This is a genomic window from Sphingomonas sp. UYP23, assembly GCF_054059235.1.
Map to the genome: position 1 here is coordinate 899,003 of NZ_JBSSBX010000001.1, position 57,288 is coordinate 956,290.

Genomic DNA, 57,288 nt, shown 5'->3' on the forward strand with positions numbered 1-57,288 from the left:
GAGCGTTCGGCCGGTGCCGGTCGTCCGGCTGGCGCGCGTCCCGAGGGTGCTGGTCGCCCGATGGGTGCCGGTCGTCCGGCCGGCGGCGGCCGTCCCGGTGGCCAGGGTCGCCCCGGCGGCCAGGGCCGTCCCGGTGGCGGTCGTCCCGGCGGTGCCGGTGGTCGTCCGGGTGCAGGCGGCGGCGGTGGCCGTCGTTCGCCAGCGGCGGGCTGATTTTTAAATCCCTCTCTCCTTGGGAGAGGGTGGCCGAGCGTAGCGAGGTCGGGTGAGGGTCGAAGGTTGAGAACACCGTCGACCCTCACCCTTCCCACTCGGCTTTGCCGAGCGGGCCCCTTCCCTCTCCCAAAGGGAGAGGGAGTTCAGGGGTGAAACGTCAGCCACTCCTCTTCCGGAGCCCGTGCACTGCGCAAGCGGTTCGCGGGCTCTTCTGTATCCTTAACCCCGATCGCCATCCCGCAGAACAGCATCCGCTCCGCCGGCAGCGCGATCGCCGCGCCGACCGTGTCGGGGTACATCGCCCAGCATTCCTGCGCGCAAGTTCCCAGCCCCGCCTCGACCGCGAGCAGCATCACATTCTGCAGGTACATGCCAAGTCGGCCCATTGCGGCGGCCCCATCCGCCGATCGACGCTGCAGAACAGCGCCGCGGGCGCGCCGAAGAACTGGAAGTTGCGCGCGAACCACAGCCGCCGCGCCGCCTTGTCCTCGCGCGGGATGCCGATCTCGCCATACATCGCCTCGCCCACCGCGAAGCGCCGGTCGCGGTACGGCGCGACCAACTCGCTCGGATAGATGTCATACGCCGGCGTCTCGCTCTCGCCGCGCCACAGCTTTGCCGCGATGTCGGCCTTGAGCCGATCGAGCGGCGCGCCCGTCAGCACATCGGCATGCCACGGCTGGAGGTTGCCGCCGGTCGCCGCGCGCGCCGCCTTGGTGACGATGCCGTGCAGCACCGCCGGGTCGACCGGGTCGCCGAGAAATCCGCGTACCGATCGGCGCGCTGCAATCGCTTCGCTCACGTCCATGTGTCTCGCCTTTCGATCATCGGGTACGCCGTTCCACCTTGCCCAAGCGGCTGGATTACGGCAATAGAGGTTGCAAACAGAAACCGATTATGGAGAGTCGAGCATGGCCGAAGCCTATATCGTTGATGCAGTGCGCACCGCTGGCGGCAAGCGCGGCGGAAAACTCGCTGGGTGGCACCCCGTCGATATGGCGGCATCGGTCCTCGACGCGATCGTAGCACGCACCGGGATCGACGGCGCCGCGGTCGACGACGTGATCATGGGCTGCGTCATGCAGGGCGGGCAGCAGGCCGGGCAGGTCGGCCGCAATGCCGTGCTCGCCGCCAAGAACCTCCCCGACAGCGTCCCCGCCGTGTCGATCGACCGGCAGTGCGGATCGTCGCAGCAGGCGCTGCAATTCGCGGCGCAGGCGGTGATGTCGGGAACGCAGGACATCGTCATCGCCGCGGGCGTCGAAAGCATGACGCGCGTGCCGATGGGCACCACCGCGACGCTGTTCATGAAAGAGGGGCTGGGCAACTACAAATCGCCGCGGCTCGAGGAGAAATATCCCGGCATCATGTTCAGCCAGTTCATGGGCGCCGAGATGATCGTCAAGAAGCACGGCTTCGACCGCGCGATGCTCGACGCCTTCGCGCTCGAGAGCCATCGCCGTGCGGCGGCAGCGACCGAGCGTGGCGATTTCGCCAACGAGATCATCGCGCTCGACGTCGAGACGCCCGAAGGCGTGATCGCGCACACGATCGACGAGGGCATCCGCGCCGATGCGACGCTCGAGAGCATCGGCTCGGTCAAATTGCTCCAGGAAGGCGGCAGCATCAGCGCGGCCAATGCCAGCCAGATCTGCGACGGTGCGAGCGCCGTGATGATCGTCAGCGAGGCGGCCCTGAAAGCGCACAACCTCACGCCGATCGCGCGGATCGTCAATCTGACCGTCACCGGCGGCGATCCCGTCATCATGCTCGAGGAGCCGCTGTTCGCGACCGACCGCGCACTGCAACGCTCGGGGATGAAGATCGACGAGATCGACCTGTACGAGGTCAATGAGGCGTTCGCGCCGGTGCCGCTTGCGTGGCTGAAGCATACCGGCGGCGATCCGGCGAAGCTCAACGTCAATGGCGGCGCGATCGCGCTCGGGCATCCGCTCGGCGCCTCGGGCACGAAGCTGATGGCGACCTTGGTGCACGCGCTGCAGAAATCGGGCGGGCGCTACGGCCTGCAGACGATGTGCGAAGGCGGTGGTGTCGCCAACGTGACGATCATCGAACGCGTCTGATCTGACTTAGCCCCTCCCCTTCAGGGGAGGGGTTGGGGTGGGGACGTATCAAGAGGCTCGAGTCTCTGCGAGGCACGCCCCACCCCCATCCCCTCCCCTGCAGGGGAGGGGCGTTCTTGTTCTAAGGGAGGGACTCCATGCAACTCGACTCCACCACCGCCGCCGTCGTCACCGGTGGCGCATCCGGCCTCGGCGCCGCCACCGCGCGCGCGCTCGCCGCCAAGGGCGTCAAGGTCGCGATCTTCGATCTGCAGGCCGAGAAGGGCGAGGCGCTCGCCGCAGAGATCGGCGGCGTGTTCTGCGAGGTGAACGTCACCTCGGACGAGTCGGTTGACGCCGGCTTCGCCAAGGCGCGCGCGGCGCACGGCCAGGAGGCGGTGCTCGTGTGCTGCGCCGGCACCGGCAATGCGGTCAAGACCGCGAGCCGCTCGAAGGAAGACGGCAGCATCAAGCATTTCCCGCTCCAGGCGTTCGACTGGCTCATCCAGATCAACCTGATCGGCACTTTCCGTTGCGTCGCGAAATCGGCGGCGGGCATGCTGACGGTGACGCCCGGCGAGGGCGGCGAGCGCGGCGCGATGGTGATGACCGCGAGCGTCGCCGCCGAGGACGGGCAGATCGGCCAGGCGGCATACTCCGCCTCGAAGGGCGGCGTCGTCGGCATGACGCTGCCGATCGCGCGCGACCTGATGGGCGAAGGCATCCGCATCAACACGATCCTGCCCGGCATCTTCGAGACCCCGCTGATGCAGGGCGCACCGCAGGCGGTGAAGGACAATTTGGCAGCGAGCGTGCCCTTCCCCAAGCGACTCGGCATCCCGGCGGAATATGCGCATCTCGCGCTGACGATGCTCGAGAACAGCTATTTCAACGGCGAGGACGTCCGCCTCGACGGCGCGATCCGCATGGCACCGCGCTGACCGTTTCTCCCCTCCCGCTTGCGGGAGGGGTTGGGGGTGGGCACGCGCTCTCCTCCCAAGTGCCGCCTGATGGAACCGCGCGCCCACCCCCAGCCCCTCCCGCAAGCGGGAGGGGGATAAGGAAAGTTGATGCCCCGTCGCGACCCCACCCGTCTAGATCCCGCCAGCTACCCCTTCACCGTCACCATCCAGACGCGTTTTCAGGATCTCGACGTGCTGGGCCACATCAACAATGTCGCGATGGCGGCTTTGTTCGAAAGCGGACGCGTGCGCTTCAACCAGGCGATCAAGCCGCACGGCTGGGCCGGCCATCGCTGGCTCGTCGCGCGGGTCGAGATCAACTATCTCGGCGAGGGTTTCTTCCCAGACGATGTCGAGATCGCGAGCGGGATCGGCGAGATCGGCAACCGCAGCTGGAACATTCTTTCGGCTGCTTTTCAGAACGGTGCGTGCATCGCGACATGCGACGTCGTGCTCGTGATGAGCGCAAGCGGCGGGCTCAGCGCCTTGCCGGATGAATTCCGCGCCGGGCTCGAGGCCAACCGCCTGCGGCTATGAAGCGGCGGCAGGCATCCGCCGCTGCGCGAAATGCCAGACGAGCAGCACCGGCTCGATCAACGCCATGCCGATAAAGATGCTCGTCAGCCGCTCGAGCGCGGGACGGATCGCCACGTCGGCATAGCTGTCGGGCACCAGCGTCACCAAAATCGCCAGCGTGAATTGCAGCCCGAGATAGGGCACGCGCCCGCCGGCATTCTCGATATGCCGCCCGATCGCGACGCCGAGGCACGTTCCCATGATCAGCACCGGCGCCGATCCGTGCGCGACGAACAACACGGCGGCCGCCAGCGCTCCCCCACCGATGCAGCCGAGCGTGCGATGCCACAGCCGCTGGCTGACGGGCACCAGCCCGCTGCGGCCGAGCCCCGCCACCGGCACGATCATCACCGCCATCACCGTGACGCCCGCCTGCGCCAGTTGCGGGATCCCGACCAGCGCGTGGAACGGCGGCAGCAGCGCGAGCGTGACGCCGGCTTGCGCGGCATGGCGTGCGGCAGCGGGGTGCCAGCCGATCCGCTGCGCGGGCACCGCGGGCGGCGCGGGCCAGCGCCGCCGCACCGTCAGCGTCGACAGCAGGCTGACCGCGACGCACGCCGCCGTCCCCGCAAGCACTTCGAGCAGCCGCGTCTGCGCAAAAGCCATCGTGTCGAGCGCGGGGCTTTCGAGCTTGTCGAGCAGGATCATCTCGAAGGTCAGCCCGAGCAGCAGCCAGGCATAGGCACGCTTGGCGGTGAGCATGCCGTACAGCCCGATCGCCCCCATCACCGCCGCCGCGAGCGACGCCGCCGGCAGCGAGCGCACCGCATACGGCACGATCAACACCGCCGCCCCCGCCCCGACCGCAGTGCCGACGATGCGCAGCAACCCGCGCAACAGCGTCTGCGCAACATGGCCGCGCATCAGCACGAAGCCGGTGAAGGCCGCCCAGGCGACGCTCTTCGCGCCGATCGTATGCGCAAGCAGGATCGCCAGCGCGACCGAGGTGACGCATTCGAGCTCGTCGATCATCCGCGGGCCGGGGGTGAAGAAGGTCGAGAGCATCCGGCCGACGGGGGATTGGCGGAACTGGGTAAGCCGGCGCTGCATCGGGGTGGCTATGGCGCAAAGGGGGCGGTGCTTAAAGACCCCCAACCGTCACCCCGGCCTTGTGCCGGGGCCCACCGTGCCGCGTATCCTACAGCTTGCATTTCGTGGTCACGGTGGCCCCCGGCACGAGGCCGGGGTGACGAAATGAGGTCGGGTCCCGGCGAACGCTATACGAGCTTAATCCGCATCCCCAAACCGCGCAGGGCGCTTCTGGATGTTCGCCGCGACCTGCTCCATCATCGGCGGCTGGCCGATCACCTTGACCTGCTCGTCGGTCTCGGCCTCGAGCATCGCGCGCGGATCGGCGTCGAACGCCATGCTGCACAGTCGCTTGGCGCCGCGGATCGCGTTGGGGCTCTTGGCGGCGATATCGTGCGCCAGCGCCAGCGCCGCCGCATGCGGATCCTCGGCGATCCGCGTGATGAAGCCGTGATGCAGCGCTTCGACGGCATCGAACTCGCGCGAGGTATAGACGAGTTCGCGCAGCACATCGTCGCGCACCAGCCCGCGCCAGATCGGGAAGCCCGCCATGTCGGGCACCAGCCCCCAATAGCTCTCGCGAATGGCAAAGCGCGTGTCGGGCGCAGCGATGCGGATGTCGGCGCCCGACATGATCTGAAAGCCGCCGCCGAACGCCACGCCGTGCACTGCGGCGATCACCGGCATCGGCAGATTGCGCCAGCCCCAGGTGACATGCTGCGGCAGGATCGCGCCCTGGTCGTTGCGCGCGTCGCGCGACAGCCCCGAGCCACCGCCCGCCATACTCGTCATGTCGAGCCCGGCGCAGAAGGCGCGGCCCTCGCCCGACAGCACGACGCAGCGCACGTCCTTGCGCGGATGCAGCGCGTCGATCGCGGCGCCGATGCCTTCGAACATCGCCGGGTCGATCGCGTTCATCTTGTCGGCGCGCGTCAGCCGGACGTCGGCGATATGGTCGGTGATGGTGGTGGATACGCGGTCGTTCATCAGTCTCTCCATCGGCGTCACACGCTCTGCGCGCCGGTCTCTGCCCAATAGTGGTCGCGCAGCAGGCGCTTGTACAATTTTCCCGTCGCGTGGCGCGGCAGTTCCGCCGCAAAATCGATCTGGCGCGGGGTCTTTACTCCCGACAGTTCGGCGCGGCACCACGCGGTCAGTTCGGAGGCGAAGGCCGGGCCCGCCTCGGCCATGTCGACCGGCTGGACCACCGCGACGACGCGCTCGCCCATTTCGGGGCACGGCGCGCCGATCACCGCGACATCGGCGATGCGCGGATGCGTGATCAGGCGGTTCTCGATCTCCTGCGGATAGATGTTCACCCCGCCCGAGATGATCATGAAGCTCTTGCGGTCGGTGAGATAGAGATAGCCGTCGGCATCGATCCGCCCGATATCGCCGAGCGTCGTCCAGCCATGTGCGTTGCGCGCCTCCGCGGTCTTGGCGGGATCGTTATGATATTCGAACGGCGTTCCGCCCTCGAAATAGACCAGCCCCTGCTCGCCCGGCGGCAGCTCGTCGCCATCCTCGCTGCAGATATGGAGCACGCCGTACGCGGCCTTGCCGACCGAGCCCTTGTGCGCCAGCCATTCGGGCGAGGCGATCGTCGTCAGGCCATTGCCCTCCGACCCGGCATAATATTCGTAGAGCACCGGGCCCCACCATTCGATCATCGCTTCCTTGACCGGGATCGGGCACGGCGCGGCGGCGTGGATCGCGACCTTGAGGCTCGACAGATCGTGGCGCGCGCGCGTCGCCGGATCGAGCTTGAGCATCCGCACGAAATGCGTCGGCACCCATTGGCTGGCGTTGATGTGATAACGCTCGATCGCGGCGAGCGCCGCTTCGGGGTCGAAATGCTCCATCATCACGACGGTGCCGCCGAGCCGCTGGACCGTCATCGACCAGCGCAGCGGCGCCGCGTGATAGAGCGGCGCCGGGCTGAGATAGAGGCTGTCGGAACCAAGCCCGTACAGCCCGCGCGCGAGCATCTCGAGCACGGTGCCGGCCGCGATATCGGGATCGTCGGGCAGCGCAACGCGCACGCCCTTGGGCCGGCCGGTGGTGCCCGAGGAGTACAGCATGTCGATCCCGGCACGTTCATCGGCGATCGGCGTATCCGGCATTGCGGAGACCGCTTCCTCCCATGCGGCCCAACCCGCAACCGGTCCGCCAACCGAGAAGCGCGCGAGTTCGAGACCGAGCCCGGCGGTCACTCCGGCAAGGCTGGCCGAAACGACGACCAGCCGTGCGCCCGAATCCGTGAGGATGTAGTCGACTTCGGGTGCCGTCAGCTTGGTTGAGATGCACACGAAGAAAAGACCGGCCCGCTGCGCCCCCCAGGCGATGTCGTAGAACGCCGGGCTGTTCTCGAGGCAAAGCGCGATCGTATCGCCCGCCTGCAGCCCCTTCGCGCGGAACAGATGCGCCGCGCGGTTCGACCGCGCATCGAGTTCCGCGAAGCTGACCCGCTCGCCGGTTTCGGCGACAATCAGCGCGGGTTTGCCGGGATCGGTCCGCGCATGCACGCTCGGATGCGACATTTCAGGCCCTCCAGAACAGCCGCTTGCGGGCCGTTTCGTTTTCTTTTGCAACGCGATGCTATACCGGCGTGCCGAACGCCGCAAGCGGCTAGCCGAGGCCACGGCGCTCGATGCTTGCACCGAGGCGGCTTTGCGATACAGCGCCCGCATCATGGCCGCCGACACCCCCTCCGCCTTCGACCCGCAGCGTTTCAGCCGACTTGGCGTCGGCGGGCATGGCGGGTTGCTGAACCTCAGCTATCACGCGCATGGGCCCGACTGGGTCGAGCTGCAGCTGCCTTATCAGACCGACCTTGTCGGCGATCCGGCGAGCGGCGTGCTCGCCTCGGGGCCGATCCTGACGATGATGGACATGGCGACGAGCCTTGCCGTGTGGACCAAGCTCGGCACCTTCCGCCCGCACGCGACGCTCGACCTGCGGATCGACTACCTCCGCCCAGCGACGCCGGGCAAGACGGTGTACGGGCGTGGCGAATGCTATCGCATCACGCGCTCGATCTCGTTCGTGCGGGGCCAAGCCCATGACGGTGATCCGGCCGATCCGCTCGCGCATGTCGCGGGCACCTTCATGTTCACGGATGCCGCCTGATGTTGCCGCCTTATGCCGAACTGCTGGGGATCACCGTTGTCGAGGGCGATGACCCGACGCTGCTGACGATGCCGAGCGCCACCAGCCTGCTCGGGCGCCCGGGCTATCTGCACGGCGGCGCGATCGGCGGCATGCTCGAAATGGCCGCGATCGTCGCCCTGCAATATGCGCTCGCCGAGGATGGTGGCGGCAAGATCAAGCCCATCAACGTAACGGTCGATTACATGCGCGGCGGGCGTGAAAAACCCACGTTCGCGCGCGGCGTGGTCACGCGGCTCGGCGGGCGCGTCGCCAATGTCGAGGCGACGGCGTGGCAGGACGACCCCGCCAAGCCGATCGCGGCGGCGCGGATGAACTATCTGATCGTGCGCGGGTAACCGACCATCGTCACCCCAGCCTCGTGCCGGGGTGACGGGTGGGCTCATCTCTTCGGCGTCAGCCGCACCAGTTTGCCGTCATCCTCGAGCAGCCAGATCGCCCCATCGGGGGCCTGCGCCACGTCGCGGATTCGCGCACCCATGTCCCATTGGTCGGCGACCGTCGCGCTGTCGCCCGACAGCGCGATGCGGATCAGCGATTCGCCCGACAGCGCGCCGATCAACAGCGATCCGCGATACGCCGGAAACATCGCTCCCGAATAATAGATCATCCCGCCCGGCGAGATCGACGGGTTCCACCACAGTTTGGGGGCTTCGAGATCGGGCCGGCTAGGGTGATCGGGGATCGGCTTGCCAGAATAATTGTCGCCGTTCGAAACGATCGGCCAGCCGTAATTCTTGCCCGGCAGGATCAGGTTGAGCTCGTCGCCGCCCTTGGGGCCCATTTCCTCTTCCCACAGACGGCCATCGGGCGTGAACACCAGGCCGTAGGGATTGCGATGCCCGCTGCTCCACGTCTGGGCGCGCACCCCGCCCGCCGCCGCCATCGGATTGGCCGGTGCGGCCTTGCCGTCGAGCGTCAGGTACAGGATCTTGCCGAGGGCCTGCTCCGGATCCTGCGCCGGTGTGAAACGCTGCCGTTCGCCCGAGGAGAGAAAGAGCGACTTGCCGTTGGGCGCGAAGGCGATGTTCGCGCCGAACTGCCCCCCGACCCCGTCCGACCCGGCGCGCCACAGCACCTGCAGATTGACCAACGCGGTCCCGGTGAACAGGGCACGGGCGAGCGCCAGGCTGCTGCCGCCGGGGCGCGGTTCGGAATAGCTGATATAGACCAGCTTGCTCGCCGCGAAATCGGGGGCGGGCGCGATGTCGAGCAGGCCGCCCTGATTGTCGTTGAGCACCTTGGGCGCGCCGCTGATCTCGGCAATGGTGCCGTCGGGGCGGCGCAGCTTGATCTTGCCGGCCTTCTCGGTGACCAGCGCCGCGCCATCGGGAAGGAAGGCGATCGCGAACGGCTCGTCGAAGGTCGCGAGCACCTGCTGAGCGAAGGGCGGCTTGGTCGCGGCGCGGTTGGCGCGGCCGGTGGTCGCGGGGACGTTGGCGACGGTCGCCGCGGGCGCGTCGTCGGGCAGGCTTGTGACGGGCGCGCGGCTCGGCGCTGATGTCGGAGTCGGGGTGTTCGTCCCGGTGGCGGCACCCGCCGGCTGCTGCGGCTGTGCCGAACAGGCGGTGGCGGCCAGCAGGAGAAGAAGCGAAGCGCGCGACGACAGCATGGAATTCTCCGAAAGGCCCGAAAGACATACCGTCGTACCCCCGGACTTGTTCCGGAGCCACACCCCGCCTGCGACACAGTAAAGACAGCCGCTTGCCACTCGCCCCGCTTCGGCCTATATCGCGATCACTCTCTACATCGCCAGGTGAAGAGGCTGGAGCCCCCGGTTCCGGCGCCGAATACCTTTGCCTAACCGTCCCGAGGATTTCCATTGGCCGAAACGCCCGACCTGACCCCGCTGATCGCCCCCGAAGCTGCCGCGCTCGGCTTCGATCTGGTGCGCGTGAAGCTGTTCGGCGGCAAGGGCGACCTCACGCTCCAGGTGATGGCCGAGCGACCTGACACGCGGCAGCTGACGATCGAGGATTGCGCCGAACTGTCGCGCCGCATCTCGGACGTGCTCGACACGCTCGAGGCCGAGGGCCGCGACCCGATCACCGACGAATATCGCCTCGAAGTGTCGTCGCCCGGGATCGACCGGCCGCTGACGCGCCTCAAGGATTTCGCCGACTGGACCGGCCACGAAGCCCGCATCGTGCTCGCCGCGCCGATCGAGGGGCGCAAGGTGCTCACCGGGCTGCTGAAAGGCGTCGAGGGCGATCGCATCACCATCTACCTGCCCAAGCATGGCGAGATGGAGATCGGGTTCGACCAGGTCGGCACCGCCAAGCTGGTGCTGACCGACGCGCTGATCGCGGCGACTCGCCCGCTGTCGCTCGCCGGTGTCGAAGAAGAAGAAATCGAAGACGAAGCGCTGCCCGAGGGCATTGAAGACGAAGGACATAATTGATGGCCACCGCCGTTACCGCCAACCGCGCCGAGCTCATCGCCATTGCGAACGCAGTGGCCACCGAGAAAATGATCGACAAGGGCATCGTCATCGAGGCGATGGAAGACGCGATCCAGCGCGCCGCCAAGGCCCGCTACGGCGCCGAGAACGACATTCGCGCGAAGCTCGACCCCAACACCGGTGACCTGCGCTTGTGGCGCGTCGTCGAAGTGGTCGAGGCGGTCGACGATTACTTCAAGCAAGTGAACCTCAAGGAAGCGCAGAAGCTCCAGAAGGACTCGGTCGTCGGCGATTACATCGTCGACCCGCTGCCCCCGATCGAATTCGGCCGCATCGCCGCACAGGCCGCCAAGCAAGTCATCTTCCAGAAGGTCCGCGACGCCGAGCGCGAACGCCAGCATGAAGAGTTCAAGGACCGCATGGGCGAGATCATCACCGGCGTGGTGAAACGCGTCGAGTTCGGCCATGTCGTCGTCGATCTCGGCCGCGCCGAGGGCGTGATCCGTCGCGACCAGCAGATCCCGCGCGAAGTGGTGCGCGTCAACGACCGCATCCGCTCGCTGATCATGAACGTGCGGCGCGAAAATCGCGGCCCGCAGATCTTCCTCAGCCGCGCGCACCCCGATTTCATGAAGAAGCTGTTCGCGCAGGAAGTGCCCGAGATCTACGACGGCATCATCGAGATCAAGGCCGCTGCCCGCGACCCGGGTTCGCGCGCCAAGATCGGCGTGATCAGCCATGATTCCTCGATCGATCCGGTCGGCGCGTGCGTCGGCATGAAGGGCAGCCGCGTTCAGGCGGTCGTCCAGGAAATGCAGGGAGAGAAGATCGACATCATCCCCTGGTCGCCCGACACCGCGACTTTCGTCGTCAACGCGCTGCAGCCGGCCTCGGTCAGCCGCGTCGTGATCGACGAGGAAGAGGATCGCATCGAGGTCGTCGTTCCCGATGACCAGCTCTCGCTCGCAATCGGTCGTCGTGGCCAGAACGTGCGTTTGGCGTCGCAGCTGACCGGCAAGGCGATCGATATCCTCACCGAGCAGGATGCGTCCGAGAAGCGCCAGAAGGAATTCGCCGAGCGCACCGAGATGTTCCAGACCGAGCTCGACGTCGACGAGACGCTCGCGCAGCTGCTGGTTGCCGAGGGCTTCGGCGCACTCGAGGAAGTCGCCTATGTCGAGGTCGAGGAAATCGCCTCGATCGAAGGCTTCGACGATGATCTCGCCGCCGAGCTGCAGAGCCGCGCCGCCGAGGCGCTCGAGCGTCGCGAAGGCACGAATCGCGAGGAACGCCGCGCGATGGGCGTCGAGGACGCGCTCGCCGAACTGCCGCATCTCAACGAGGCGATGCTCGTCACGCTCGGCAAGGCCGGGATCAAGACACTCGACGATCTCGCCGATCTGGCGACCGACGAGCTGATTCAGAAGAAGCGCCAGGAACAGCGCCGCCGCGCCGAGGGCGCCGACGCCAACAAGCGCCCCGAGGACAAGGGTGGCGTGCTGGGTGAGTACGGCCTCTCGGAAGCGCAGGGCAACGAGATCATCATGGCCGCGCGCGCGCACTGGTTCGACGACGAGCCGGCGGCAGCGCCTGCTTCGGAGGAGAGCGAAGCCTGATGCCGTTCGTCAGCATCCGCATTTCGGGCAGCGCGACCAAGGACCAGAAGTCCGCGATCGTCGCCGATGTCACCCAGTCGCTCGTCGAGCGGCTGGGCAAGAACCCGGCTGCGGTGCAGATCGTGATCGAAGAAGTGAGCCTCGAGAATTATGGCGCGGGCGGGATTTTGCTCGCCGACCGTGACGCCCCCAAGTCCCAGCCCGCCCCCAAGTCGCAGGAGGACGCTCATGCGGAATCCTCGCAATGACACGCTAGGCGCCACCCAAACTCCCCTCCCGCTTGCGGGAGGGGCTGGGGGAGGGCCTGACGAGGGCGCGTCCCCCGCTGACAGCCCCTCCCCTAACCCCTCCCGCAAGCGGGAGGGGGAGGAAGCGGTGCGCCGGTGCATCCTGCTCGGCGAACGCGCGCCGCGCGAAGCGCTCGTGCGACTCGCGCTGTCGCCCGATGGCCACGTCCTCCCGGACGTTCGCGCCAAGGCCCCAGGCCGTGGTGCGTGGATTGGCGTGACTCGCAAGGAGCTCGAGACCGCGATCGCCAAGGGCAAGCTCAAGGGCGCGTTCGCGCGCGCCTTCAAGACCGGCCCGGTGCTGATTCCCGACGACCTGCCGGAGATGATCGCCACCGCACTCGAACGCGCAGTCCTCGACCGACTCGGCCTCGAGGCGCGCACCGGCCACCTCCTCACCGGCTCGGACAAGATCGAGACCGCGGCGCGCTCGGGCAAGCTGACCATGCTGCTCCACGCCTCCGACGCGGGCACCGACGGCAACCGCAAACTCGACCAGGCGTGGCGAATCGGCAACGATGAAGAAGGCAGCGCTTTGCGGGGGTTGGCACTGCCGGTCAGCCGCACCATATTGGCCGTGGCGCTAGGTCGGCAGAATGTGGTACATATCGGCCTGACAGAACGCGATGCTGCAAAGCGGGTGGGCGAAACGCTCAACCGCTGGCTGCATTTCATCGGCCCCGAATCCGCCCTCGTGGCTTGCGAAACACCGTCGCAAGGCGCATCGGCGCACATATCCAACCCGGCGGGAAGTGGCATCCCTGCTGCGGCTGACGACGACACATGCGAGGAATTTGAGTGAGCGATACCGACAACGAAAAGCCGAAACTCGGAATGCGTCAGCCGCTCGGGCTGAAGCGCACGATCGAGACCGGCCAGGTCAAGCAGAGCTTCAGCCATGGACGGCAGAACACCGTCCAGGTCGAAGTGAAGCGCCGTCGCGTGCTCGGGCCCGGCGGCGCGCCGGCCACGGCACCCGTCGAGCAGGCCGCCCCGGCACCGGCGCCCGTCGCCGCGCCGCGTCCGGTCGCGCCGACCCCGCCACCGCCCCCGCCCGTCTCGCCCGGCAACTCGCTGCTGTCGCGTCAGGAGCTCCAGGCCAAGCTGCTGCGCGAAGCCGACGAAGCGCGGATGAACGCGCTCGAGGAAACCCGTCGCCGCGAAGAGCGGCTGCGGATCGAGGCGCAAGCCGAGGAGCGCCGCCGCGCCGAGGAAAATCGCCGCGCCGGCGATGCCCCCGACAGCGCCGCTGCGCCCGACCCCGTGCCACAGCCTGCGCCCGAGCCTGTCGCGGCCCCGGTCGCCGAGGCTGCTGAGCCCGTCGCCGCACCGGCCCCGGCCGTCGAAGCCGCACCCGCGCCCGCCCCTGCGGCAGCTGCGCCGGTCGCCGGTCCGGCTGCGCCTGCGCCCGTCGCTGCTGCGCCAGCTCCTGCCCCGGCGCCAGCCGCAGCGCCCGCCCCGGTGCTGCGTCCGCTGAGCCTCGAGCGCGATCCGTCGATGCCCGCGCCACGCCTGTTCACGCCCGTACCGCGTCCCGAGCGTCCGCGTCCGGCACCGCCCGCCCCGGCGCCCGAGCCGACGCCTGCTGCGGCCACGCCCGCCGCAGGTGCTGCCGGTGCTGCCAAGCGTCCCGCCATCGGCGTCGCCGCGCCGGTTGCTCCGAACGAACCCGCGCGTCCCGGCCAGCGTGACCGCAAGGGCGACGAACGTCGCGGCGGCAAGCTGACCGTCAACCGTGCGCTCGACGGCGGCGACGGCGCTCGCGCCCGTTCGCTCGCCGCGCTCAAGCGCGCGCGCGAAAAGGAACATCGCCGCATGGGTGGCCCGCGCGAAGTGCAGGCCAAGCAAGTCCGCGACGTCGTCGTGCCGGAAGCGATCACCGTCCAAGAACTCGCCAACCGCATGGCCGAGAAGGGCGCCGACCTCGTCAAGATGCTGTTCAAGATGGGCTCGCCCGTCACGATGACGCAGACGATCGACCAGGATACGGCCGAGCTGCTGGTGACCGAATTCGGCCACAACATCGTTCGCGTCAGCGATTCGGACATCGACATCGCGATCGAGACCGATGCCGATCCCGAGGATACGCTGCTGCCGCGTCCGCCGGTCGTCACGATCATGGGCCATGTCGATCACGGCAAGACCTCGTTGCTCGATGCTTTGCGCGGCACCGACGTCGTGCGCGGTGAGGCCGGTGGCATCACCCAGCATATCGGTGCCTATCAGGTCACGCTGAAGGACAAGTCGAAGGTCACCTTCCTCGACACGCCAGGCCACGAAGCCTTCACCGAAATGCGCCAGCGCGGCGCCAACGTGACCGACATCGTCGTGCTCGTGGTCGCAGCGGACGACGCGATCAAGCCGCAGACGGTCGAAGCGATCAACCACACCAAGGCCGCCGGCGTCCCGATGATCGTCGCGATCAACAAGGTCGACAAGCACGACGCCAATCCGCAGAAGGTCCGCGAGGCCCTGCTGCAGTATGAGGTCGTGGTCGAGGAGATGTCGGGCGACGTCCAGGACGTCGAAGTCTCGGCGCTCAAGAAGACCGGGCTCGACGAACTGATCGAGAAGATCCAGCTTCAGGCTGAACTGCTCGAGTTGAAGGCCAACCCGAACCGCGCGGCAGAAGGCACCGTGATCGAAGCCAAGCTCGACAAGGGCCGCGGTCCGGTCGCGACCGTGCTCGTCAACCGCGGCACGCTCAAGGTCGGCGACATCTTCGTCGTCGGTGCCGAGAGCGGCAAGGTCCGCGCGATGACCAACGACAAGGGCATGCAGATCAAGGAGGCCGGCCCGTCGATGCCGGTCGAAGTCCTCGGTCTCTCGGGTGTCCCGCGGGCGGGCGATCCGCTGTCGGTGGTCGAGAACGAAGCGCGTGCGCGTGAAGTTGCGGAGTACCGCCAGAGCGTCATCACCTCGAAGCGCACCGGCGGTGGTCCGGCGAGCCTCGAGTCGATGTTCTCGGCTCTCAAGGAAAAGCAGGCGATCGAATATCCGCTGGTGGTCAAGGCCGACACGCAAGGGTCGGTCGAGGCGATCGTCGGCGCGATCAACAAGATCTCGACCGATCTCATCAAGGCGCGCGTGCTGCATTCGGGCGTCGGTGGCATCACCGAGAGCGATGTCACGCTGGCGGGTGCCAGTGGCGCGCCGATCATCGGCTTCAACGTTCGTCCGAACGCCAAGGCCCGCGAGATCGCCGAGCGTCACAAGGTCGCGTTCAAGTACTATGACGTGATCTACGACCTCACCGACGAGATCCGCGCCGGCATGGCGGGCGAGCTCGGACCGGAAGCGTTCGAAACGGTCGTCGGCCGCGCCGAAATCCGCGAGGTCTTCTCGGCGGGCAAGCACGGCAAGGCAGCGGGTCTGCTTGTTACCGAGGGCAACATCCGCAAGGCGCTCAAGGCGCGTATCACCCGGGCGGATGTCATCATCTACCAGGGCGAGATCGCCTCGCTGCGCCGCTTCAAGGACGATGTGGCCGAAGTGCGTGCGGGTCTGGAGTGCGGCGTGACCTTCACGTCTAACTTCGTCGACATCAAGCCGGGCGACTTCCTCGAAACCTTCGAAGTCGAACTGCGCGAACGCACGCTGTGATACCTTCCCCTCTCCCAGCGGGAGAGGGGAAGCCGCGGAGCGGCGCGGGGTGAAGGTGCGCGATAGCGCGCCGTCACCCTCACCCTCCCAAGCCAAATGGCTTGGGCCCCTCCCTCTCCGGCTGGGAGAGGTGTAAGAAGGCATTATGCGCCCAACCGATACTCCCGAATCCCGCAACGTCCGCCTGCTCCGCGTCGGCGAGCAGATGCGGCACACGCTGAGCGAGATCCTCGCGCGCGGCGATGTGCATGACGAGACGCTCGCCAAGCATTCCGTGACGATCACTGAAGTGCGCATGTCCCCCGATTTGCGCCACGCGACGGTGTTCATGAAGCCGCTGCTCGGTCGCGACGAGGAAGCCGTGCTGAAGGCGTTGCGCACCAACACCGCCTACCTCCAGCGCGAGGTCGCCGCGCGCGTCCACATGAAATACGCCGCCAAGCTCAAGTTCCTGGCGGACGACAGCTTTGACGAAGGCAGCCACATCGACACATTGCTCCGCGACCCCAAGGTGGCGCGCGATCTTGAGCCCGATACCGACGATTGACAACCGTTTGGGTAAGACGCATCTTACCACAATGAATGCGCAGACCAAGATTTCGTCGAAAGGCCAGGTCGTTATCCCGAAGGATATTCGCGACTCGCTCCAGCTCAAAGCGGGCGAGACGCTGAATGTGTCGCGGCAGGGACGTCGAATCGTGCTCGAGGTTGCGGAGCCCGAGCGCGAACGGATCAGTTACGAGGAATTTCGGCGACGCGTTCCCTCCTATGTCGGGCCAGCGGTATCGATCGAGGACATGAACCGGGCAGTCGACCGGATGTTCGCGGAACGCGGCAGACCTTGAAGGCGATCGATAGCAATATCGCTTTGCGCGTCATCACCAACGACGATCCGGTTCAAACGCCGATCGCCGTGGCGTTGATCGCAAGCGAGCCAGTATTCGTGTCGCTCACGGTCGCGATGGAAATCGAATGGGTGCTGCGGAGTGCGTATCGCTGGACGACCGACGCGATTGCCAACGCGCTCACAGCTTTTGCCTCGCTCGACAATGTGCATGTCGAGGAAGCAGGGTGGCTCGGCTGGGCGATTCATCGTTTGCGCGACGGCGCCGATTTCGACGACATGATACACCTCATCGCCGCTCGCGATTTTGACGGGTTCATATCGTTCGAACGTAAACTCAAAACTCAGGCCGGGCCCGCCAGCCCGGTCCCCATCGATCGTCTCCCCTGATGGCCAAGCTCTATTTCTACTACGCCTCGATGAACGCGGGCAAATCGACCAACCTTTTGCAGGCCGATTTCAACTATCGCGAGCGCGGGATGCGCACGGTGCTGCTCACCGCCGCGATCGACGATCGCTTTGCTGCAGGGACAATCACCACGCGGATCGGGCTGGCCGCGGATGCGATCGCATTCGAGCGCGATACCGATCTCGTCGCGATTGTGACGCGCGAGGGCGAGGCGGCGCCTGCCTGCGTGCTCGTCGACGAGGCGCAATTCCTCACCGCCACCCAGGTCGATCAGCTTGCCCTGCTGGCCGATGTCCACGGCATCCCGGTGCTCGCTTATGGGCTGCGCACCGATTTCCTTGGTGCGTTGTTCGAAGGATCGGCGCGATTGCTGGCGATCGCGGATTCGCTGATCGAGATCAAATCGGTCTGCTGGTGCGGGCGCAAGGCGACGATGAACCTGCGCGTCGATGCAGCCGGCCGCGCGGTCGCCGCGGGCGCGCAGACCGAGATCGGCGGCAACGACCTGTACATTGCGCTGTGCCGTCGCCATTTCAGCGAAGCGCTCTGCGCTGCCTGACAGAACGGACCCCGATGACCAATCCCGACCTGCCCTACACCATCGCGGTGTGGCTCATCCCGCTCGTGATAGCGATCGTGTTTCACGAAGTCGCACACGGCTATGTCGCGCGGATCTTCGGGGATCATACGGCCGAGCGGCTCGGGCGCCTCACGCTCAATCCGATCCGCCATGTCGATCCGATCGGGACGATCGTCCTGCCGATGATCCTCGCGATCGCGCATGCGCCGATCTTCGGCTGGGCCAAGCCGGTGCCGGTCGACAATCGCAAACTGCGCAATCCGCGCCGCGACATGATGCTGGTGGCACTGGCCGGACCTGCGACCAATTTCGTGCTGGCCACGCTCACCGCGCTTTCGCTAGCGGCGTTTGTCGGCTTGGCCGGGGGTATTCCGCCCGAGGGCGCGCCACACACTGTGACCGGCTTCGTGTTCGATTCGCTCTACAGCTTTCTGCTGATCAACGTCTTCCTCGGCGTCTTCAACCTGATCCCGCTGCCGCCGTTCGATGGCGGGCATGTCGTGCAAGGGCTGCTGCCCCGCGCTGCCGCGATCCAATATGCCAAGCTCGCGCGCTTCGGGCTGCCGCTGCTGCTGATCCTGCTGTTCGTGCTGCCGATGATCAGCCCGCAGGCCGACATCATCCGCCGCGTGATCGGGCCGGTCGCGAATGCCGTCGCCGATGTCTTCCTGCGGATCGCGCAGCTCGGCGGGGCGTGAGCGGCGTGCATGGCTGGCTGATCCTCGACAAGCCATTGGGGCTGGGCTCGACGCAGGGTGTCTCCGCGGTCAAGCGCGCGCTGCGCGCCGCGGGCCACGATGTCAGCAAGCGCGGCATCAAGGTCGGGCACGGCGGGACGCTCGATCCGCTTGCCACCGGCGTGCTGCCGATCGCGCTCGGCGAGGCGACCAAGCTCGCCGGGCGGATGCTCGACAGCGACAAGGTGTACGATTTTACCGTGACCTTCGGGGCGGAGACCGACACGCTTGATCTTGAGGGTAAGGTCATTGCCGAAAGCGCGGTGCGGCCGACGCTGGCGCAGGTCGAGGCGGTGTTGCCGCGCTTCACCGGACCGATCGAACAGGTGCCGCCGATCTATTCGGCGCTGAAGGTCGATGGGGAGCGGGCCTATGATCTGGCGCGCGCTGGCGAGGCGGTGGTACTCGCGAGCCGGGCGGTGACGATTCACGCTCTTAAAATCCTCCCCCGGGAACCGGGGGAGGGGGACCGTGAGCATTCAGCGAACGGTGGTGGGGGAGCGACGGCTGTTGTCGCACCCAGCCCCGGCCCACTCCACCGCTCGGCTGAAGAAGCCGAGCGGTCACCCTCCCCCGCTGAAGCGGGGGAGGAATTGGAGAGCGTCATGCTCACCGCGCACGTCTCCAAGGGCACCTACATCCGCTCCCTCGCCCGCGACATCGCGCTTGCCCTAAATACCGTCGGCCACGTCACCATGCTCCGCCGCACCAAGGCCGGGCCGTTCACCCTCGAAAACGCGATATCGCTGGACAAACTGGCCGAACTCGGGCAGGCGCGCGCCCTTGAAGACAAACTCCTGCCATTGAGGGCGGGGCTGGACGACATCCCGGCTCTATCCCTCTCCCCCGATCAGGCAGGGCTGCTCCGTCAGGGGCGGGTGTTGATCGGGATCGCCGCAGACGATGGCTCCTACTTCGCGACATCGGAAGAAATTCCCGTCGCTCTGGTGGAAGTCCAGGACCGCGAGGTCCGCGTCGTCCGCGGTTTCAATCTCTGAATGATGTCGAAGGAAGAAACATGACGATCACTGCAGAGCGCAAGGACGCGCTCGTCAAGGAACATGGCCGCGTCGAAGGCGACACCGGCAGCCCCGAAGTCCAGGTCGCGATCCTCACCGAGCGCATCCGCAACCTGACCGAGCACTTCAAGGGCCACAAGAAGGACAACCATTCGCGCCGCGGGCTGCTGATGATGGTCAACAAGCGGCGCACGCTGCTCGACTATCTCCGCCACAAGGACGGGGCGCGGTATACCGCCCTCATCGCGAAGCTCGGGTTGCGCAAGTAACTCGAACGCTCACGGAACGGCGCCCTCGGGCGCCGTTTCTACATCTAACCCCTTTCGCCATTCCGCAATTCGGCGGTTTGGCCGGGAGCCACGAAAGGCTCCGAACCGCGCGGACCGGCTAGTCCGCACATAGGCCCCACTGGCATCCGGCCAGTGGTGTTGAAGGAAACGATATGTTCGATACCAAGACCGTAACCACCCAATGGGGTGGCAAGACGCTGACGCTGGAAACCGGCCGCGTCGCGCGCCAGGCTGACGGCGCCGTGATGGCGACGCTCGGCGAGACCGTGGTGCTCTGCGCCGTGACCGCCGCCAAGTCGGTGAAGGAAGGCCAGGACTTCTTCCCGCTGACCGTCCACTATCAGGAAAAGTACAGCGCAGCCGGCCGCATCCCCGGTGGTTTTTTCAAGCGTGAGCGTGGCGCGACCGAAAAGGAAACGCTGACCAGCCGCCTGATCGACCGCCCGATCCGCCCGTTGTTCCCCGAAGGGTTCTACAACGAGATCAACGTGATCTGCCAGGTCCTGTCGTATGACGGCGAGAACGAGCCCGACATGCTGGCGATGGTCGCTGCATCGGCTGCGCTCACCATCTCGGGCGTGCCGTTCATGGGCCCGATCGGCGCAGCCCGCGTCGGCTACATCGACGGCGAGTATATCCTCAACCCGACCGTCGAGCAGATCAAGGCGGGCGAGCTCGACCTCGTCGTCGCCGCGACCGGCGATGCCGTGATGATGGTCGAATCCGAAGCCAAGGAGCTTTCGGAAGAAGTCATGCTCGGCGCGGTGCAGTTCGCGCACAAGGCGTGCCGCGAAGCCGCCAATTTGATCATCGATCTGGCCGAGCAGGCTGCCAAGGATCCGTGGGAAATGGCCGCACAGGCTGATCTCTCGGCTGCCAAGGACAAGCTCAAGAAGCTGATCGGCAAGGACATTGCGGCTGCCTATAAGGTGACCGACAAGTCCAAGCGGTCGAACCTGCTCAACGAAGCCCGCGCGAAGGGCAAGGCAGCGTTCGCCGATGCCGCCCCGCAGGACCAGATGGCTGCCGGCAAGCTGATGAAGAAGCTGGAAGCCGAAATCGTTCGCGGCGCGATCCTCAAGGACGGCCAGCGCATCGACGGCCGCACCACCACGCAGATCCGTCCGATCGAGGCGATAGTGCACTTCCTGCCGCGCGCGCACGGTTCGGCGCTGTTCACCCGCGGTGAAACGCAGGCGATCTGCACGACCACGCTCGGCACCAAGGACGCCGAGCAGATGATCGACGGCCTGACCGGCCTGTCGTACGAAAACTTCATGCTGCACTACAACTTCCCGCCTTACTCGGTCGGTGAAGTCGGCCGCTTCGGTGCGCCGGGCCGTCGTGAAGTCGGCCACGGCAAGCTCGCCTGGCGCGCGCTGCACCCGGTGCTTCCGTCGAAGGACGAGTTCCCGTACACGATCCGCGTTCTCTCGGACATCACCGAGAGCAACGGCTCGTCGTCGATGGCGACGGTCTGCGGCGGTTCGCTGTCGATGATGGACGCAGGCGTTCCGTTGAAGCGCCCGGTCTCGGGTATCGCGATGGGCCTGATCCTCGAGGGCAAGGACTTTGCGGTTCTCTCGGACATCCTCGGCGACGAGGATCACCTCGGCGACATGGACTTCAAGGTCGCAGGCACCGAGGCCGGCATCACCACGATGCAGATGGACATCAAGATCGCAGGCATCACCGACGAGATCATGCGCGTTGCCCTGGCGCAGGCCAAGGAAGGCCGTGCGCACATCCTCGGCGAGATGGCCAAGGCGCTCGACCACACGCGTGAGGAACTCTCGGCGCACGCACCGCGCATCGAGACCTTCACGATCGACAAGACCAAGATCCGTGACGTCATCGGCACAGGCGGCAAGGTCATTCGCGAGATCGTCGCGACGACCGGCGCCAAGGTCGACATCGACGACGAGGGCGTGATCAAGGTGTCGTCGTCCGACACGTCGCAGATCGAAGCCGCGATCAAGTGGATCAAGGGCATCGTCGAGGAAGCCGAAGTCGGTAAGGTCTATGACGGCAAGGTCGTCAACCTGGTGGACTTCGGGGCGTTCGTGAACTTCATGGGTGGCAAGGACGGTCTCGTCCACGTGTCCGAAATCAAGAACGAGCGCGTCGAGAAGGTCTCGGATGTTCTTTCCGAGGGTCAAGAAGTGAAGGTCAAGGTCCTCGAGATCGACCCGCGCGGCAAGGTTCGCCTGTCGATGCGCGTCGTCGACCAGGAGACCGGTGCCGAGCTCGAAGACACGCGCCCTGCCCGTGAGCCGCGCGAAGGCGGCGACCGTGGTCCGCGTCCGCCGCGTCGTGATGGCGACGGTGGCCGTGGTCCCGGCGGCGGTGATCGTGGTCCGCGCGGCGGTGGTGGCGGCGGCGAAGGCCGTGGCCCGCGTCGTGACGGCGACGGTGGCCGTGGTCCCCGCCGTGATGGCGGCGGTGCACGCCCAGAGCGCGCCGCTGGCGGCAACGAGGACGGCCCTGCGCCCGAGTTCGCCCCTGCGTTCCTGACGGGCGACCGCGACTAAGACCGACGCGGAAACGCTTTGGTGAGAGAGGGGCTCGGAGCGATCCGGGCCCCTTTTTCGTGGGCGTGTCGGCCGCGTAAAAGCCGCCTCTTATCCGGCGCGGAAACTTCGCCTAGGCTTTCTGCAAAGATAGGGGAATTCCATGCGTCGTCTCGTTCTCGCAGCCTTGCTTGCCACCGTTGCCGCGCCCGCGGTCGCCGCCCCTGCCGACGACCTCCACCGCGTCATCGCCGATCATTGGGCGTGGTTCCTCAAATCGAACCCGGTCTACGCGACGTCGCTCAGCGTGCACGCCTATGACGACCGGCTTGGCGATTTCAGCCTGGCCGAGCAGGACCGCCAGGCGGCGCAGGCGGCGCTGTTCATCAAGCGGCTCGATGCGCTCCCGGCGGCCAGGCTGACCGACGAAGACCGCACCAACAAGGCGATCCTGCGCCGCATCCTGTCCGAACAGATCGAAGCCAACGGTTTTGGCGAGCGGATGATCACCTTCACCACGCTCGGCAGCTGGTACCAGAGCTTTGCCGGCCTCGCCGACACGGTGCCGGTGCGCACGCGTGCCGACTTCAAGAGCTACCTCATCCGCCTCGCGCAGTTTCCGGGCGCCAATGCGCAGCAATTGGAGATCACCCGGCAAGCGGTCGCGGGCGGCTATGTCCAGCCGTGCGTCGCGCTCGTCGGGTTCGAGACGACGATCACCGGCGTCATCACCGCCAAGCCCGAGGATTCGCGCTTCTACGCGCCGTTTAAAGGCAACCGCCCGGCGGGGATGAGCGACACCGAATGGGCCGACTGGCAGAGCCGCGCGCGCGTGCTGATCACCGACACGATCAACCCCGAATATCGCAAGATCGCCGACTATTACCGCACCGCCTATCTCCCCAAATGCCGCGTCAGCGTCGGCGCCGCAGCGCTGCCCGAGGGCGCGAAATACTACGCCTTCCAGGTTCGCCAGCAGACCACGACCGATCTGACACCGGCGCAGATCCACGATATCGGCCTGTCGGAGGTCAAGCGGATCAAGACCGCGATGGAAGCGCTCGCCAGGAAAGCCGGCTTTGCCAGCCGCGAGGCGTTCATCCAGGAACTCCGCACCAACCCGAAATATTACGCCACGAGCGAGACCGAACTGATGAGCGCCGCCGCGCTGCAGGCCAAGGCGAATGACGGCAATATGCCCAAGCTGTTCGGAACGCTGCCGCGCCTCCCCTATGGCGTGCGCCCGATCCCGGCCGAAACCGCGCCGAGCAGCCCGGCCGCCTATTACATGCCGGGGTCGCCCAAGGTCGGCATTTCGGGGACGTTCTACGTCGACACCGCGAAGCTCGACCAGCGCCCGCTCTACGAGCTTCCGGCGCTGGTGAGCCATGAGGCGGTGCCGGGCCATCACAACCAGATCGCGCTGCAGCAGGAAATGTCGCTGCCCGATTTCCGCAAGTACGACACCAATTTCACCGCCTTCGTCGAAGGCTGGGGGCTCTATTCGGAGCATCTCGGGATCGAGCTCGGCATTTACGACACGCCCGAAAAGGACATGGGGCGGCTGTCGTACGAAATGTGGCGCGCGTGCCGGCTGGTGGTCGATACCGGGCTGCACGCGCAGGGGTGGACCAAGGACCAGTCGATCGCCTTCATGAAGGCCAATACCGCGCTGACCGACGCCAATATCGAGGCCGAGGTCAATCGCTACATCACCAATCCGGGCCAGGCGCTCGCCTACAAGCTCGGCGAATTGAAGATCCTCGCGCTGCGCCAGCGCGCCGAGACCAAGCTCGGCGCGAAGTTCGACGTGCGGCGCTTCCATGACGCGGTGCTCGAACATGGCGCGGTGCCGCTCGACCTGCTCGACACGCAGATCGACGCCTGGATCGCGCGCGAGCAACGCGCCGCCTGACGCCGCACGGCTGTCACACTAAGCGGGCAAGGCGGGGCCAAGGAGACCGACCCATGAAGACCCCGCTGCGCCTTGCCGCGCTCGCGCTTGCCATGACGGCGCTCGGTGGCGCTGCGCCCGCGCCGAACGCCCCGACCGGCCTCAAGGTCGATCGCGTCGTGCTGCTGATGCGCCACGGCATCCGCCCGCCGACCAAGGCGCAGCCGATGCCGCAAGGCGTCGCCGCCGACGCGTGGCCAAGCTGGCCGGTCGCGCCCGGCTGGCTGACGCCGCATGGCGCCGCCGCGGTGGTGGCGGTCGCGGATGCCGACAGGGCAAGCTTCGTCGCGGACGGGCTAATGACGGCGACGACGTGCCCGAAGCGCGTTGCCCTGCTCGCCGACAGCGACCAGCGCACGATCGCAACCGCGCGGAGCTACGCCAGCGGGCTCGCGCCCGGCTGCGCGATCGCGATCGAGCATCGCCCGCAGGACGAGGCGGATCCCTTGTTCAACCAGATCGCCGACGGCCACGCGCCGCTCGACCCCGCGCGCGCGGCGGCCGCGGTCGATGCCGCGGTCGGGCCGGGCGGGATCGCTGCAGTCGAGCGCAGCGTGACGCCGCTGCTCGCGCGGCTCGATCGCATCCTGTGCGGGCCGGCAACGACGCAGTGCGGCGTCGCGCGCGAGCCCTCGACGCTCACCCCCGCCACCGCCACGACGCGCCCCAAGCTCGGCGGCGCGCTCGATCGCGCCTCGACTGCGGCGCAGATCCTGCTGCTCGAATATGCCGAGGGCAAGTCCGCGCCGGACGTCGGCTGGGGCCGCGCCACCGCCGAGGACGTGACCGCGTTCGGGGCGTTCCATGCGCTCGAATTCCGCCTGCTTGCCCGCCCGCCCTATATCGCGGCGCGCAATATGGCAGGCCTGAGCCCCCGGATCCTCGCCTGGCTGTCGGACGACGGGACCGCAGCGCCGACGATCGCAATGATCGCGGGGCACGACACGCAGGTCGCCAACCTCGCCGGGCTGCTCGACCTGCACTGGCGCGTACCCGGCATCGCCGCCGACGATCCCGTGCCGGGCGGGGCGATCGTGCTCGAGCGGCTGAGCGACGCGAGCGGGCAGCATTACGTCCGCGCGGTCTACCGCGCGCAGTCGCTCGCCGAACTGCGCGCCGGCACTGCGCGTGCGCAGTATCGCGCGGTGCTGCCGATTGCGGGCTGCACCGCGCGTGGCGTGGTGGGATTGTGTACGCTGGCGGCGTTCAGCACCAAGCTCGCGGGGCGCTGAGCGGTTCGCTCATCGCGCTGCCCCCCACTCGTCACCCCGGGCTTGTCCCGGGGTCCACCGGGACGCGGATCCTGCACGTGCAGGACGCGCGGCACGGTGGACCCCGGCACGAGGCCGGGGTGACGGCTAGGGGCGGTGATAAGTCAGAGCGCGGCTTGCGCCTTGCGTGCCACCATCGCCTCCTGAATGAACCCGAACACGACCGCATCGAAACCCGGATCGGCCTCGTGCTGCCATTCGTCCATCCGCTGGTACATCGCGTTCACCCCCGCCTTCATCGCTGGCGTCGCGACCGCTTCGAACGGCGCGAGCAACGCCTGCCACTCGTCGAGGAAGCCCTGCGCCGCATCGCTCGCGGGTGCGAGCGGCAGCGCCGCCTTGATCCGACCACCGAGATCGGCCCATTGCGCGGCATAGGCCGTCGGATCGTATTCCGGCGGCATCGCGCGCGCCGTCTCGGCAAACGCGGCTTTCTCCTCGGGCGTGAAGAAGCGGTCGGTCACCAAATCCCATTTGTCGTGTGTCATCACGCGGTCTCCGTGCTGGATCAGCGAGCAGAAGGTCGCGACATCGATGGGCTCGCTACGCTCGATGCGGGACTGGACGGTGAGCAGCAGCGCACGCGCCGCGGCAATGTCGTCGGCTTGCGCCGAGAGCGCAGCGAGTTGCGCCGCGACGATCCGCGCGAGCGACACCGGCCCGTCGCGGGTGAAACGCTCGATCTGCGCGAGCGTCAGCCCGGCGCGCTTGAGCGTCACGATCTGGTGAACGCGCTCAAGCTCCACAGGACCATAGAACCGCCGCCCCGACGCCGAGCGCAGCGGCCGCACCAACCCGCGCGCCTCGTAGAAACGCAGCGCGCGTGTCGTCAGGCCGGTGCGGCGGGCGACGTCGCTGATGTCGAGCGTAGGCGGGAAATCGGGCATGGCAGGACTATGCCGCTTGACGCTGCGTCAACCGCAAGCGGTTTCTTCGCAGCACCGTCCTCGGCGAAGATCAGCTCGGAAAATCGGTCCCGATGCTGGTCGCCTCTCCCGCCTCGATCTCGGCGAGCGCATCGCGCAGCGTCTTGGTCACCGCGTCATAGCCCCATTGGCCGAGCACGAGATGGCGCGGCGGATCGGCCTGTTCGGTCAGCGCGATCATCGCCGCCGCCGCGCGTGCGGGGTCGCCCGCCTGGCTGCCGCTGATCTCCGACGTGCTCGCCAGCCGCTTGCCCGCGGTTTCGGCATAGGCCGCGATCGCGACCGGAGTCTGTTTGAGCGAACGACCGGCCCAGTCGGTGCGGAACGGCCCCGGCTCGACGCACGTCACCTTGATGCCGACCGGCGCGCCCTCGGCGCGGAGCGCGTCGGAGAACCCCTCGACCGCATGCTTGCTCGCGGCATAATAGCCCGAGCCCGGAAAGCCGACAAACCCGGCGACCGAGCTCAGATTGATAACATGGCCCGATTTGCGCGCGCGCATCCCCGGCAGCACGGCGCGCGTCAGCGCAAACAGGCCGAACACATTGGCCTCGAACTGCGCGCGGATCTCGGCATCCTCGCCTTCCTCGATCGACGCCTGATAGCCATAGCCGGCATTGTTGACGAGCACGTCGATCGCACCGAAGCGCTCGGTCGCCGCCGTGACCGCCGCCGCGATCTGCCCGGCATCGGCCATGTCGAGCGCCAGCGCGAGCACACGGTCCTCGGCGCCCTCCGCCAGATCGCGCACCCGCTCGGCATCGCGCGCTGTCGCGACGAGGCGCCAGCCGCGCGCAAGCACTTGCTGGGCGAGTTCGCGACCGAAGCCGGTCGAGCAGCCGGTGATGAACCAGACGGGGGCTTCGGAGGCCATGCGCAATTCCTCTATGGGGGTCGGCGAGATCAATCGGCAGGACCGCACGCCGGGGTCGGTAAGGTCTGCTCAAGACGCCCGACACCGCAAAGCGATCCATCGCGTTGCTGCGGCGGGGTGGGTTGGCGGGGTGGGTTGGCGGGGCCTGATCCCGTCCGTCCAGGCGACTGTCATGCAGGTTTCACAATTGCGGCGGAAGGCGTTCCTTTCCCTCAGTCCAAGGTGACATTGGTGGCGACGGTCCTGGTTGTCGAGGACGATCCCAAATCGGCGGACGCGATCTGCGCGATCCTGGCCGAGGAAGGGCTGCGCGTGACGACCGTGCAGGATGGCGCCGAGGCGTTCCTCCAGGCGAAGGACAAGGATTTCGACGCGATCGTGCTCGACCGGATGCTGCCCGGCGGGATCGACGGTGTCGGCGTGCTCGACATGCTGCGCAAGGCCGGCATTCGCACCCCGGTACTCATCCTCAGCGCGCTCTCGGCGCTCGAGGAGCGCGTCCGCGGCCTGCGTGCGGGCGGCGACGATTATCTCGCCAAGCCGTTCGAGCCGCTCGAACTCGCCGCGCGCGTGATGGCGCTGATCCGCCGGCGTGTCGCCGAGACCTCGTCGATCAGCCTCGAGCATGGCCGGGTGCGGATCGACCTGATCGGGCGCGAGGCGTGGATCGACGGCGCGCGCATCGATCTGCAGGCGCGCGAGCTGCAACTGCTCGAATATCTCGTGCGGCATCACGACCGGCCGGTCACGCGTGCGATGATCTTCGAGGATGTGTGGGGCTATCGCTACGACCAGCGCACCAATGTCATCGACGTCCATGTCACGCGGCTGCGGCGCAAGATCGAACGCGCCGACATGCCACCGCTGATCGAGACCGTCAGGGGGACCGGCTATGTCTTTCGCAGCCATTAAGCGCTGGCGGCGCAGTTCGAGCGCCCGTGTCGCGATCCTCTTCCTGCTGCTGTTCGGCGCGGCGGCGACGGGCTTGCTCGGCTTCGTCCATGATCGCGCCGTCGCGCATTTCAACGCGCAGACCGACGAATGGCTCGCGCGCGAGATCGTGCGGATGACACGGGAGACCGATCGCGCCGCGGCGGTCGAGCGCGTCGCGCGGCACAACCGCTCGGACGTCCATCATCTGCGCCCCTTCGGGCTGTTCGATCCGAGCGGACGCTTGCTTGCTGGCGCACCGCGCGCCCTGCCCGGCGGGCATCCCGATGGGCTGCAGTTCGACCTGACCAGCGTGACCCCGCGTGGCGCCGTCGATTTGCGCGCGATGACGGTCCGGCTCGGCAGTGGCGATCGCTTCCTCGTCGCGCAGGACCTGCAGGAATCGCAGGCCTTTGCGGGCGACATGGTCTCGGCGATCGTGTGGGGCGGGCTCGCGCTGCTCGTGCTCGGCCTGTCGGGTTCGGTGCTGCTCGCCGTGTCGCAGGAAACGCGGATCCGCACGCTGACGCACAGTCTGCACGAGATCATGGCGGGGCGGCTCGACGCGCGGCTGCCGCCGTCGCAGCGCCGTGACGAGCTCGACGATCTCGCGTGCGAGGTCAACCGCATGCTCGATGAGGTGCAGCGGCTGATGCTCGAGGTGAAGGCGGCGGGCGACAATATCGCGCACGACATGCGCACCCCGCTCACGCGCCTGCTCGCGCGGTTGCGCCAGGCCGATAGCAGCACCTGCAGCCCCGCGGTTATGGCGGCAGCGATCGGTGACGCCGTAGAAGAAGTCACCGGGATGATCGCAATGTTCAACGCGCTGCTGCGCATCTCGGAAATGAACGAGGGCGCGCGGCGCGAAGGCTTCCGCATGCTCGATCTCGCCCAGGTGGTGACCGACGCGACCGATTTCCACGAGGTCGCCGCGATCGAGCGCGGCGTCAGCATCCGGCGCGAGATGCCAGCCGCGGTGGCGTTCGAAGGCGATGCCGATCTGCTGTTCGAGGCGGTCGGCAATCTCGTCGACAATGCGATCAAATATACGCCCACGGGCGGGGAGATCGTCATCGGGCTCGCAGCGGGACCGGTGCTGACGGTAAGCGACAACGGCCCCGGCATCCCGGCAGGTGAGCGCGAAAAAGTCTGCGCGCGCTTCCACCGCGTCGAGGCGAGCCGCAGCCAGCCGGGCAATGGGCTCGGCCTCGCGCTCGTCTCGGCGATCGCGCAGGTCCATCGGCTCGAGCTGCGGATCGGCGACGGCGCCCCCGGCTGCGTCGCGACGCTCTCCGCCGCTTGAGCCGCCCGCATTAACTCGAATTTAGAATAGCGACTTGGCCGGGCCATCGAACCGCCACACAGCCGTAACGACATCGCCCTAGAGGCGGGCTTAGCCAGCGGGGAGGCAGCCGGGCGGTCCGCTCCGCGGCGCCCCGGCAGAAGCGTCATAAGCGCCTGTAGCGTCTGGCCGATCTTATTGGGGACTTTTCCGATGCGCGCGACTTTCCGACAGACCCTGCTCGCCGGGGTTGCCCTGTCCGTCACCCTGCCCGCCACCGCGGTGGCGAACGACGTCGCGGCACCCGTAGCGGCACCCGCCCCCGCACCTGCGACGCCCGGCACCCCCGAGCAGACGACGACCAGCGCGAACAGCGCGGGGCAGGCGAACGACAAGCAGTCGCTGACCTCCGCCGACATCATCGTCACCGGATCGAAGACCGCGCAGAGCGCCCCGATCACCGTCTCGCTGACCACGACGCAGCCGCAGGCCGCGGTCAGCCGCGACTATATCGCCAACACCACCGCCGCAGCCGATTTCAACGAACTGATCGCGCTCACGCCGAGCGTGTCGATCTCGGGCGCGGGCAACGGCTATGGCCTCGGCGAGACCAAGGCGACGATCCGTGGTTTCCAGGACGGCGAATACAACGTCACCTACGATTCGATTCCGTTTGCCGACACCAACAACCCGACGCACCATTCGACGTCGTTCTTCCCGTCGAACACGATCGAGACGATCGTCGTCGATCGCGGCCCCGGCAATGCCAGCCAGCTCGGCCAGGCGACCTATGGTGGCAACATCAACATGTACTCGCGCGCCGCGAGCGAGCAGCAGAGCGCGCAGGTCGAGGGCATCGTCGGCAATTGGAACACCTTTATCGGTCGCGCCGAATATCAGTCGGGCAGCATCGAAAAGCTCGGCGGCGCGCGGATCGTGCTGACGGGGCAATATCTCCAGTCCGACGGCGCGCTGACCTATTCGCCGGTGGGTTCCAAAAACCTCTACGGCAAGATCGTCGCGCCGATCGGCAGCCACAACACGCTGACGATCATGAGCACGTGGAACCGCAACCATTATTATCAGTCGGATGTGCTCAAGGGCGCGACCTGCGGCAGCGCGCGCGTCGGGGCCAACGGCACGACCGCGCTCGGCACCGATGGCCAGCCGCTGACGCAGCTGACCGGCAACGATTGCGCGGTGACCTCGAACGTCGGGGTCTACGGCCGCAACTACGCGCTCGGCAACAACCCCGCGCAGCAAGATTACTGGAAGTACAACCGCACCGACAAGACCACCGATTTCTCGTACGTCCGCCTGCAGAGCGACCTCGGTTCGGGCTTCTCGCTCGACAATCGCGGCTACATGTACGGCTACACCAACAATACGCTGTCGGGGAACACCGGCACGGTCGTCAGCGGCTTCAGCGGCGCAGGAACTGCGGCGTCGCCCTACAAGGCGGTGGCAGGTACGGCGACCGACATCCTCGGCTATGACAAGCTCAACAAATATCGCGTCTTCGGCTATATCGGCCAGGTCAATTACGACTTCGCGCTCGGCAAGATCCGCGTCGGCGGCTGGTACGAACATGCCGTCACCGACCGCCACCTGATCGACCTCGACCGCACCACCGGCGGCTTCAGCTACAACGAGAAGTTCAACAACGGCAACGGCACCGCCGCGCAGAACGCGCTGCCGTCGATCGCCCAGGCCAATCTGTCCTACGTCCAGCATTCGAACTGGAACCAGTATCAGCTGTTCGGCGAGTTCGAGTTCCACCCGGTCGAAGGCCTGTCGATCACGCCGGGCGTGAAATACGTCCATTTCGAGCGCGGCATCGCCGCACCGGTCAACCAGAAGACGCGCCTGCCGCTCGACACGAGCCAGACCTGGACCAAGACGCTGCCGTTCGCGACGGTCAACTATATGCCGACGAGCAACTGGTCGTTCTACGGCCAGTATGCGCAGGGCATGTACGTCCCCGATCTGTCGAGCTTCTACTCGGCCTCGGGCACGCTCTCGACCGCGCTCGATGCGCTGAAGCCGCAGACCTCGACCAACTATCAGGTCGGGACGGTGTGGCACGGCAACAAGGTCTCGGTCGACGTCGACGGATACGTCATCAACATCGACAACAAGATCGGCTCGTGCACCACGACAGGCTGCGACCAGACGCTGCTGATCAACATCGGCAAGGTCCGCTACAAGGGCGTCGAGGGCTCGCTCAGCTATATGCCGGTGCGCGGCCTCACCCTGTTCGGCAACGGATCGTACAATTACGCGCACAGCGTGACGAGCGGCGAACAGATCGCCAAGGCGCCCTTCTCGACCGCGGCGGGCGGCTTCATCTATCGCCGTGAAGGCTTGCGCCTGTCGTTCGACCAGAAGTTCACCGGCCCCCAATATGCCAGCGAATACAATGGCAGCCCCGGCTACCGCCTGTATCGCATCCGCCCCTACAGCATTGGCGAATTCGCGATCAGCCAGGAATTCAAGGGCGGCCTGCGGCTCGGCGTGACGGTCAACAACGTGTTCAACAGCCGCGCGGTGACCGCGATTTCGACTAGCACGACGGGAGCGCCGGTCACGGCGGGCTATCAGAGCGGGTACGGCCAACTCGACCAGTTCAGCTATCTGCCGCCGCGCTCGTTCCTGGCCTCGGCCCGGATCAAGTTCTGATCGCTGCGAGCGGGGACCGAACGATGCGGAAATATCTGGGTTCGGCGCTGACGACGCTGGCGCTGGGAATGATCGGGTCGGCCGGCGTCGCCGCCCCGCATGCCTTCCACTATCTCGCGGCGCCTGATTTCGCGCCGGGCGCGGTGCTCCCCGCCCCGCCCGCGCGCGGATCGGTCCAGGAGCAGAGCGAACTCGCACAATTGCGCACGCTGATCGCGGCGGCGCCCGCCGAACGGCTCGCACGCGCGCGCTCCGACGATGGCCAGGAGACGCCGGCGCTGTTCGACCGCACGCTCGGCGTTACGCTCGCGACATACCCGCTGACCTGGGCGTTGCTGCGCGACGTCCAGGAAGAGGCCGCGGCCGCGGCCAGCCTGGGCAAGGCGTATTTCCATCGCACACGCCCTTACGGCGTCGACCCGACGCTCCCCAATTGCGCCAAGACGCCAACCGGCAAGGCCGCGACATCGTATCCGAGCGGCCATGCGATCCTCGGCTATTCGACCGGCTTCGTGCTCGCCCGCTTGCTCAAGGGCCGGTCATCCGAGATCTTCGATCGCGCCGCGGATTATGCGATGAGCCGCGAACTGTGCGGCGTGCACTTCGCAAGCGACCTGGATGCCAGCCACGCGCTCGGCACGCTCGTCGCGAGCGCGTTGCTCGCCAATCCCGCCTTCCGCGCGAAGTTCGAGGCGGCGCACGCCGAACTGCTAGCCGCACACGTCGCCGGAGCCTGAGCGAAGCGGGCAGACCAGCTGCCCGAATCCCGCGCCCTCAGCCGACCGTCGTGTGGAACACGTGCCCGACGCCGGCGGTCACCGCCATCGCGATCGATCCCCACACCATCACCCGGACGACGCCCGGCAAAATCGGCGCACCGCCGGTCCGCGCACCCGCCGCGCCTAGCACCCCGAGCGTCAGCACCGCGACGATCGCGATCGCCCACAGGATCGCGCTGGCCGGCACCAGCAGCGCGGTCAGCACCGGCGGCAAGCCACCGGCGAAGAAGCACGCGGCCGATGCGATGGCTGCCTGGAGCGGGTTGGCGGTCGACGTATCGGTAATCCCGAGCTCGTCGCGCGTATGCGCCTCGAGCGCGTCATGCTCGCTCAGCGCCGCAACGACCTCGACCGCGAGCGCCTTGGGCAGGCCGCGCTTCATGTAGATCGCCGCGAGTTCGCGCTTTTCGTGCTCGGGATTGGCTTCGAGTTCGAGCCGTTCGCGCTCGATATCGGCCTTCTCGGAATCGGCCTGGGAGCTGACCGAGACATATTCGCCCGCCGCCATCGACATTGCCCCCGCGACGATCCCCGCGACGCCGGTCAGGATGATCTGCGACGATCCCGCAGCGGCGGCGGCAACGCCGACCATCAGGCTCGACGTCGAGAGCAGCCCGTCATTGGCGCCGAGCACCGCGGCGCGCAGCCAGCCGATCCGCGTGACATAATGCGACTCGCCATGCGCCTTGTCGGCGCGTTCCTGCGCGGTTGCTTCGAGCAAGCTCATCGAACGCCTTTCCAATAGCCGATCCCGTACGGATCGCCCGTTTCGGCCGTACCGCGCCAAGCGCGTGCCCGTAAGACCCTTTGCGCGTCGGTACGTTCCACAAACCGCAGCGGACGCCGCGCCGCCAGCGATCCTGGCGCCAAACAGCCGAGTCTGAACCGCAATTCAGTTGACGCCCCCCGCCCGCCACGCCGAACAGGAGCGCGTGACGCGCATCCTCCTCCTCGAAGACGATATCGGCACCGCGACCGAGATTACGCTTGAGCTGGTGGCGAACGGCTATTCGGTAACGCACCGGCTGCTCGTGTCCGAGGGCCTCGCGACCGCACAGGAGGATCCGATCGACCTGCTGATCGTCGATCGCCAGCTGCCTGACGGCGACGGACTCGACCTCATTGCCGAACTGCGCCGGAGCGGCCGCCGTACGCCCGCGCTCGTGCTGAGCGCGCTCGGCAGCCTCGACGATCGCGTGCGCGGGCTGCGCGCCGGCGGCGACGACTATCTGCCCAAGCCCTTCGCGCTGGTCGAACTGATCGCCCGCGTCGAAGCGCTGCTGCGCCGCCCCAACGAGACGCGCGACACGCGGCTCATCGCCGGGCCGCTCGATTTCGACCTGCTCGCAGGCGTCGCCACGCGCGCCGGTCGCGCGCTCGAGCTGCTGCCGCGCGAGCTAAAACTGCTCGACTATCTGGTGCGCCGCCCGGGTCGGATCGTGACGCGCTCGATGTTACTGCAGGATGTGTGGGGCTATACGTTCGAGCCCAACAGCAATGTGGTCGATGTCCATATCGGCCGGCTGCGGCGAAAGGTCGATGCCGAAGGAGAGCCGCAACTCATCCGCAACGTTCGCGGACAAGGGTATATCTTCGATGTTCCTGGCTGACCCGCGCGTCCGCGCGACGTGGCGCTGGGGCGGGGCGCTCGCCGCGTTATTGGTCGTGCAATCGGTGGTGCTGGCGGGGCTATTCTGGCTGCTCGCGTCGAACAGCCACCGCCATGCGGCCGAAGCGACCTTCGCTGCGGATTGCCGGACGGTCGGCGCGCTGCACGATGCCGAACGCCATGTGGCGGTCCGCCGGATGATCGCCGAGGACATCCACCGCGACCGCTTCCTCGCTCTGTTCGATCAGAACGGGCGGCTGCTCGACGGCAATGTCGCCGCGATCCCGCCGGGCGTCGTGGTCGGCCGTGCCTCGGCGATCGCGACGGTGCTGCCGACCCAGCTGCCCGGCAAAACCAGCGATGTCGCCCGGCTCGCCGTGTGCCGCATGCCCGATGGCGACCGGCTGCTCACCGGAATCGACCTCGACGAAGCCGAGGAAGCGCTCCGCGTCGTCGAGCGATCGTTGATGATCGGCCTAGGGCTCGGGCTGGTGCTCGCGGTTGGCGTCGGGTTGATCGCCGGGCGTCGCGCGGCGCGCCAGGTCGACAGCGTGCGGCAGCTGACCGAGGCGATCGTCGCGGGTGATCTCGACGTACGGCTTGCGGTCGGCGCGCGGCCCGACAGTTTCGAACTGCTCTGCGCGCATATCAATACGATGCTCGATCGGCTGCAGGTGCTGGTCGTCGATGTGCGCGTGATCGGCGACGATATCGCGCATCAGTTGCGCACCCCCCTCACCCGGTTGCGCGCGCGGATCGAGCGCGGGCTGCGCGACGCCGGGGATCGCACTGCGTTCGAACAGGTCGCCGAGGCGGCGCTTGCCGAGATCGACACGTTGCTTGGTATCGTCGCCGCGTTGCTGCGCGTTCGCGAGCTCGAGGACCAGGCGCGCCGGAGCCGCTTCGCAACGATCGATCTCGCGCATCTGGTCGGCGACGCGTGCGAACTGCACACGCCGACCGCCGAGGATCGCGGCATCGCCTTGCAGTGCGAGATCGAACCCGCGCCCGCGGTCGAGGGCGATGCGAGCTTGCTGATCGAAGCGGTGTCCAACCTGATCGACAATGCGATGAAGTTCGGCCCCCCCGGCGGTGCGGTGCGCGTTACACTCCGCACCGAGGGCGATGCCGCGGTCATTACCGTCGCCGACGACGGCGCGGGCATCGCGCCGGCCGAGCGGTCGCTCGTCACGCAGCGTTTCTATCGCGGGCGGCATGAGTGCGAGGGGGCCGGGCTGGGCCTCAGCCTGGTGAAGGCGATCGTCGATCTGCATGGCTTCACGCTGCAGTTCGCCGACCACGGCAGCGCGGTGTCGCTCGTGTGCCGCCCGGCTGCGCGACTGAACTAGAATTTAGAGAGCCAATTCGCGCTTCGTCCGTTGTCGCGGGCGAAGCGACGCGGATCTCCTGTCCCGCGCGGTGCTGAAGGGCGATGCGCATGACCAGTTTCGATCGAATCCGGAGGCGTGGCATCGCGCCGCTTTGTGCGCTCATCACCAGCCTCGGCCTCGCCGGATGCGTGTCGACGGCGCATCTTGCACGCGCACCGGCGCCGCGCTTCGATGCGGTGGCGTTCTTTGCAGGGCGTAGCGAAGGCAGGGGCGTGCTCAAGATCGCACTGCACCGGCCCGCCACCACGCTGGTCGAGGGCAATGGCCGCGTGACCGAAGATGGCAGCATCGTGCTCGATCAAACCGTACGGCGGCAAGGCAAGCCCGCGACGCAGCGCCAGTGGGTGCTGCATCCAGTCGGCACCGATCGCTACGCGGGGACGCTCAGCGATGCCGTCGGCCCGGTCGACGGTCGCGTCGACGGCACTGTGCTGCACCTGCGGTTCGCGATGAAGGGCGGGCTGCAGGCCGAGCAGTTTCTCGAGCTGCAGCCGGGCGGAACGGTCGCGCAAAACGTGATGCTCGTCCGCAAGATGGGCGTTGCGGTAGCGCGGCTCGACGAAACGATCACACGGCTCGGGCGCTAAGCGCGCCCGAGCAATTTGCATCCTCTGCCAGTGGCGCTCGTCTGCGCGAGGCCTTGGTGGCATGTGCACGACGGGCCTGCGCAGCCGCAGGACCGCCTACCTCAGTTGGCGGCGGCGAGCACCGTCTTTGCCGCAGGCGCGGTCTTGGCAGCCGCGACCGCGCTGCGATTGTCACAGCGCACCAGCGCCGGCGACTGGACGGTCTTGCCGGAGGGCGTGTGGACGTGCTGGACGGTGCAGCCTTCCTTGAGTGCGTCGCTGACCTGCTGCGGGCTGTGCGCCAGGCGGTTGGCAAGCGCGGGCGTCGCGGTCGCGATCAGGGCGGGGGCGATCAGGGCGGTGGCGAAAATGGCACGAAACATGGGTTAGCTCCTCGAAGGGATGATGCCCCCCAGATACGCGCGCCACCTTGCTCGCGGCGTTCGCTGCGATGACAAAGTGTTTCTGGCACAATCGCGGGCCACGCCGCGTTTGACCGCTCTCCTGCGCTCCCCTACCCCATCGGACCAATGCCTGTGACCGAACCCGCCCCGCTCATGCCGACCATCGTCCTGGTCGAGGACGATCCGCATCTGCGCACGCTGACGACGCGTGCGCTCCAGGAAAACGGCTATACCGTCCGGCCCGCCTCGACCGCGCCCGAAATGTGGCTGGCGATCGACCAGGGGCCGGTCGATCTGGTGCTGCTCGACATCATGTTGCCGGGCACCAGCGGTATCGATCTGTGCCGCGCGATCCGCCAGAAGAGCGACGTGCCGATCATCTTCGTCTCGGCCAAGGGCTCTGAGACCGACCGCGTCGTCGGGCTGGAACTCGGCGCCGACGATTATATCGCCAAGCCGTTCGGCACGCGCGAACTGCTTGCCCGCGTCCGTGCGGTGCTGCGGCGCGGCGGGGTCGAGCGTCAGGCGACGCCGCGCGACAATGGCATGCTCCGCTTCGACGGCTGGACGGTCAATCTGCCGCGCCGCGAACTGCTGTCGCCGACCGGCGCGTTGGTCGATCTGACAGGCGCCGAGTTCGACCTGCTCGTCACGCTGTGCGACCATAGCGGCCGCGTGATCGCGCGCGAGCGGCTGATAGAGCTGTCGCGTACGCGGCTCGGCGACAGTTCGGACCGCAGTATCGACGTGCTCGTCAGCCGGTTGCGGCGCAAACTGTCGAGCACCGGCGTCGATGCGCCGATCGCGACGGTGCGCGGCATCGGCTATATGTTCAGCGCCCCCGTGACGCGCGATTGAGCGCGACGCTGCGCCGGCACCTCCACGGCCCGGCTGGCCTGATCGGCCAGATCTTCGCGATCCTGTTGCTCGCGATGATCCTCGAATTCGGCGTGTCGACGGTGCTTTACGAGCGCGCGAGCCAATTCTCGGTGCGCGACGACGAGGCGCGGCGGCTTGCCGAGCATCTCGTCATCGCGCGCAAATTGCTCGAGGAGCAGGCGCCGCCTGCACGCCCGCAACTCGCGCGCGAGCTGACCACCAGCCGCTATGAGATCCACTGGGCACCCGCGCTTGCGCCGCCGCCGCCGCTCGCCCCCTCGCTCGACCGGATGTACCGCCAGGTGATCGGCTGGGAACCCGATCTCGCGCATGCCGATCTGCGGCTCAACCTCGCCTCGCCCGGGCGCAACGCGGTGACGGCGGGCGGGGTGACGCTCGCCGATGGCAGCTGGATGCACTTCCACACCCGCCAGCCAATCCACCAGGCCAATCTGTCGAGCGAGCGGATCCTCCTTGCGATGATCCCTGCGGGCGCATTGCTGTTGATGGGCGGGCTGTTCATCCGCCGCACGCTGCTCCCCCTCCGACGGCTAGCGCTCGCTGCGGACGCGGTCGGCAGCGGCAGCGACAGCGACGAGGCGGTGCCCGAAGCGGGACCGAGCGAAGTGCGCCGCGTGATCGGCGCGTTCAACCGGATGCATGCGCGAATCTATCAACTGATCGCCGACCGGACGCAGGCGCTCGCCGCGGTCGGGCATGACCTGCGCACCCCGCTCGCGCGGCTGCGGATGCGCGCCGATGCGATCTCGGACGAAGCATTGCGCGATGCGGTCGAGGCAGACGTCCTCGAGATGGACGCGATGGTCGCCTCGCTGCTCGCCCATCTCGGCGGCGAGGGCGAAAGCGAGCCACGCGTCGCGATCGATCTCGCGGTGCTGTGCGAAACGGTGTGCGACGATGTCAGCGACCGCGGACGCGACGCGCGCTATACCGGGCCCGACCATCTCGAACTGGCGGTCCGCCCGGTCACGCTCAAGCGCGCGATCGTCAATCTCGTCGAGAATGCGCTGCATTATGGCGAGCGCGTCTATCTGACGCTGGTGCGGGCAGGCGATCAGATCGTCGTCCGCATCGAGGATGACGGCCCGGGCATCCCGGCGGCCTCGCTCGCACGGGTGATCGAGCCATTCGTCCGGCTCGACACGGCGCGCGCGCGCGACACGATCGGGCTCGGGCTCGGCCTGTCGATCGTCGCGCGTGCGGTCGCCGAGCATGATGGAACTTTGACGCTCTCGAACCGGCCCGAAGGCGGACTCCGCGCCGAGATCGCCCTGCCGACGGCATAAGGCCCCGGCGCCCGAGCAATCATTCGTAACGTTGGCGCCGCGGCGCAGCAAAACGCGTGCGCTATCTGCTTCCGTGACCCCGTTCCCGTACGGGCCATTTTAGGAGCAGAGTCATGAACGATCTCATCGGACGCGTTCTCAGTTTCGAGAAGGGCGTTTTCCCTGACCAGAGCGCCCTTTACGCAAAGCTCGCGCAGCACGGCCAGAGCCCCAAGGCGCTGATGATCTCGTGCGCCGATTCGCGCGTCGTCCCCGAACATATCATGCAGGCGGCGCCGGGCGACCTGTTCGTCTGCCGCAACGCTGGCAACATCGTGCCGCCGTCGTCGTCGCAGATGGGCGGCGTGTCGTCGACCGTCGAATATGCCGTCTCGGCGCTCGGCGTGCGCGACATCATCATCTGCGGCCATTCGGACTGCGGCGCGATGAAGGCGCTGATGAACCCCGAGATGCTGAACGGCATGCCCAACGTCGCCGCCTGGCTGCGCCATAGCCACGCCGCCGAATGCGTCGTGCGCCAGGGCTACCCCGAACTGACCAACGAGGAAGGCGTCCGCGCCGCAGCCCTTGAGAACGTCGTCGTCCAGCTGCAGCATTTGCGCACGCATCCTTCGGTCGCAGCCGGCATCGCGCGCGGCGAGATCTCGCTGCACGGCTGGTTCTTCGATATCGGCGCAGGTGCGATGTACGCGCTCGATGGCACGACCGGCCGCTTCGCGCAGATCCAGGCGGATGAACCGCTGCCTGTCGCGCATGCCGCCCAGCGTCATCGCGCTTCGGACGTCGAGTATCTGGAAGCTGCAGAGTGAAACTCCCGTCGCTGAGCATGATGGGGCGGGATTTCACCGCCTCGATCGTCGTGTTCCTGGTCGCGATGCCCTTGTGTATGGGCATCGCGATCGCGTCGGGCGTGCCGCCTGAAAAGGGCCTGATCACCGGGATCATCGGTGGTCTCGTCGTCGGCATGTTCGCCGGCTCGCCGCTGCAGGTCAGCGGCCCCGCGGCTGGTCTCGCGGTCATCGTGTTCGAACTGGTCCGCGACCAGGGCCTGTCCGCACTTGGACCAATCCTCATCCTGGCCGGGGCGATCCAGGTCGTCGCCGGTATCTTCCGCCTCGGCGGCTGGTTCCGCGCGATTTCGCCCGCGGTGGTGCACGGGATGCTCGCGGGCATCGGCGTGCTCATCGTCGTCGGTCAGTTCCACGTGATGTTCGATGAAAAGCCGCTGCCGAGCGGCCTCAAGAACCTCGCGGCCGTTCCTGGTCGCCTGCTCGGCCTGTCGAGCGATATCGGCACGACCGAAATCGCGATCGGCCTTGCGGTGTTCACGTTGCTGGTAATGCTCGGCTGGGAGAAGTTCCGGCCGAAGGCGCTGCGGCTCGTGCCAGGCGCGTTGCTCGGTGTCGTCGCGGCGACGCTGGTCGCGTGGCTCTCGGGGCTCGACATCGCGCGCGTCGCGGTGCCGCAGAACATCGCCGGCGCGATCAGCCTGCCCAGTGCCGACATCCTCACGCGGTTTCTTGATCCCGGCGTGATCGGAGCGGCGCTTGCCATCGCCTTCATCGCCAGCGCCGAGACCCTGCTGTCGGCCGCCGCGGTCGACCGCATGCACGACGGCGTGCGCACCGACTATAACAAGGAACTGCGCGCGCAGGGCATCGGTAACCTGCTGTGCGGCATGGCCGGCGCTTTGCCGATGACCGGCGTGATCGTGCGCAGCTCGGCCAACGTGCAGGCAGGTGCCACGTCGCGGCTATCGACGATCCTGCACGGCGCGTGGATCCTCGGCTTCGTCGCGTTGCTGCCGTGGCTGCTGCGCGAAATCCCGATGGCGGCGCTCGGCGCGGTGCTGGTGCTGACCGGCTGGCGGCTGGTCAATTTCAGCCATGCCAAGCATCTGTTCAAGGATCACGGGCCGTTGCCCGTCGTGATCTGGGCGGTGACGCTGCTGCTCGTCGTGACGCAGGATCTGCTGACCGGCGTGCTGGTCGGGATCGGGCTGTCGCTGCTCGAACTGATCCCGGTGCTGCGCAACCTCCGTCTGAAGGTGGTGCATGTCGAGAATGACGGGCACGAGACCGTGCATCTCGCCGGTGCGGCGACCTTCCTGACGCTGCCCAAGCTGTCGGGTGCGCTCGATGCCGTTCCGCAGGGCGCGCCGATGCGGCTCGACATGACCGAGCTGTCCTCGGCCGATCACACCTGCGCCGAACTGCTCAAGGACTGGCTTGCGCGGCGTCGTGCCGCCGGCGGTCAGGTCGAAGTCTATGGCGCGTCCGAACGGCTGACCAAGCAGACCGCCTGAGGTACTGGCGCCTCCTTTTAGGAGGCGTCAGGGGGTGGGGGCGGCTCCCCCCCCCCGAGACATCCCCCAAGATGCGTCTCCACCCCGACCCCTCCCCTCACCGGGAGGGGTTTTTTGTGCGCCGCGGCATGCGAGCAACATTTCGTCACGATCCGGCAAGCAATCAGCAGCACTGCAGCCATAAAAATTGGATGTCCCGGCCGATCGCCGCCCCATCGCTTCCCGTTTGGAGAAGCGCTAGCGGTGAGATGCGGCGGCGGTCGGGGCAGCAGGCGGGACCCGATCGACCTATTTAGGGGGTTCCTTTGAAGATCTATTCGACCATCGCGGCAGCACTGCTGACCGCAATCGCCATGCCGGCCTTCGCCGACGAGACCGATCCGCCGCCCCCTATCGTGCTGTCGGGCTCGGTCGCGATCGTTTCTGACTATCGCTTCCGCGGCGTCTCGCAGAGCGACAAGGAAGCCGCGATCCAGGGCGGCATTTCCGCCACCCACAAGAGCGGCCTCTATGTCGGGACCTGGGCGTCCAACCTTGCCGGTTGGGGCACCTTCGGCGGCGCCAACATGGAGCTCGACCTGTACGGCGGATACAAGCGCAGTCTCGGCGGCGGTACCGCGGTCGATGTCGGGCTGACCTGGTACATGTATCCGGGCGGCGCCGATCTCACCGATTTCGCCGAGGGCTATGCCAAGCTGTCGACTACGCTCGGGCCTGTCAGCGCGCTCGCCGGCGTCGCCTATGCGCCCAAGCAGCGCGCGCTCGGCAATTTCTCGAACACCCCGCAGAGCCGCGGGCAGAGCCAGGACAATACCTATCTGTGGGGCGATGTCAGCGCCGGCATCCCGACCACGCCGGTCACCGCCAAGGCGCATCTCGGCTATTCCTGGGGCAATCCCGGGCTCGGACCCAACGGCACGAGCGTGACGCCAACGGGCAAATACCTCGACTATCTCGTCGGACTCGACGTGACGTTCAAGCCGGTCACGCTCGGCCTCGCTTATGTCGGCACCGACATTTCGCGCCGCCGCGCCGCCTATCTGCTCCCCAATTTCTCCTCGACCAAGAACGGGTCGTCGATCTCGTCGGGCAAGCTCGTCGTCTCGCTGTCCGCCGCCTTCTGATCGCTGCCGGATGAAATGCGTCCCCCGCTAGCCGGGGGACGCATCGCGGCGCTACAGAGGGGATCGCATGGCACCCCCTCCCCTCCCGCAATCGCGTTACGCGCCGGCCCTGGTCGAGGCCGCACTGGCGCTCCACGACAATCGGCTGTCCGATGCCGAGCCCTTGCTCAAACAGCAGCTGAAGCAGGACCCGTTCGACGTCGCCGCGATGCGGATGCTCGCCGAGCTTGCCGGGCGGATCGGGCGGTATCGCGATGCCGAGGCGTTGCTCCGCCGCGCGATCGAGCTGTCGCCCGCGTTTACCGCGGCGCGCGCCAATCTCGCACTGGTGCTCTACCGGCTCAACCGTCCATCCGAGGCGATTGCCGAGCTCGCCACCGTGGTCGTCGAGGATCCCGACAATCCCGGGCACGCCAACCTTCAGGCCGCCGCCTTCGGGCGGATCGGCGATTTCGACGCGGCGATCGCCTTGTACGAGCGCGTGCTCGCCGACACGCCCGCGCAGCCGCGCGTGTGGATGAGCTTTGGCCATATGCTCAAGACCGTCGGGCGCCAGGCCGACGGAATCGCCGCCTATCGCCGCGCGATCGACTTGTTGCCGAGTCTGGGCGAAGCGTGGTGGAGCCTCGCCAATCTCAAGACCGTGCGCTTCGACGATACCGATGTCGCGCGGATGGAGGCGGCGCTCGCCGCACCTGGAATTTCGGACGAAGACCGCTTCCATCTCGATTTCGCGCTCGGCAAGGCGTTCGAGGATCGGCGCCAGGCCGAGATGGCGTTCGCGCATTATGCCGCTGGCAATGCGCGCCGCCGCGCGCAGCTTGCCTATGATCCCGATGAGACGACGCGCTTCGTCGATCGCAGCATCGCGGCATTCGACGCCGCCTTCTTCGCCGAGCGCGCCGAGTCCGGCTGTCCTGCCCCGGACCCGATCTTCATCCTCGGCATGCCGCGCGCCGGGTCGACGCTGATCGAACAGATCCTGTCGAGCCACAGCCAGGTCGAGGGAACGAGCGAACTCCCCGACATCCCCGCGCTCGCCCGCGGCGAGGCGCATTATCCCGAAGGCCTGGCCGGCTGGTCGCACGACCGCCTGCGCGAAGCGGGCGAAGCCTATCTCGCGCGCACCCGCGTCCAGCGGCGCACCGACCGCCCGTTCATCGTCGACAAACTCCCCAACAATTGGGCGCACGTTCCCTTCATCCAGCTGATCCTGCCCAATGCGCGGATCATCGATGCGCGGCGGCATCCGCTCGGCTGCTGCTTCTCGAACTTCAAGCAGCATTTCGCGCGCGGCCAGGGCTTCAGCTACGGCCTCGACGATATGGGGCGCTATTATCGTGATTATGTGCGTCTGATGGCGCATGTCGATGCGGTGTTGCCCGGCCGCGTCCACCGCGTGCTGTACGAGGACATGATCGACGAGACGGAGGCGACGGTGCGCGCCGTGCTAGCGGCGTGCGGGCTCGCGTTCGAGCCGGCCTGCCTCGCCTTTCATGAAACCGACCGCGCGGTCCGGACCGCGAGCTCGGAACAGGTCCGCCGCCCGATCTTCCGCGAGGGGACCGACGCGTGGAAGCCGTTCGAACCGTGGCTTGATCCGCTCAGGGCGGCACTCGGCGCAACCCTCGACACCTATCCGGCCGCGCCGAAGTCGTTGTAATTCCGCAACGGTCGGGCACCATTGTTGCGCCTTTGTTGCAGTGCGCTTGACGAATACCGCAGTCGCGAACAGTTTCTCCGCAATATCTTAAGGGGGAAATTGATGTCGCTGCTCGGGCACCGCGCCGTCGTCGCTGCACTGCTGTCATCGGTCGCGTGGATCAGTCCGGCGCTGGCGCAGACCACGCCTACGGATCAAACACCCGTCGTCGACGGCGGCGACATCGTCGTCACCGCGACCAAACGCTCGGAAACGCTGCAGAGCGTGCCGATCGCGGTCCAGGCGCTGCCGACCAAGGCGCTCGACCAGCTCAACATCACCAATTTCGCGCAATACGCCAAGCAATTGCCGTCGGTCTCGTTCCAGCCCGCCGCCAATGCCGGCGGCAACCCCGGCCAGATCGTGATCTATCAGCGCGGCATCGCGGCGGGCGGCGAAGGCAACCATTCGGGCTCGCTCCCCGCGGTCGGCGTCTATCTCGACGAACAGCCCGTCACGACGGTCGGCGGCAATCTCGACGTCCACATCTATGACGTCGCGCGCATCGAAAGCCTGTCGGGGCCGCAAGGCACGCTGTTCGGCGCCTCGTCCGAAGCGGGCACGGTGCGGATCATCACCAACAAGCCCGATCTCTCGCATTTCTACGGTCGCGTCGATGTCGAGGGCAATCACGTCAGCAAGGGCGGCTTCGGCGGCAAGGCCGAGGGGATGCTCAACATCCCACTCTCGGACAATGCAGCGTTGCGCGTCGTCGGCTTCTACCAGCGCGATGCCGGCTATATCGACAATGTCGCGGGCAGCCGGCAATTCTGCGGCGGCACCAATTTCAACGCTGCCGGCAATTGCGTGAAGGACGGTATCACCGTCAACAACGCCAAGTTCGTCAAGAAGGACTATAACGACACCGAGATCGCCGGCGGCCGCGCCGCGCTGAAGATCGATCTCGACAGCAACTGGACCGTGACGCCGACCGTCATGTACCAGGACACGCGCAGCCACGGCGCCTATGGCTATGATCCGACCGTCGGCGACCTCAAGCTCCAGCATTTCCTGCCCGAATATCGCCGCGATCGCTACGTCCAGGCCGCGCTGACGATCGAGGGCAAGGTCGGCAATTGGGACCTGACCTATGCCGGCGCCTATCTCGATCGCAAGGCCGCGCAGTCGAGCGACTACACCGATTATGCCGAGGCCTACGACAATCTCTATTCGTCGGTCGGCGGGCTGGCCGGCTATTTCTATTACAAGGACAATGCCGGCAAGCAGGTCGCCCCACTGCAGAACGTGGTGGCGACCGACCATTTCAAGAAACTGAGCCAGGAACTGCGCGTCGCAAGCCCGGCAAGCGATCGCTTCCGGATCGTCGCAGGTGCGTTCTACCAGCGCCAGAGCAACGACATCCACCAGGATTACAAGGTCGCCGGGCTGGCCGATGCGCTGTCGGTCAACGGATCGCCCGGCACCTTGTGGCTGACGCAGCAGCACCGCGTCGACAAGGACTATGCGATGTTCGGCGAGGCGAGCTTCGACATCACGCCGACGATCACCGCGACGGCGGGCGCGCGCGCCTTCATTTACGACAATTCGCTGATCGGATTCTTCGGCTTCGGGCGCAATCCTTCAGGCAATTATTCGGATACGCCGTATAACGGCGCGGGCAGCTCGCGCACGGGCGTGGCGGGGTGCTTCACCACCAGCGGAACGCGGCTGCGTGAAGCCGTCGCCGCCGGCGCCTCGACCACGCTTGCAGCCGCCGCGGTGGCGGGAAGCCCGTGTACCAATCTCGGCACTTACGTCGGCGGCGTCGGGGTCGAGCCGGTCAAGGCATCGGGCCAGGGCGTGACGTACCGTGCCAATCTGAGCTGGAAGCCGGTCCGCGGCGTGCTGCTCTACGGCACCGTCTCGCGCGGCTTCCGCCCGGGCGGGATCAACCGTCGCGCCGATGTCGCGCCCTATGCCGCCGATTACCTGACCAATTACGAATTTGGTGCCAAGACCACGCTGCTCGGCGGCAAGGCGCATATCAACGGTGCGATCTATCAGGAGGATTGGGCCAAGTTCCAATTCTCCTATCTCGGCGCGAACAGCTTTACCGAGATCCATAACGGCCCCAATGCACGCGTCCGCGGGATCGAGCTCAACGGCAATCTCAACCTCGGCGGCCTGACGCTGAGTGCCTCGGGCGCGTATAACGATGCCAAGACGCGGCAGAATCTGTGCCTGATCGACGATCCGACCTATCGCTGCACCGATACCGGCAATGGCAACATCGTCTCGGCACCGGCGGGCACGCGGCTGCCGATCACGCCGCGCTTCAAGGGCACGGCGTCGGCGCGCTACTCGGTGCCGGTCGGCAGCTTCAAGGCGTATGGCCAGGGCGTCGTCTCGCACCAGAGTTCGGCTGCGTCGGACATTCGCACGGCGACCAAATATCCGACCGGCGATGTCTACAATCCCGCGGCCGTGCTCGGCCGGCTCGCCGCCTCCACCACCGCCGATTTCGCGGTGGGTGCCGAGTTCAACCGATTCAGCATCGAGCTGTTCCTGCAGAACGCGTTCGACACGCGCGGCCAGATCGCGCGCTTCCAGGAGTGCGGCAGCTGCGGCCAGCGGCCCTACATCATCCCGATCGTCCCGCAGACGGTCGGCGTACGGCTGCACAGCGAGTTCTGAGCGCCGCGTTCGGTCTGCGCCGGACACGAAAAGGGCGGGGAATGTCGCCATTCCCCGCCCCCTCGCGCTGTCCGAAAAAAGTTTGGCTTAGAAGTGCGTGATCACGCCCAGCATCGGCCGCAGGCTGTGGAAGTTGCCGAACGTGTTGACTTCAGCACGGATGCGGAAGCCAGCATTGCCGGTGATGCCCTTGAGGCCGATGTCCTTCGGACCGAACTCGGTGCCGATCCCGTAGGTGATCGCGCCGTAGTTCTTGTCGTTACGGTTGCCGGTCGAGAAGGTCGAGTAATGGTCGAAATCGACCCACTGATAGCCGACCTTGCCGTAGAACATGCCGCTGTCGCCAGCGCGAACGCCGAAGCGGCCAGCTGCGCCATATTCCCAATCGATGTTGCCCGAAACGCCCTTGGCGACGCTGCCTTCAGCACCGACGAACACCGGCCCGAGCGGAACGTTGATACCTGCAACGCCCTGAACGAGCGCGCCGGCGAGGCGGTAGTTGTTGCGCAGCGAACCGTTGCCGTTCAGCGCCTGCGGGATGCCGTGGTTACGCTCGTTGTCGAACTGTTCCCAGCCGCCCATCACGCCGACATAGGGCTCGATGCCGAATGCACGGCTGCCGTCGGGTGCGGTCGGACCGGTCTCGACCGGAGCAGCCGGAGGCGCGTCCTGAGCGAAGGCGGGTGCAGCGACGGCCACGGCCAGCGCGGCAGCGGCGAGTTTAAGAGTACGCATTTGTAATGACCTTATTTACGGACGTTTTTTAGGGGGTGTGCCGGGATGTGTCCGGAAAGCCCGGTGCGCCCTTAACAAGCTTTGGCGGCCGATGTTGCACCGCAGCGGAATAATCCTGTCGACGCGGGATTTTGTCACATTTCTGCAACGGTTTCTTGCCGCAAGATGAACGAAACCGCGGAAAACATTGGAATTGATACATTCGGGCGCCGACCGGTCAGTGTCAGAAAGAGCCGCATCCGCCCGAATCGTCGAGTCGTCGCACCACCTTCCTGCCCGGAAGCGACGCCGTGTCGGCGACCGCTCGGTCCGCAAAAGCACCCGCGTGCGATCATCCTGATGGTCAAGGCAGGCGATGCCGTCTATGGCGTCATCGATGCGTTGAGCCCGTTGCTCGACCCGGGCGATATCCTGATCGACGCGGGCAATTCGCTGTTCTCGGATACCGACCGGAGCGTCGGTGTAGCCGCCGCCAAGGGTCTCCGTGGACAGGTGCGGGGCGCCACTCCACCAAAGATGATTTGCGCGCTGATAGCGCTACCTCGACACCTTTTAGAAAATAAAGGTGGAGAGCAGATATGATACGCCAGCCTCGCGTCGGTCGTCACGGAACCCATGGGCGAATGGTCGGATTCGGGATCGCCATGGCGCTGATCCTGGCGTCGCCCGCGCTGGCGCAAGGCGACAAGATGGCGCCGATCCCCACCCCCGCCCAGACCGGCGCAATCGCGCTCGGCACCGGCAAGCTGCCCGGTTCGACTCAGCCCGAAGCATGGCACAGCCAATATGGCAGCGTGTTCGCCCGCAACGTCACCGTCGCCACCGTGATGCCCTTCCTGCCCGATCCCGCGAAAGCAACCGGCACCGCGGTGATCGTCGCGCCGGGCGGCGGCTTCATGACGCTGTCGATGAAGAACGAAGGCTATGACGTGGCCCGTGCGCTCGCCGCGAAGGGCGTCGCAGCGTTCGTGCTCAAATACCGGTTGAAGCCGACCCCGGCAACGATGCCGGCGTTCGAACAGTCGATGGCCGCGATGTTCGCGCCCGGCGCCCGGCCGCCGCAGCCGAAGTCCGATGCGATGACGGCCGACCTCGCCCCGCAGATCGCCGATGCGCGTGCCGCGTTTGCGCTGGTCCGCCGGCGCGCGGCCGAGTGGCATGTCGATCCGCAGCGGATCGGCATGATCGGCTTTTCGGCCGGGGCGATGCTGACGCTGGCGACGACGCTCGAGGGCGTCGATGCCAAGCCCGCTTTCATCGGCACCATCTACGGTCCGCTGGCAGCGATGAAAGTGCCCGCCGACGCGCGCCGATCTTCGTCGCGCTGGCGGCGGACGATCCGTTTTTCGGCAATGGCAGCTTCGGCCTGATCGAAAGCTGGCGCACGGCCAAGCGCCCGGTCGAATTCCACCTGTTCGAACAGGGCGGGCATGGGTTTGGCATGTATCCCAAGACGACGACGAGCACCGGCTGGTTCGACGAATTCGTCTGCTGGATGGCGATGCACGATCTGCTCAAGCCGGCGCGCGCGGTGATGAGCGCGGCGAACGGAACGGAGACCAAATGATGCGTCGGATCCTGCGCCTTTCGCCGCTCCTGCTGGCGCTGACCATGGCCGGACCCGCCGCAGCGCAGGATCCGGCGCCGGTGCCCGCCCCGACCTATACGCCGATCCCGCTCTGGCCCAACGGTGCGCCCGGATCGGCCGCGCGGCGGGGCGAGCCCGAAATCGGCCGCGATTATTGGCTGCGCAACATCCACGACCCCTCGCTGACCGCCTTCCCGGCCGCGCCGGCGCATCGCAACGGCGCCGCGATCGTCGTGATCCCCGGCGGCGGGCACAAGCTGCTGGTGTGGACCAATGAGGGGACCAAGGTCGCGACCGCGCTCAATCGCCTGGGGCTGACCGCCTTCGTGCTCAAATACCGGTTGGCGAACGAAGCTGGCTCCAAATACTCGGTCGCTGGCGACGCGGCCGACGATGCGCGGCGTGCGATCCGGTGGGTGCGCGCCCATGCCGCCGAGTACGGAATCGATCCGCACCGCGTCGGCGCGATGGGCTTTTCGGCAGGCGGCGAACTCGTGTCGCTGATCGCCGACAATCCCGAGCCGGCCGGTCGCCCCTCGCACGATGCGATCGACCGCGAGCCGGCTCGCCCCGACTTCCAGGTGCTGGTGTTTCCAGGGCCGCGCGGGATCCCCGCCACGGCGATCGCCACCGCGCCGCCCGCGTTCCTGGTCGCCGGCAGCCGCGACGCGTGTTGCGCGGCGCCCTCGGTCGCGCTGTACGAACAGTTGCGCAAGGCGGGCGTATCGGCCGAACTGCACATGTTCGCCGACAGCGACCACGCCTTCAACCTCGACGAATCGAACCGCGTCTCGATCCTCCACTGGCCAGACCGGCTGAACGACTGGCTTGCCGACGGCGGCTGGCTTTCGGCGAAGGCCGTTCCGGGCGCGGCGACGACCAAGCCCAACTAAACGTGGCCGCCCCCGCGATGTCGACGCCGGTGGCCGCGTGAGCCACCGGCGCGGCTTGCGGTGTGGCGGCGGCGAATCGTGCTTCGGTTAGCCGATCCTGGCCAAGCGCGTTTCCTGCGGGATGGCCCGAAATCCGATCCTCTCCGAGGCGGTATCTCCCCCCTAGCCCGACGCCTTGGATCAAAAGCCGTCGCTCGTCGGTTAGGCGTTACGGCACAGAAGCGGGGCCGCGACGCCCGCCGTCATCATCCATGAATCCCGGACGTCGGCCTGTTCACTGGCCAGCGTCTTCGATCGCATCGCGGAGACCGTCAGGGACCTGAGACCGCGAGAAAGGTACCCATCATGCACGACCTTCTCCTCGGCGTATTGCCCGGATGGAGCATCGATCCGGTCCTGACGCTGATCATCGCCGCCATCGCTTGCCTTGTTGCAGTCGCCCTGCATGAAGCGTTCTCGCGTATCCTGCGTCGGCTGGCCGCCAGAAGCCCCGGCCGAACCGACGATATCCTGGTCGATCGGCTGATCGCGCCGACGCGGTGGATCGTCGTCGCGCTGGGTCTGAATATCGCACTCAACGCGGCACCGCTCGATGCTGTCGGCGCAACCTTTGTCCACCGTGCCGCCGGATTCATCGTTCCGCTGCTGCTCGGCTGGCTCGCGCTTTCCGTCCTGCGGGCGGTGCGGGATATCGTCGATGTCCGGTCGGATATCACCGCGTCGGACAATCTCGCCGCGCGGCGTCGGCGCACCCGGATCGGCATTCTTGCGCGGATCGGCACCTTCACCATCGTCTTCGTGACGCTGTGCCTGATGCTGCTCAGCATCCCGGCGATCCGCAGCGTCGGGGTCACGCTGATGGCGTCGGCCGGGCTGGCGGGGCTCGCCGTCGGCGCCGCCGCCCAGCCCGCGCTCAAGAACCTGATCGCGGGCGTGCAGATGGCGTTCAGCGAACCGATCCGGCTCGACGACGTCGTCATCATCGAAGGTGAATGGGGGCGGATCGAGGAAATCCGGCTGACCTATGTCGTCGTCAAGATCTGGGACGAGCGCCGCCTGATCGTGCCGATCAGCAAATTTCTCGAAGGCTCGTTCGAGAATTGGACGCGCGACAGCAGCGCGTTGCTCGGCACCGCGTTCCTCTATGTCGATCCGACGGCGGACGTGGCGGCGCTGCGGGACCAGCTCGATCGGGTCGTGCGCCCGCATCCCAATTGGGACGGCCGCGTCGTCGGCCTGCAAGTCACCGACATCAAGCCCGAGGTGATGGAATTGCGCGCGCTCGTCAGCGCTGCCGATGCCAGCAAGGCGTTCGATCTGCGCTGCGACGTCCGCGAAGCGATGATGCGCCATATCGCCGCCGAAATGCCGCACGCCCTGCCGCGCACCCGCACGACGCTGACCGGCGAACTGGCAGCACTGTGATGGACCGTGTAGCCCCCCCGCGCATGACCCTTTCCGCTCCCGCCATGCTCGCCGACCAGATCAGCCTGTTCCTCGATTTCGACGGAACGCTGGTGGAATTGGCGGAACGACCCGACGCGGTCGTCGTTACCCCGTCACTCACCGCGTTGCTGATGCAGCTCGAGGCACGCCTTGCGGGCCGTGTCGCGCTGGTGAGCGGGCGCTCCGTCGCCCAACTGGATCAGCTTGTCGGTCCGTATGCACAATCGCTGACCGTGGTCGGCAGTCATGGAGCCGAGATACGCATGGCTGGCAAAGACATATCGAGCGGCCCGCGGCCCGTTGCTTTGGAAGCGGCCGAAGCCGCGTTTCGCGAGGCCTTCGCCGGCAATGCGAATGTCGTGATCGAAGTGAAGACGCTCGGGGTGGCGGCGCATTACCGGCTCGACCCGTCGGTCGAACCGATCGCCAAGACCCTCGCGCAACAGCTCGCGGCCGAGAGCGGTCTCTATCTGCAAGGAGGCAAGATGATGGTCGAACTGCGCACCGACGGACACGACAAGGGCAGCGGCATCGCCGCGCTGATGGCATCGCCACGCTTTGCCGATCGTCGCCCGGTTTTTCTGGGCGACGATGTCACCGACGAGCCGGGCTTCGCCCGCTGTGCCGAGCTTGGCGGTTACGGCGTGCTGGTCGGCGCCGATCGGCCGACCGCTGCGGCCTACCGTCTCGCCGACGTCGCTGCCGTGCATGACTGGCTGGCCGCAGTATGACTGCCAACCTTGATCTTTGGCCGATCGGCAACTGCCAGGTCTCCGCGCTGGTCGATCGCTCGGGACGTTTCGTCTGGGGATGCCTGCCGCGGATCGACGGCGATCCGGCCTTCTCCTCGCTGCTCGACGATTCGCCGGCGGCGGGCGACGGGGCTTATGGCTTCTGGGAGATCGACCTCGACGGTGTGACCGAGACGACGCAAACCTATCTGCGCAACTCGCCGGTACTGGTGACGCGCCATACCGATGCGCAAGGCAATGCGATCGAAGTCACCGATTTCGCGCCCCGCTTCTTCCGCAGCGGCCGGATGTATCGCCCGACCGCGTTCGTCCGGATCGTCCGGCCCGTCGCGGGGTCGCCGCGCATCCGCATCCGCATGCGCCCCGCCACATCCTGGGGAAGCGCGCGCGCAGAGCATACGCGCGGCTCCAATCATGTCCGCTATCTGCTCGATCACGGCGTGATGCGCCTGTCGACGACCGCACCGATCGGCTGGATCGAGGACGAGCGCCTGTTCCGCGTCGAGCGGCCGCTGCACTTCTTCTTCGGCCCCGACGAGAGCTTCGGCGACGATATCGCCGCCGGGCTCGATACGATGCTCGAGCGGACGCTGGCCGAATGGCGGCACTGGGTGCGCGGCCTCGCGACGCCGCAGGAATGGCAGGAAGCCGTGATCCGCGCCGCCATCACGCTCAAGCTGTGCCAGCATGAGGAAACCGGCGCGATCGTCGCGGCGATGACCACCTCGATCCCGGAACATGCCGATTCGGGGCGGAATTGGGACTATCGCTATTGCTGGATCCGGGACGCCTATTACACCATCCAGGCGCTCAACCGGCTCGGCGCGCTCGACGTGCTCGAAGGCTATCTCGAATATCTGCGCAACATCGTCGACAATACCGCGGGCGGGCACATCCAGCCGCTGTATGGCGTCGGCGGCGAGCAGACGCTGACCGAATGGGAAGCGCCGGGCCTGAACGGCTATCGCGGGATGGGCCCGGTCCGCGTCGGCAACCAGGCCTATGACCAGGTCCAGCACGATGCCTATGGCCAGATCGTGCTGTCGAACGCCCAGGCGTTCTTCGACCACCGACTGTTTCGCATGGCCGGCATCGCCGATTTCGAAGCGCTCGAGCCGGTCGGCGAACGCGCGTGGGAGCGCTACGACCAGCCCGACGCGGGGTTGTGGGAATTGCGCACGAAATCGCATGTGCACACCTATTCGGCGGCGATGTGCTGGGCGGCATGCGACCGGCTCGCCAACGCCGCGACCGCGCTCGGCCTCGGCGCGCGCGCGACCTTCTGGCAGACCCGTGCCGACACGATGCGCGCGCGGATCGAGGAGGCGGCGTGGCGGCCCGAGACCAACCGGCTCTCGGCAACGTTTGCGGGCGACAATCTCGATGCGAGCTTGATCCAGTTGCTCGAACTGCGCTTCCTCGCCCCCGACGACCCGCGGTTTCTCGGCACGCTCGACGCGGTCGAGGCGGGGCTGCGGCGCGGATCGAACATGTTGCGCTACGACAGCGAAGACGATTTCGGCGTGCCGCACACCGCGTTCAACGTGTGCACCTTCTGGCTGATCGAGGCGCTGCACTATACCGGCCGCGATGCCGATGCCCGCGCGCTGCTTGAGGAGATGTTGTCGCGGCGCACGCCGGCCGGGCTGTTGTCGGAGGATATCGACCCGATCTCGGGCGAACTGTGGGGCAACTATCCGCAGACCTATTCGCTGGTCGGGATGATCAATTGCGCCGTCCTGCTGAGCCAGCCGTGGAGCGCGGTGCGATGAGCCGGCTGATCGTCATATCGAACCGGGTCTCGGCCCCGACCGAAAAACAGCCCGCCGCCCAAGGCGGGCTGGCGGTGGCGCTGACCGCGGCGCTGCGCGAGGCCAAGGGCGTTTGGTTCGGCTGGTCGGGCGAGACCGGCGAAACCGGCGAACTGAAGTTCGAAACCTATGACGGCGTCACCTCGGCGACGATCGACTTGCCCGAGCAGGACGTCGACGAATATTATAACGGCTATGCCAACCGCACCTTGTGGCCGCTGTTCCATTACCGCCTGGGACTGACCGAGTTCGAGCGCGACTTCCAGGGCGGATATGAGCGCGTCAACCGCGTCTTCGGTGCTGTGATCGGGCCGCATATCGAACCCGACGATCTGATCTGGGTGCATGATTATCACATGATCCCGCTCGGCTGGGTGTTGCGCCAGCAAGGGCTGACCAACCGGCTCGGGTTCTTCCTGCATATCCCGTGGCCGCCGACGCGACTGCTCACCGCGCTGCCCGAGCATCGGCGCCTGGTCGAAGCGCTGTTCGCCTATGACGTGGTGGGCTTTCAGACGCAGGAATGGCTCAACACCTTCCACGATTACGTCACGAACGAAATGGGCGGGACGCTGGGGGACGATGGGGCGATCACCGTCGGCGGCCGCACGATCCGCGCGATCGCCTGCCCGATCGGCATCGACGCACAGGAATTCATTGCCAGCGCGAGCAGCGACCAGGCCAAAGCGACGCATGAGCGCATGATCGAAAGCTCGATCGGCCGCAGCCTGATCGTCGGGGTCGACCGGCTCGATTATTCCAAGGGGCTGGAAGAGCGCTTCAACGGCTATCAGCGCTATCTCGAAACGCGGCCGGATGCCCAGTCCAATGTCTATATGTTGCAGATCGCGCCGCCGTCGCGCGACGCGGTGCAGAGCTACCGCGATATTCGCACGACGCTGGATGCGCTGTCGGGTCGGATCAACGGCGCGTTCGCGCATATCGACTGGGTGCCGCTGCGCTACGTCAACCAGGGGTTCCCGCGCGATGTTCTGGCGGGCGTGTATCGCTCGGCACGAATCGGCCTCGTCACGCCGCTCCGCGACGGGATGAACCTGGTCGCCAAGGAATATGTCGCGGCGCAGGACCCGGAGGACCCCGGCGTGCTGATCCTGTCGCGTTTCGCCGGGGCTTCGGAGCAACTCGAAAGCGCGCTGATGGTCAATCCGTACAGCCCGGACGACATTGCCGACGCGATTGCCACCGCGCTCGCCATGTCGCGCGAGGAGCGCATCGCGCGGTGGCGGCCGATGTTCGAGAATATCGTCGATCAGGATGTGATCTGGTGGCGCAAGCGCTTCACCACCGCCCTGATGCAGTAACAGTCGGCGCTGGGGAGGCAAGTGTCCCGAGCATCTGACCCCGACGAAGCGTCGCTTGCGCAGGTTCGGCGCTCCAGCGCGGTCGGGGTATCCCCTGTGAACGCTGTGTTGCCGTCCCAGGATTCGAGGCCAAGTGGTCTGCACGACGACCAGAGCCCGCGGCATGACCCGTGGCTCCCGTCTCAACCTTCAAGCGCCATGACGCTCCCCCCTTGGGTAGGCCCGCCAAGCACGCCCATCACGAGATGCCGTTCGTCATGGTCCCATTGGGGTCCCGATCCGCACCGGCGGACCGCCGGACCAATCGCTTCAGATCACCGGATTGTCACAAAAAGCCCGCCGTCTCGTTGAGACGGCGGGCCTTTAATGGTGGGCGTGGCAAGGATTGAACTTGCGACCCCTGCGATGTCAAAGCCGGTTTCGACAGTCAAATTCGCAATACTTTTCAGATAATTATACATCACCAAATCTCCTCGTGCCTGACAGGTGCCCAGAATCAAGTCATAATCACAGAGTATTTTGTTCCAATGGTGACTGCAACCCATTACATCATGTATCTTTTGCCAGGTTTTGTTGTGTTGAAGAAAAGGACGCGCGCAGTTTCTGTCCCGGAGGCCACCCGCTGCGTTGCAATGATCACCACACACTTTTTGACTTGGCCGGCTACGGTCCGGCAGGTTTTTAGGTAGCGAGCGTTGAATAGCTGTCGTTCACGGAACACCGACCACCGTCAGCTCGCGACCAGAGCCGGTCGTTTAAATCCGCCACCGCGGAGGTCTGCTTCTGACAGGCTTTGTTGCATAATTACGCGAGAGCATGACCGACGTTTTACTTGAAGATGTTATTGGATGCGGACGGTCACCGGCGTTCCTATTTCGGAGAACCGATTGAGAATTGCAGCACGGACTTTGAGCTCGGTAATCTGACGATCGAAGGTGCGGGCGACAACGCGCTGGCCCAGGAGTTTGAAGCAGTGCATTTTGGTCTCGACCAGACTGCGGCGATGATAGCCGCTCCACTTTTTCCAGATTGCGCGACCAAGCCGCTTTGTCGCGCGTAGCGCTCCATTGCGTGCATCGACGCCGGGACCGCCTTCTGCCCATGGTTGCCCGTTGCGGCGGACCGGGATGACCGCATCGGCACCGCGCCCGGCAATAGCGGCATGGCAGTCCCTGGTATCATAAGCGCCATCTCCGCCGACGCTGAGTATCCGCTCGTCTCCGGGAATTTGCGCCAGGAGAACGGGCAGCGTCGGTGCGTCACCAATGGCATTCGTCGTGACCTCAATGGCCCGGATATCCAGCGTCCCAGCATCAATCCCGAGATGCACCTTGCGCCACTGGCGACGGTAGGACGGTCCGTGTTTGCGCGTCTTCCACTCGCCTTCTCCCGTCATTTTGATCCCGGTGCTGTCGACCAGCAGGTGCAGTCCGCCCGAGCTGATCCGCCCGCCGAGGTTGACCTTCAACGTCTTCTGCCGTCGGCACAGCGTCGTATAATCCGGCACCGACCAATCCAGCCCCGCCATTTTGATCAGGCTCGAAACCAACCCCGTCACTTGCCGCAAAGGCAGGTTGAACAGCGTCTTCAGCGTCAGGCACAGCTCTATCGCGCTGTCTGAAAACCGCATCGGGCGACCAGGGCGACCACACGGCTTCGAAAGCCAGTGCATCTCCGGATCAAACCATATTTCCAGCGACCCACGCCGCTTCAGCGCCGCATTATACTCAGGCCAGTTCGTCGTACGATACACAGGTGCGGCAGGTTTGGGCATTACGCCTATCTATACCGCTCGATTCCCTGCGTGAATCC

Annotated in this window: 51 protein-coding genes and 2 pseudogenes (1 of these 53 running past the window's edge); 42 read left to right on the forward strand and 11 right to left on the reverse strand. The window is 66.6% G+C overall.

The features are described 5' to 3' along the window. Positions 1–213, forward strand: partial view of a DEAD/DEAH box helicase gene (locus ACVWYO_RS04535; RefSeq protein ID WP_457348973.1) — the final stretch only. Its footprint begins 1,251 nt before the window's first position; 213 of the gene's 1,464 nt are visible here — the last part of the coding sequence; its start codon lies off the left edge, out of view; the stop codon is at positions 211–213. Between the two features lie 146 nt (positions 214–359). Here ACVWYO_RS04535 and ACVWYO_RS04540 read toward each other — a convergent pair. After that, positions 360–1,024 (reverse strand): annotated as a pseudogene (locus ACVWYO_RS04540) (nitroreductase). Positions 1,025–1,127: 103 nt separating this feature from the next. Between ACVWYO_RS04540 and ACVWYO_RS04545 the strand changes: the two are divergent. From ACVWYO_RS04545 to ACVWYO_RS04555, 3 genes are all read left to right on the forward strand, one after another. Continuing rightward, on the forward strand, positions 1,128–2,300 hold the full coding sequence (locus ACVWYO_RS04545; protein ID WP_457348974.1) for an acetyl-CoA C-acetyltransferase: 1,173 nt from the start codon (positions 1,128–1,130) through the stop codon (positions 2,298–2,300). 137 nt (positions 2,301–2,437) lie between these two features. After that, the gene (locus tag ACVWYO_RS04550) at positions 2,438–3,220 is read left to right on the forward strand and encodes an SDR family NAD(P)-dependent oxidoreductase (RefSeq protein ID WP_457348975.1); all 783 of its coding nucleotides are present in this window, start codon (positions 2,438–2,440) and stop codon (positions 3,218–3,220) included. Between the two features lie 129 nt (positions 3,221–3,349). After that, positions 3,350–3,778, forward strand: coding sequence for an acyl-CoA thioesterase (locus ACVWYO_RS04555; RefSeq protein ID WP_457348976.1), 429 nt, complete (start codon positions 3,350–3,352; stop codon positions 3,776–3,778). On the opposite strand, the gene ACVWYO_RS04560 is transcribed toward ACVWYO_RS04555, so the two are convergent. From ACVWYO_RS04560 to ACVWYO_RS04570, 3 genes are all read right to left on the reverse strand, one after another. Next, positions 3,773–4,867, reverse strand: a complete 1,095-nt coding sequence (locus tag ACVWYO_RS04560) for an FUSC family protein (RefSeq protein WP_457348977.1) — start codon at positions 4,865–4,867, stop codon at positions 3,773–3,775. The two genes, ACVWYO_RS04555 and ACVWYO_RS04560, sit on opposite strands and share 6 nt — an antisense overlap. A 177-nt stretch (positions 4,868–5,044) precedes the next feature. Then, the gene (locus ACVWYO_RS04565; protein WP_457348978.1) at positions 5,045–5,833 is read right to left on the reverse strand and encodes a crotonase/enoyl-CoA hydratase family protein; all 789 of its coding nucleotides are present in this window, start codon (positions 5,831–5,833) and stop codon (positions 5,045–5,047) included. A gap of 17 nt (positions 5,834–5,850) precedes the next feature. Continuing rightward, positions 5,851–7,386 carry an acyl-CoA synthetase gene (locus ACVWYO_RS04570; RefSeq protein ID WP_457348979.1) on the reverse strand — a complete coding sequence of 512 codons (1,536 nt, stop codon included), beginning with the start codon at positions 7,384–7,386 and terminating at the stop codon, positions 5,851–5,853. A gap of 151 nt (positions 7,387–7,537) precedes the next feature. Between ACVWYO_RS04570 and ACVWYO_RS04575 the strand changes: the two genes are divergently transcribed. Both ACVWYO_RS04575 and ACVWYO_RS04580 read left to right on the forward strand, forming a co-directional pair. Beyond that, positions 7,538–7,975 (forward strand): PaaI family thioesterase, encoded by a 438-nt coding sequence (locus ACVWYO_RS04575; RefSeq protein WP_457348980.1) that lies wholly within the window; start codon positions 7,538–7,540, stop codon positions 7,973–7,975. Beyond that, positions 7,975–8,352: a PaaI family thioesterase gene (locus tag ACVWYO_RS04580; protein ID WP_457348981.1), complete on the forward strand. Its 378-nt coding sequence runs from the start codon at positions 7,975–7,977 to the stop codon at positions 8,350–8,352. Before ACVWYO_RS04575 ends, ACVWYO_RS04580 begins: the two co-directional genes overlap by 1 nt. A gap of 44 nt (positions 8,353–8,396) precedes the next feature. Here the strand turns inward: ACVWYO_RS04580 and ACVWYO_RS04585 are convergent, their stop codons facing one another. Next, on the reverse strand, positions 8,397–9,626 hold the full coding sequence (locus ACVWYO_RS04585; RefSeq protein WP_457348982.1) for a PQQ-dependent sugar dehydrogenase: 1,230 nt from the start codon (positions 9,624–9,626) through the stop codon (positions 8,397–8,399). A gap of 210 nt (positions 9,627–9,836) precedes the next feature. Here ACVWYO_RS04585 and rimP point away from each other — a divergent pair, with 210 nt between their 5' ends. The 15 genes from rimP (at position 9,837) to ACVWYO_RS04660 (ending at position 25,496) form a co-directional block, all read left to right on the forward strand. After that, complete coding sequence (rimP, locus tag ACVWYO_RS04590; RefSeq protein ID WP_332793528.1) at positions 9,837–10,415, forward strand: ribosome maturation protein RimP; 579 nt, start codon at positions 9,837–9,839, stop codon at positions 10,413–10,415. Further along, positions 10,415–12,031, forward strand: coding sequence for a transcription termination factor NusA (gene nusA / locus ACVWYO_RS04595; protein WP_457348983.1), 1,617 nt, complete (start codon positions 10,415–10,417; stop codon positions 12,029–12,031). Before rimP ends, nusA begins: the two co-directional genes overlap by 1 nt. Beyond that, a complete protein-coding gene (locus ACVWYO_RS04600; RefSeq protein ID WP_457348984.1) occupies positions 12,031–12,279 on the forward strand; it encodes a tautomerase family protein in 249 nt (82 codons plus the stop codon). The genes nusA and ACVWYO_RS04600 overlap by 1 nt, the downstream gene beginning before the upstream one ends. Beyond that, on the forward strand, positions 12,260–13,120 hold the full coding sequence (locus ACVWYO_RS04605; protein WP_457348985.1) for a DUF448 domain-containing protein: 861 nt from the start codon (positions 12,260–12,262) through the stop codon (positions 13,118–13,120). The genes ACVWYO_RS04600 and ACVWYO_RS04605 overlap by 20 nt, the downstream gene beginning before the upstream one ends. After that, positions 13,117–15,921 (forward strand): translation initiation factor IF-2, encoded by a 2,805-nt coding sequence (gene infB, locus ACVWYO_RS04610; protein WP_457348986.1) that lies wholly within the window; start codon positions 13,117–13,119, stop codon positions 15,919–15,921. The genes ACVWYO_RS04605 and infB overlap by 4 nt, the downstream gene beginning before the upstream one ends. Before the next feature lie 145 nt (positions 15,922–16,066). Further along, entirely contained in the window at positions 16,067–16,468 is a 402-nt protein-coding gene (gene rbfA, locus ACVWYO_RS04615; RefSeq protein WP_457348987.1) for a 30S ribosome-binding factor RbfA, read from the forward strand. Beyond that, positions 16,446–16,766: an AbrB/MazE/SpoVT family DNA-binding domain-containing protein gene (locus ACVWYO_RS04620; RefSeq protein WP_457348988.1), complete on the forward strand. Its 321-nt coding sequence runs from the start codon at positions 16,446–16,448 to the stop codon at positions 16,764–16,766. The genes rbfA and ACVWYO_RS04620 overlap by 23 nt, the downstream gene beginning before the upstream one ends. A 23-nt stretch (positions 16,767–16,789) precedes the next feature. After that, a complete protein-coding gene (locus ACVWYO_RS04625) occupies positions 16,790–17,155 on the forward strand; it encodes a type II toxin-antitoxin system VapC family toxin (RefSeq protein ID WP_457348989.1) in 366 nt (121 codons plus the stop codon). Further along, a complete protein-coding gene (locus ACVWYO_RS04630; RefSeq protein WP_457348990.1) occupies positions 17,155–17,733 on the forward strand; it encodes a thymidine kinase in 579 nt (192 codons plus the stop codon). The genes ACVWYO_RS04625 and ACVWYO_RS04630 overlap by 1 nt, the downstream gene beginning before the upstream one ends. A 14-nt stretch (positions 17,734–17,747) precedes the next feature. Continuing rightward, the gene (locus tag ACVWYO_RS04635) at positions 17,748–18,452 is read left to right on the forward strand and encodes a site-2 protease family protein (protein WP_457348991.1); all 705 of its coding nucleotides are present in this window, start codon (positions 17,748–17,750) and stop codon (positions 18,450–18,452) included. Further along, entirely contained in the window at positions 18,449–19,489 is a 1,041-nt protein-coding gene (gene truB, locus ACVWYO_RS04640; protein ID WP_457348992.1) for a tRNA pseudouridine(55) synthase TruB, read from the forward strand. Before ACVWYO_RS04635 ends, truB begins: the two co-directional genes overlap by 4 nt. A 20-nt stretch (positions 19,490–19,509) precedes the next feature. Next, a complete protein-coding gene (rpsO, locus tag ACVWYO_RS04645; protein ID WP_010183700.1) occupies positions 19,510–19,779 on the forward strand; it encodes a 30S ribosomal protein S15 in 270 nt (89 codons plus the stop codon). Positions 19,780–19,952: 173 nt separating this feature from the next. After that, entirely contained in the window at positions 19,953–22,331 is a 2,379-nt protein-coding gene (gene pnp / locus ACVWYO_RS04650) for a polyribonucleotide nucleotidyltransferase (RefSeq protein WP_457348993.1), read from the forward strand. Positions 22,332–22,473: 142 nt separating this feature from the next. Then, a complete protein-coding gene (locus ACVWYO_RS04655; protein ID WP_457348994.1) occupies positions 22,474–24,225 on the forward strand; it encodes a DUF885 domain-containing protein in 1,752 nt (583 codons plus the stop codon). A 53-nt stretch (positions 24,226–24,278) separates the two neighbouring features. Then, positions 24,279–25,496: a histidine-type phosphatase gene (locus tag ACVWYO_RS04660; RefSeq protein WP_457348995.1), complete on the forward strand. Its 1,218-nt coding sequence runs from the start codon at positions 24,279–24,281 to the stop codon at positions 25,494–25,496. Between the two features lie 143 nt (positions 25,497–25,639). Here the strand turns inward: ACVWYO_RS04660 and ACVWYO_RS04665 are convergent, their stop codons facing one another. Together ACVWYO_RS04665 and ACVWYO_RS04670 are read right to left on the reverse strand one after the other, a co-directional pair. After that, positions 25,640–26,422, reverse strand: coding sequence for a MerR family transcriptional regulator (locus ACVWYO_RS04665; RefSeq protein ID WP_457348996.1), 783 nt, complete (start codon positions 26,420–26,422; stop codon positions 25,640–25,642). A 70-nt stretch (positions 26,423–26,492) separates the two neighbouring features. Then, positions 26,493–27,335 (reverse strand): oxidoreductase, encoded by an 843-nt coding sequence (locus tag ACVWYO_RS04670; protein ID WP_457348997.1) that lies wholly within the window; start codon positions 27,333–27,335, stop codon positions 26,493–26,495. A gap of 231 nt (positions 27,336–27,566) precedes the next feature. On the opposite strand from ACVWYO_RS04670, the gene ACVWYO_RS04675 reads away from it, so the two are divergent. The 4 genes from ACVWYO_RS04675 (at position 27,567) to ACVWYO_RS04690 (ending at position 32,966) form a co-directional block, all read left to right on the forward strand. Next, on the forward strand, positions 27,567–28,247 hold the full coding sequence (locus ACVWYO_RS04675; RefSeq protein ID WP_457348998.1) for a response regulator transcription factor: 681 nt from the start codon (positions 27,567–27,569) through the stop codon (positions 28,245–28,247). After that, complete coding sequence (locus ACVWYO_RS04680) at positions 28,228–29,571, forward strand: sensor histidine kinase (protein WP_457348999.1); 1,344 nt, start codon at positions 28,228–28,230, stop codon at positions 29,569–29,571. The genes ACVWYO_RS04675 and ACVWYO_RS04680 overlap by 20 nt, the downstream gene beginning before the upstream one ends. A 192-nt stretch (positions 29,572–29,763) precedes the next feature. Next, on the forward strand, positions 29,764–32,229 hold the full coding sequence (locus tag ACVWYO_RS04685) for a TonB-dependent receptor (protein ID WP_457349000.1): 2,466 nt from the start codon (positions 29,764–29,766) through the stop codon (positions 32,227–32,229). Positions 32,230–32,252: 23 nt separating this feature from the next. Further along, positions 32,253–32,966, forward strand: coding sequence for a phosphatase PAP2 family protein (locus ACVWYO_RS04690; RefSeq protein ID WP_457349001.1), 714 nt, complete (start codon positions 32,253–32,255; stop codon positions 32,964–32,966). Between the two features lie 37 nt (positions 32,967–33,003). On the opposite strand, the gene ACVWYO_RS04695 is transcribed toward ACVWYO_RS04690, so the two are convergent. Next, positions 33,004–33,735 carry a VIT1/CCC1 transporter family protein gene (locus tag ACVWYO_RS04695; protein WP_457349002.1) on the reverse strand — a complete coding sequence of 244 codons (732 nt, stop codon included), beginning with the start codon at positions 33,733–33,735 and terminating at the stop codon, positions 33,004–33,006. A 205-nt stretch (positions 33,736–33,940) separates the two neighbouring features. Here ACVWYO_RS04695 and ACVWYO_RS04700 point away from each other — a divergent pair, with 205 nt between their 5' ends. The 3 genes from ACVWYO_RS04700 to ACVWYO_RS04710 all read left to right on the forward strand — a co-directional run bounded on the left by ACVWYO_RS04700 (position 33,941) and on the right by ACVWYO_RS04710 (position 36,595). After that, positions 33,941–34,618, forward strand: a complete 678-nt coding sequence (locus tag ACVWYO_RS04700) for a response regulator transcription factor (protein WP_457349003.1) — start codon at positions 33,941–33,943, stop codon at positions 34,616–34,618. Then, the gene (locus ACVWYO_RS04705) at positions 34,605–35,966 is read left to right on the forward strand and encodes a sensor histidine kinase (RefSeq protein ID WP_457349004.1); all 1,362 of its coding nucleotides are present in this window, start codon (positions 34,605–34,607) and stop codon (positions 35,964–35,966) included. Before ACVWYO_RS04700 ends, ACVWYO_RS04705 begins: the two co-directional genes overlap by 14 nt. 89 nt (positions 35,967–36,055) lie before the next feature. Then, positions 36,056–36,595 (forward strand): DUF3833 family protein, encoded by a 540-nt coding sequence (locus ACVWYO_RS04710; RefSeq protein WP_457349005.1) that lies wholly within the window; start codon positions 36,056–36,058, stop codon positions 36,593–36,595. Between the two features lie 101 nt (positions 36,596–36,696). Here ACVWYO_RS04710 and ACVWYO_RS04715 read toward each other — a convergent pair whose 3' ends face one another. After that, positions 36,697–36,957, reverse strand: coding sequence for a hypothetical protein (locus ACVWYO_RS04715; RefSeq protein ID WP_457349006.1), 261 nt, complete (start codon positions 36,955–36,957; stop codon positions 36,697–36,699). Positions 36,958–37,131: 174 nt separating this feature from the next. Between ACVWYO_RS04715 and ACVWYO_RS04720 the strand changes: the two genes are divergently transcribed. The 7 genes from ACVWYO_RS04720 to ACVWYO_RS04750 all read left to right on the forward strand — a co-directional run bounded on the left by ACVWYO_RS04720 (position 37,132) and on the right by ACVWYO_RS04750 (position 46,929). Beyond that, positions 37,132–37,836: a response regulator transcription factor gene (locus ACVWYO_RS04720; RefSeq protein ID WP_037493030.1), complete on the forward strand. Its 705-nt coding sequence runs from the start codon at positions 37,132–37,134 to the stop codon at positions 37,834–37,836. Between the two features lie 8 nt (positions 37,837–37,844). Next, positions 37,845–39,164, forward strand: a complete 1,320-nt coding sequence (locus tag ACVWYO_RS04725) for an ATP-binding protein (protein ID WP_457354860.1) — start codon at positions 37,845–37,847, stop codon at positions 39,162–39,164. A gap of 113 nt (positions 39,165–39,277) precedes the next feature. Continuing rightward, complete coding sequence (locus tag ACVWYO_RS04730; RefSeq protein WP_140846999.1) at positions 39,278–39,973, forward strand: carbonic anhydrase; 696 nt, start codon at positions 39,278–39,280, stop codon at positions 39,971–39,973. 17 nt (positions 39,974–39,990) lie between these two features. Then, on the forward strand, positions 39,991–41,469 hold the full coding sequence (locus tag ACVWYO_RS04735) for a SulP family inorganic anion transporter (protein WP_457354862.1): 1,479 nt from the start codon (positions 39,991–39,993) through the stop codon (positions 41,467–41,469). Between the two features lie 305 nt (positions 41,470–41,774). Continuing rightward, positions 41,775–42,593: a TorF family putative porin gene (locus ACVWYO_RS04740; protein ID WP_457349007.1), complete on the forward strand. Its 819-nt coding sequence runs from the start codon at positions 41,775–41,777 to the stop codon at positions 42,591–42,593. 67 nt (positions 42,594–42,660) lie between these two features. Further along, positions 42,661–44,256 (forward strand): sulfotransferase, encoded by a 1,596-nt coding sequence (locus ACVWYO_RS04745; protein ID WP_457349008.1) that lies wholly within the window; start codon positions 42,661–42,663, stop codon positions 44,254–44,256. Between the two features lie 102 nt (positions 44,257–44,358). Then, positions 44,359–46,929: a TonB-dependent receptor gene (locus ACVWYO_RS04750; protein WP_457349009.1), complete on the forward strand. Its 2,571-nt coding sequence runs from the start codon at positions 44,359–44,361 to the stop codon at positions 46,927–46,929. An 87-nt stretch (positions 46,930–47,016) separates the two neighbouring features. On the opposite strand, the gene ACVWYO_RS04755 is transcribed toward ACVWYO_RS04750, so the two are convergent. Beyond that, positions 47,017–47,664, reverse strand: coding sequence for an outer membrane protein (locus tag ACVWYO_RS04755; RefSeq protein ID WP_457349010.1), 648 nt, complete (start codon positions 47,662–47,664; stop codon positions 47,017–47,019). Between the two features lie 165 nt (positions 47,665–47,829). On the opposite strand from ACVWYO_RS04755, the gene ACVWYO_RS04760 reads away from it, so the two are divergent. From ACVWYO_RS04760 to ACVWYO_RS04790, 7 genes and pseudogenes are all read left to right on the forward strand, one after another. After that, the gene (locus ACVWYO_RS04760) at positions 47,830–48,246 is read left to right on the forward strand and encodes an NAD(P)-binding domain-containing protein (protein WP_457349011.1); all 417 of its coding nucleotides are present in this window, start codon (positions 47,830–47,832) and stop codon (positions 48,244–48,246) included. A 41-nt stretch (positions 48,247–48,287) separates the two neighbouring features. Further along, positions 48,288–49,231: pseudogene (locus ACVWYO_RS04765) on the forward strand (alpha/beta hydrolase). Next, positions 49,228–50,145, forward strand: a complete 918-nt coding sequence (locus ACVWYO_RS04770; protein WP_457349012.1) for an alpha/beta hydrolase — start codon at positions 49,228–49,230, stop codon at positions 50,143–50,145. Before ACVWYO_RS04765 ends, ACVWYO_RS04770 begins: the two are co-directional and overlap by 4 nt. 345 nt (positions 50,146–50,490) lie before the next feature. Further along, entirely contained in the window at positions 50,491–51,570 is a 1,080-nt protein-coding gene (locus ACVWYO_RS04775; RefSeq protein ID WP_457349013.1) for a mechanosensitive ion channel family protein, read from the forward strand. Positions 51,571–51,593: 23 nt separating this feature from the next. After that, positions 51,594–52,322 (forward strand): trehalose-phosphatase, encoded by a 729-nt coding sequence (otsB, locus tag ACVWYO_RS04780; RefSeq protein WP_457349014.1) that lies wholly within the window; start codon positions 51,594–51,596, stop codon positions 52,320–52,322. Continuing rightward, positions 52,319–54,115 (forward strand): glycoside hydrolase family 15 protein, encoded by a 1,797-nt coding sequence (locus ACVWYO_RS04785; protein WP_457349015.1) that lies wholly within the window; start codon positions 52,319–52,321, stop codon positions 54,113–54,115. The genes otsB and ACVWYO_RS04785 overlap by 4 nt, the downstream gene beginning before the upstream one ends. After that, positions 54,112–55,476, forward strand: coding sequence for an alpha,alpha-trehalose-phosphate synthase (UDP-forming) (locus ACVWYO_RS04790; protein WP_457349016.1), 1,365 nt, complete (start codon positions 54,112–54,114; stop codon positions 55,474–55,476). The genes ACVWYO_RS04785 and ACVWYO_RS04790 overlap by 4 nt, the downstream gene beginning before the upstream one ends. A gap of 841 nt (positions 55,477–56,317) precedes the next feature. On the opposite strand, the gene ACVWYO_RS04795 is transcribed toward ACVWYO_RS04790, so the two are convergent. Further along, positions 56,318–57,250, reverse strand: a complete 933-nt coding sequence (locus ACVWYO_RS04795; protein ID WP_457348219.1) for an IS5 family transposase — start codon at positions 57,248–57,250, stop codon at positions 56,318–56,320. Positions 57,251–57,288: the final 38 nt, after the last annotated feature.

Bases quoted from the DNA above. Each gene is read 5' to 3' on its own strand.
- ACVWYO_RS04545 (WP_457348974.1), top strand. From the start codon at position 1,128: ATGGCCGAAGCCTATATCGTTGATGCAGTGCGCACCGCTGGCGGCAAG.
- ACVWYO_RS04550 (WP_457348975.1), top strand. From the start codon at position 2,438: ATGCAACTCGACTCCACCACCGCCGCCGTCGTCACCGGTGGCGCATCC.
- ACVWYO_RS04555 (WP_457348976.1), top strand. From the start codon at position 3,350: ATGCCCCGTCGCGACCCCACCCGTCTAGATCCCGCCAGCTACCCCTTC.
- ACVWYO_RS04560 (WP_457348977.1), bottom strand. From the start codon at position 4,867: ATGCAGCGCCGGCTTACCCAGTTCCGCCAATCCCCCGTCGGCCGGATG.
- ACVWYO_RS04565 (WP_457348978.1), bottom strand. From the start codon at position 5,833: ATGAACGACCGCGTATCCACCACCATCACCGACCATATCGCCGACGTC.
- ACVWYO_RS04570 (WP_457348979.1), bottom strand. From the start codon at position 7,386: ATGTCGCATCCGAGCGTGCATGCGCGGACCGATCCCGGCAAACCCGCG.
- ACVWYO_RS04575 (WP_457348980.1), top strand. From the start codon at position 7,538: ATGGCCGCCGACACCCCCTCCGCCTTCGACCCGCAGCGTTTCAGCCGA.
- ACVWYO_RS04580 (WP_457348981.1), top strand. From the start codon at position 7,975: ATGTTGCCGCCTTATGCCGAACTGCTGGGGATCACCGTTGTCGAGGGC.
- ACVWYO_RS04585 (WP_457348982.1), bottom strand. From the start codon at position 9,626: ATGCTGTCGTCGCGCGCTTCGCTTCTTCTCCTGCTGGCCGCCACCGCC.
- nusA (WP_457348983.1), top strand. From the start codon at position 10,415: ATGGCCACCGCCGTTACCGCCAACCGCGCCGAGCTCATCGCCATTGCG.
- ACVWYO_RS04600 (WP_457348984.1), top strand. From the start codon at position 12,031: ATGCCGTTCGTCAGCATCCGCATTTCGGGCAGCGCGACCAAGGACCAG.
- ACVWYO_RS04605 (WP_457348985.1), top strand. From the start codon at position 12,260: ATGCGGAATCCTCGCAATGACACGCTAGGCGCCACCCAAACTCCCCTC.
- rbfA (WP_457348987.1), top strand. From the start codon at position 16,067: ATGCGCCCAACCGATACTCCCGAATCCCGCAACGTCCGCCTGCTCCGC.
- ACVWYO_RS04630 (WP_457348990.1), top strand. From the start codon at position 17,155: ATGGCCAAGCTCTATTTCTACTACGCCTCGATGAACGCGGGCAAATCG.
- ACVWYO_RS04635 (WP_457348991.1), top strand. From the start codon at position 17,748: ATGACCAATCCCGACCTGCCCTACACCATCGCGGTGTGGCTCATCCCG.
- rpsO (WP_010183700.1), top strand. From the start codon at position 19,510: ATGACGATCACTGCAGAGCGCAAGGACGCGCTCGTCAAGGAACATGGC.
- pnp (WP_457348993.1), top strand. From the start codon at position 19,953: ATGTTCGATACCAAGACCGTAACCACCCAATGGGGTGGCAAGACGCTG.
- ACVWYO_RS04655 (WP_457348994.1), top strand. From the start codon at position 22,474: ATGCGTCGTCTCGTTCTCGCAGCCTTGCTTGCCACCGTTGCCGCGCCC.
- ACVWYO_RS04660 (WP_457348995.1), top strand. From the start codon at position 24,279: ATGAAGACCCCGCTGCGCCTTGCCGCGCTCGCGCTTGCCATGACGGCG.
- ACVWYO_RS04665 (WP_457348996.1), bottom strand. From the start codon at position 26,422: ATGCCCGATTTCCCGCCTACGCTCGACATCAGCGACGTCGCCCGCCGC.
- ACVWYO_RS04670 (WP_457348997.1), bottom strand. From the start codon at position 27,335: ATGGCCTCCGAAGCCCCCGTCTGGTTCATCACCGGCTGCTCGACCGGC.
- ACVWYO_RS04680 (WP_457348999.1), top strand. From the start codon at position 28,228: ATGTCTTTCGCAGCCATTAAGCGCTGGCGGCGCAGTTCGAGCGCCCGT.
- ACVWYO_RS04685 (WP_457349000.1), top strand. From the start codon at position 29,764: ATGCGCGCGACTTTCCGACAGACCCTGCTCGCCGGGGTTGCCCTGTCC.
- ACVWYO_RS04690 (WP_457349001.1), top strand. From the start codon at position 32,253: ATGCGGAAATATCTGGGTTCGGCGCTGACGACGCTGGCGCTGGGAATG.
- ACVWYO_RS04695 (WP_457349002.1), bottom strand. From the start codon at position 33,735: ATGAGCTTGCTCGAAGCAACCGCGCAGGAACGCGCCGACAAGGCGCAT.
- ACVWYO_RS04705 (WP_457349004.1), top strand. From the start codon at position 34,605: ATGTTCCTGGCTGACCCGCGCGTCCGCGCGACGTGGCGCTGGGGCGGG.
- ACVWYO_RS04710 (WP_457349005.1), top strand. From the start codon at position 36,056: ATGACCAGTTTCGATCGAATCCGGAGGCGTGGCATCGCGCCGCTTTGT.
- ACVWYO_RS04715 (WP_457349006.1), bottom strand. From the start codon at position 36,957: ATGTTTCGTGCCATTTTCGCCACCGCCCTGATCGCCCCCGCCCTGATC.
- ACVWYO_RS04720 (WP_037493030.1), top strand. From the start codon at position 37,132: ATGCCGACCATCGTCCTGGTCGAGGACGATCCGCATCTGCGCACGCTG.
- ACVWYO_RS04730 (WP_140846999.1), top strand. From the start codon at position 39,278: ATGAACGATCTCATCGGACGCGTTCTCAGTTTCGAGAAGGGCGTTTTC.
- ACVWYO_RS04735 (WP_457354862.1), top strand. From the start codon at position 39,991: ATGATGGGGCGGGATTTCACCGCCTCGATCGTCGTGTTCCTGGTCGCG.
- ACVWYO_RS04745 (WP_457349008.1), top strand. From the start codon at position 42,661: ATGGCACCCCCTCCCCTCCCGCAATCGCGTTACGCGCCGGCCCTGGTC.
- ACVWYO_RS04750 (WP_457349009.1), top strand. From the start codon at position 44,359: ATGTCGCTGCTCGGGCACCGCGCCGTCGTCGCTGCACTGCTGTCATCG.
- ACVWYO_RS04755 (WP_457349010.1), bottom strand. From the start codon at position 47,664: ATGCGTACTCTTAAACTCGCCGCTGCCGCGCTGGCCGTGGCCGTCGCT.
- ACVWYO_RS04760 (WP_457349011.1), top strand. From the start codon at position 47,830: ATGAACGAAACCGCGGAAAACATTGGAATTGATACATTCGGGCGCCGA.
- ACVWYO_RS04770 (WP_457349012.1), top strand. From the start codon at position 49,228: ATGATGCGTCGGATCCTGCGCCTTTCGCCGCTCCTGCTGGCGCTGACC.
- ACVWYO_RS04775 (WP_457349013.1), top strand. From the start codon at position 50,491: ATGCACGACCTTCTCCTCGGCGTATTGCCCGGATGGAGCATCGATCCG.
- otsB (WP_457349014.1), top strand. From the start codon at position 51,594: ATGACCCTTTCCGCTCCCGCCATGCTCGCCGACCAGATCAGCCTGTTC.
- ACVWYO_RS04785 (WP_457349015.1), top strand. From the start codon at position 52,319: ATGACTGCCAACCTTGATCTTTGGCCGATCGGCAACTGCCAGGTCTCC.
- ACVWYO_RS04790 (WP_457349016.1), top strand. From the start codon at position 54,112: ATGAGCCGGCTGATCGTCATATCGAACCGGGTCTCGGCCCCGACCGAA.
- ACVWYO_RS04795 (WP_457348219.1), bottom strand. From the start codon at position 57,250: ATGCCCAAACCTGCCGCACCTGTGTATCGTACGACGAACTGGCCTGAG.